Below are 55329 nucleotides of genomic sequence, written 5' to 3' on the forward strand. Positions count from 1 at the left end.
GATCATCGGGTCCATCCAGCTCTCCGACCTCGTCTGGGTCATGACGGCCGGCGGGCCCAACCACTCCTCCGAGACGATGGCCATCGCGATGTTCCAGTTCGGGTTCAAGCGGTACCAGGTCGGCTACGCCAGCGCGATCAGCGTGGTGCTGTTCATGATCAGCCTCGTCTTCTCCCTCTTCTACCAGCGGTATGTGCTCCGCCGTGACCTGAGCGGCGCCGTGACCTCAGGAGGTGACCGATGAACGCCCGTCGGACGGTACGCGGTCTCTCGCTGCACGCCGTGGTCTGGCTGATCGCCGCGTTCGTCGCCGTACCGCTGCTCTACGCGGTCATTTCCGGATTCAAGAGCACCGCGGAACTGACGAACAATCCGTTCGGGCTGCCGTCGCAGTGGAAAATCTCCAACTACACCGGAATTCTCGGTGACGGCATGTTCTGGCGGCAGATCGCCAACAGTGCGGGCATCGCGATCGGTACGACGGTCTGCACCGTGGCTGCCTCCGCGATGGCGGCTTTCGTTCTGGCCCGGTACGCCTTCCACGGACGGGAGTTGTTCTACACGCTCTTCACCATCGGGCTGATGTTCCCGTTCGCCGTGGCCGTCCTGCCGCTCTTCCTCATGCTGCGCACCTTCGGCCTGCTCGACAATCCGCTCGGAGTGATCCTCCCGCAGGCGGCCTTCGGGCTCCCCATGACGATCGTGATCCTGCGCGGTTTCTTCCGGACCATCCCGGCGGAGATCGAGGAGGCCGCCACCATGGACGGCTGCGGCAAGTTCCGCTTCTTCTGGCAGATCCTGCTGCCGATGGCGCGTCCGGCGCTCGGCACGGTCTCCGTCCTCGCGGTCGTCGCGAGCTGGAACAACTTCTTCCTGCCGCTGCTCGTGTTCAACGACCCGAAATGGCAGACGATCCCGGTCGGCGTCCAGCAGTTCCAGGGCCAGTACTCCACCGACTACGCGCTCGTCCTCGCGTACATCGTCCTCGCCATGGTCCCCGCCCTCGCCTTCTACGCGGTCGCCGAGCGCCAGCTGATCGGCGGACTCACCGCCGGCGCCACCAAGGGCTGACCCGCACGCGCCACCAAGAGCTGACCCCTCCCGCGTGACCTCCACCCCGAGGAGACCCTGTGAAACGCCTGACCGCCCTGACGGCCGTCATCATGTTAGCGCTCACATCGCAAGCGGCGGCCGACCCCGCCCCCGCGCCGCCGCCCGCCGAACGCGTGCGCGCCGGCATCGACTTCGGCGCCGAACTCCAGACCGTCGACGGATTCGGCTTCTCCATGGCCTTCCAGCGGGCCGACCTGCTGCACGGCGCACGCGGCCTCAGCCCCGCCAAGCAGCGCGAGGTGCTCGACCTGCTGCTCAGCAAGGAGAAGGGCGCCGGCCTGTCGATCCTGCGCCTGGGCATCGGGTCGTCGACCGACCGGGTCTACGACCACATGCCGACGATCCTGCCGACCGATCCCGGCGGACCGGACGCCACACCGAAGTACGTCTGGGACGGCTGGGACGGCGGCCAGGTCTGGCTCGCCAAGGAGGCCAAGGCGTACGGCGTGAAACGGTTCTACGCCGACGCCTGGAGCGCCCCGGCCTTCATGAAGACCAACGGCAGCGAGAACGACGGCGGCGAGCTGAAGCCCGCATGGCGTCAGGCCTACGCGAACTACCTCGTCCAGTACGCGAAGTTCTACCGGCGCGAAGGCATCAGCATCACCGACCTGGGGTTCACCAACGAACCCGACTGGACGGCGACCTACGCCTCGATACGCTTCTCCCCGCAGCAGGCCGTCGACTTCCTCAAGGTCCTCGGGCCGACCGTCCGCACGTCCGGACTGAAGACGGACCTGGTCTGCTGCGACGTCGCGGGCTGGGACCGGCAGGTCGCCTACACCGAGGCCATCGAGGCGGACCCCGTGGCAGACAAGGCCGTGCGCACCATCACCGGCCACCGCTACAGCGGTCCGACCGCGGTCCCGCAGCCCACCGACCAGCACGTGTGGATGTCGGAATGGTCGCCCGACGGCACCACCTGGAACGAGAACTGGGACGACGGCAGCGGCTACGACGGCCTCGCCGTCGCGGCCGACATCCAGAACACCCTGACCGTCGGCAACGCCAGCGCCTACGTCTACTGGACCGGCGCCTCCCCCGGCGCGACCCGGGGGCTCATCCAGCTCGCCAACCCCGGTGACGACTACCGGGTGTCCAAGCGGTACTGGGCACTGGCCGCCTTCAGCCGGTTCATCCGTCCCGGCGCCGTCCGCGTCCCGGTCTCGAACGCCGACCCGGCACTTCAGGTCACAGCCTTCCGTAACACCGGCGGACACCGCGTCATCGAGATCCTCAACACCGCGACCACCGAGAAGTCCGCCGACTTCGCTCTCCGCGGCGGGCACGACCGGCGGCCCGACGCCTACGTCACCGACGAGACCCGCTCGGTCACCCCGGCCGATGTCGCCTCCACGCACGGTACGACCCTCACGGCCAGGCTCGCCCCGCGCGCGCTGACCACCGTCGTCCTCGACTGAACCGTCCCGCACCCGAGGAGTCATCCATGCCCGTGTCCCGGCATCTCATCGCCCTGTCCGCCGCCGTCTGCCTCGCGGCCGGCCTCGCCGCAACGCCCGCGACCGCCGAGCCCCGCCCCAGAACGCTCGCCGAACTGGCCCGGCAGCACCACAAGTACTTCGGCTCCGCCACCGACAACCCCGAGTTCACCGACGCCGCCTATCTGAAGCTCCTCGGCAGCGAGTTCGGGCAGACCACCCCCGGCAACGCCATGAAGTGGGAGACCACCGAACCCCGGCGCGGCGTCTTCGACTTCACCGCCGCCGAAGAGGTCATGAGTTTCGCCAAGGACCACCACCAGAAGGTCCGCGGCCACACCCTCGTCTGGCACAGCCAGCTCCCCGCCTGGCTCACCGAGCGCAGCTGGACCGCCGACGAACTGCGTTCCGTCCTCAAGAACCACATCCAGACGGAGGTCCGGCACTTCAAGGGCCGGGTGATCCACTGGGACGTCGTCAACGAGGCCTTCAACGAGGACGGCACCTACCGCGAGTCGCTCTTCTACAAGACGCTCGGCCCCGGCTACATCGCCGACGCCCTGCGCTGGGCCCACGAGGCCGACCCGCACGCCAAGCTGTACCTCAACGACTACAACGTCGACGGCGTCAACGCCAAGAGCGACGCCTACTACAAGCTCATCAAGCAGTTGAAGGCCGACGGCGTCCCGGTGGAGGGCTTCGGCCTCCAGGGCCACCTGGCACTCCAGTACGGCTTCCCCTCCGGAGTCCAGGAGAACATCCAGCGCTTCGCGGACCTCGGGGTCGAGGTCGCGGTCACCGAGCTCGACATCCGGATGCAGCTCCCGGCGACCCCGGAGAAGCTCGCCACCCAGGCGACCTGGTACGCCGACTACGTCAAGGCCTGCCTGGCGGTCAGGAAATGCGTCGGCGTCACCATCTGGGACTACACGGACAAGTACTCGTGGATCCCCGGAGTCTTCCCCGAGGAGGGCGCCGCGCTGCCCTACGACGAGAACCTCGAGCCCAAGCCCGCGTACCACGCGATCAGGAAGGTGCTGGGCGGATGATCAGAACGGCGATCGTCGGAACGGGCGGGATCGCCGGCATCTGCCACGTCCCCGCCCTCCGGGCCCAGGCCCACCGGGCCGAGATCGTGGCGGCCGTCGACGTGGACGCCGGGCGCGCCGAGGCGTTCGCGGCCGAGCACGGCATTCCCGCGGTCCACACCGACCTGCGCACGATGCTCGATGAACAGCGTCCGGACGTCGTGCACCTGTGCACGCCGCCGTACCTGCACGCCGAACAGGCCGTGGCCTGCCTGGAGTCGGGCGCGTGGGTGTGGTGCGAGAAGCCCGTGGCTCTGTCGCTGGCCGAACTCGACCGGATCCAGGCCGCCGAAGGGCCCGCCTTCGCCGGCGCGGTGTTCCAGCACCGGCACGGCTCGGGAGCCGGCTACCTCAGGGACCGGATCGCGGCCGGGACCCTGGGCCGTCCGCTGGTCGCGCAGTGCGTCACGGCGTGGTACCGCGACGACGTCTACTACGACGTGCCCTGGCGCGGAACCTGGGTGAGCGAGGGCGGCGGCCCGACCATGGGCCACGGCATCCATCAGATGGATCTGATGCTGTACGTGCTCGGCGAGTGGGCCGAGGTACGCGCGATGGCAGGCCGCCTGGACCGCGACGTCCAGACCGAGGACGTGTCCACGGCCCTGGTCCGGTTCGAGAACGGAGCCGTCGCGACGGTCGTCAACAGCGTGCTGTCCCCGCGTGAGGAGAGCTACCTGCGCTTCGATCTCGCCGACGCCACGGTCGAACTGCGCCACCTGTACGGCTACTCCAACGCGGACTGGACGTTCACCGCCGGCTCTTCCGGCGCGAAGTGGGAGCCGCCGGACGACCTGCCCAGCTCGCACACCGCCCAGCTCGCCGACTTCCTGGACGGCTACGAGACGGCGACCCGGCCCGACCTCGGCAGATCCACGATGGAACTCGTCACCGCCCTGTACAAGGCCGCGATCACCGGCCGGCCGGTCCGGCGCGGTGAGATCGACTCGGCCGACCCCTTCTACGGCTCACTCCACGGGGGACGCCCGGAGGTGTTCCGATGACCTTCGAACTCATCGAGGACGAGGACTCGTTGACCGTCCGGGCCCGCGGCGTCGACCTCTTCCGGTATGTGCACCGGCCGGTCATGGACCCCTTCGAGGCGCCGAAGCCCTATCTGCATCCGGTGCGCACGCTCGCCGGCGACGTGGTCACCGGATACCGGCCGCACGACCACCGCTGGCACAAGGGCATCCAGTTCACGGCGTCATGGGTGTCGGGGCAGAACTTCTGGGGCGGCGGCACCTATCTGCGCGGCCAGGGCTACGTCGACCTGCCGAACCTCGGCACGATGCGCAGCCTCGCCGTGTCCGCCGAAACGGGACATGGCCGCGCCGTGATCACCGAGGACCTGGCCTGGCACACGATGGCGGGGGAGCACTGGATCGACGAGCACCGCACGCTGACCGCACGCGACGTCGAGGCCGACTCCTGGACCCTGGAGATCACCACCGCGCTCACCAACATCCGCGACACCGCCCTGATGTTCGGCAGCCCCGGCACACAGGGCCGAGATCTCGCTGGATACACGGGCCTCTTCTGGCGCGGCCCGCGCGACTTCACCGGCGGCCACGTGATCGGCCCCGGGATGGGCGAGAAGGGCGACCGGCTGGCCTTCGTCGGCACCCACGACGAGGTCGACCGCTCCTCCACGCTCCTGTTCCTGGACGATCCGGACGCCCCCTGCCGCTGGTTCGTCCGCAGCGAGCCCATCCCCGCCGTCAACCCCTCGCTGGCGTTCGACGAGGAACTGCCGCTGGCCCCGGGTGACACCCTGGCGCGCCGCTACCGGATCGTCGTGGCCGACGGCGCGTGGACCCCGGAGCGCCTCTCCCGCCACGTCGAGGACCATCCGTGGTGACCCCGCTCCCCGGCGGCGTGGGGATCTCCGGGTTGACCGTGTACGACTGGGAGGCCGCCGACGGGCTGTGCGGCGGCACACCCCACATGCACCTCGTCTGCTCCGAGGCCTACGTCGTCATCGGCGGCGAGGGCAGCGTCCATACCCTCACCACCTCCGGCTTCGCCGACACCCGGCTGTGCCCCGGCGACGTCGTCTGGTTCACCCCGGGAACGATCCACCGCCTCGTCAACGCCGGCGGCCTGCGCCTCGTGGTGCTCATGCAGAACAGCGGGCTCCCCGAGGCGGGCGACGCCGTCTTCACCTTCCCCGCGCCCGTCCTCGCCGATCCCGACGCCTACCAGGCGGCGGCAGTCCTCACGGGAGACCACGCCGCGGCGGCGCGCCGCCGTCGTGACCTGGCACTCGAGGGCTTTCTGGCCCTCCGCGAAGGCGGGCTGCGGGAGTTCCACACCGCGGCCCACCGCCTGAAGAGTGAACTCCTCGACGCCTGGCGGATCCGCTGGCGCGACGGCGCGCTGGAGGCGGCCCTCATGACCGGCCGCCAACTGGAAGCACTGAAGACCGGAGACCTCTCCCACCTCGATCACGGCGGAGTGTCGCGCCTCGAGCGCCCCGAGGACCCGCTCTTCGGCATGTGCGGCCTCCTCCACCCCTATCCCGTCACCGCCCTTCCGACGCGGCCGCCACGCGGTGCGTCGGGGTCCCCCCACCTCCGTTCCCCGAAGGAGCTCTCGTCGTGAGATTTCGCCATCCACCCCTGGTCCTGGGGCTGGTCCTCGCGGTCCTGTCGTCCTTACTGCTGGGGGCCACCCTCCTCGGCGCCCCGCCCGCCGCCGCGGCGACCGTCGACACCAACGCCTCGTACGTACTGGTCAACCGCAACAGCGGCAAGGCCCTGGACGTCTACAACCTGGCGACGAGTGACGGCGCCCGCATCACCCAGTGGACGAGGAACGACCAGAACCAGCAGCAGTGGCAGTTCGTCGACTCAGGCGGCGGCTACTACCGCGTCAAGTCCCGCCACTCCGGCAAGGTCCTGGACGTCCAGAACAGTTCCACCGCCAACGGCGGCCCGATCGTCCAGTGGACCGACCTGAACGCCACCGACCAGCAGTGGCGGCTCGCGGACAGCTCCGACGGCTATGTGAGGCTCATCGCGCGCCACAGCGGCAAGGCTCTCGAAGTGCAGGGCGCGTCCGCCGCCGACGGCGCGAACATCGTCCAGTACGACGACTGGGGCGGCGCCAACCAGCAGTGGCGTCTCGTCAAGGTGGCCGGCGGCGACTCCGACACGTGCGCTCTTCCCTCGATGTACCGTTGGTCGTCGACGGGCGCGCTGGCGCAGCCCAAGGCGGGATGGGCCTCGCTCAAGGACTTCACCGTCGCCCCCTACAACGGCAAGCAGCTCGTCTACGCGACGACGCACGGCGCCGCGGGAACGGGGGTGGGCTGGGGCTCGATGAACTTCACCCCGTTCTCCGACTGGTCGCAGATGGCCTCGGCGAGCCAGAACACGATGGCGAGCAACACCGTCGCGCCCACGCTCTTCTACTTCGCGCCGAAGAACATCTGGGTGCTCACCTACCAGTGGGGCAGGACCGCCTTCTCCTACCGGACGTCCACCGACCCCACCGACCCGAACGGCTGGTCGGCGGAGCAGGAGCTCTTCTCCGGAAGCATCGCCGACTCCGGAACGGGCCCCATCGACCAGACGCTCATCGGCGACGGCACGAACATGTACCTGTTCTTCGCCGGTGACAACGGCAGGATCTACCGGGCGAGCATGCCGATCGGGAACTTCCCGGGGAGCTTCGGCTCGTCGTACACGACGGTCATGAGCGACACGACGAACAACCTGTTCGAGGCCCCGCAGGTCTACAAGCTCAGGGGCCAGGACCGCTACCTCATGATCGTCGAGGCGATCGGCTCCCAGGGCCGGTACTTCCGCTCGTTCACGGCCACCAGCCTGAACGGCACATGGACACCCCAGGCCGCGACCGAGAGCAACCCCTTCGCCGGCAAGGCCAACAGCGGCGCCGGCTGGACCAACGACATCAGCCACGGCGAACTGATCCGCACCGGCGCCGACCAGACCTTCACGGTCGATCCCTGCAACCTGCGGTTCCTCTACCAGGGCCGCGATCCCAACTCGGGCGGCGACTACGGCCAGTGGCCCTACCGGCCGGGGCTCCTGACGCTGCAGCGCTGACCCGCCGGAACATCGTCGGCCGTGCCCACCCGGACATCGCCGACGCCCGTGCGGCCTGGCACGATGCCTCCGAGCGCTTCGGTCACGTCGAGGGCCGCGCGGCGACCGGTCCCCGGCGCCCGCTGTCCCGACGTGACCGGCACGCCCCGCGAGAACCCCGCACCGAGAGGACCCCGGTCATGACCGAGCCCGCCGCCACCCCCGTAGTCCAGCACGTCGACGCCCGACACCGTTACACCATCGAGGTCGACGGCAAGCCCGCCGGCTTCACCGCCTACCGGGACCGTGACGACCGCCGGGTCTTCTTCCACACCGAGATCGACGACGCGTTCGCCGGCCAGGGCCTCGCCGCGATCCTCGTCCGCGAGGCCCTCGACGACGTCCGCGCCGCCGGCAAGCGCATCGTGCCCGTGTGCCCGTACGTGGCGAAGTTCCTGAAGAAGCACGAGGAGTACACCGACATCACGGACCCGGTGACCCCGGACACCCTGACGTGGCTGGACGCCCAGCTCAAGCACTGAGCGTCCCCGACCCCCGGCCCGCGCGGTGACTAAGGCCGCCGGGCCGGGGCCTTGGCGTCGCCCTCGTCCTCGTCCTCACCCGCCGCCGCGCTCGCGGCCGGCTCCGGAGCCGAGGGCGAGGACGATGGTGACGGCTTCGCGCTCGGCCCGGCCGGGGGACGCCGGCCCGGCGTCGTGTCCTGCGGGAACGTGAGCTGCTTGCCCATCCACTCCATCGCGGGCTCGATCTCCCGCAGCCACGTCGTGAAGTGGTGGCTGCCGCGCGGCAGGATGATCCGCGCCGAGGTCATCGGCGGCCGCACCGCGTCGAGGAACCGCATCGTGTCCGGGTAGTCCTTCTCGCCCTCACGGCTGCTCGCCAGGAGCACCGAGACGCGGGGGACCGGCAGATGCCCGAGCCGCCAGATCAGATCGTGGCTCTGCCTGCGCTGCTGCGCACGCGGCCCGCTGCCGAACAGCGAACCCGTCGTCAGGTCGTCCTTGATGGCGTAGTCGGCGGACAGCGCGGCCGCCGACGTGTACGTCCGGGGATTGCGCAGCGTCAGCTGGAGCGCGCAGGAGCCGCCCGACGAATACCCCAGAGCGCCCCACGCGCTCGCGTCGTGCCCGATCCGGTACGCCGACTTCAGCGCCTCCGGCAGGTCCCGGGTGAAGAACGTCTCCGCCTGCGGACCGCCCGGCACGTCCACGCACTCGGTGTCGCGCGGCGGCGCGATCGTCGGCCGCACCATCACCACGATCGTCGGCTGCATCCGGCCCGCACCCTGCAACCGTGCGGCCGTCTGCGGCACCTGGAGGAACTGGGCCAGGTTCATGATGCCGCCGGGGTAGCCGCTGATCGCCACGATCACCGGGAACCGCTGGCGGTGGAACTGCCGCTGGAAGTACTGCGGCGGCAGATACACGAACGCCGGGTTGAGCGCGTGCGAGCGCCGCCCCACGATCCGTACCGACTCGACCTTGCCCGCCCGCTCCGGCGGTCCGACCGGCAGTCCCTTCACCCGGTCCAGGCCCTGCGGCCCGGCCGGCTGGACCAGGGCGCCCTGCGCCACGGCGACCCCGGAACCGCCCGCGCCCGCGATCTGCGCGGGCGCCGTCGGCACGTCACCGAGCAGCTCGTCCCAGCTGCCGTAGAACTCGAAGTCCGCGTTCACCATGACCGCGCACGCGGTCAGGATCGCCGTCTGCGTCACGCCGATGGCGGCCAGTCTGCCGAGCACGGACCGGGTGCCGCGCCGCGCGAGCCGTGGCCACCCCCACACCGTCAGCCCCACGCACACGACCGCGAGCAGCACCGTCATGCACTCCAGCGCCCGACTCGTCAGGCCCATCTCCGCTCCACCTCTCGCCGGGGACAGGGCGACTCCCGCCCGGGGCAGCTTCCGTCGGAAAAGAGGCCAGGAGCGGGAGGCGGGTTGGGGCAAACGGGTGTTTTTGTACTTCCCTTTCCCCGCTCTTACGTGCCCGCGGGGTCGCGCCCTACGGGGCGGGGGCGCCCGGCGCGGGCGCCGCACCGCCCACCCGGCGGGTCAGCTCGCGGGCCGTGTGCGCCACGTGCCCGGCGATCCGCCGCCGCTCCGTCTCGTCGACCGCCTCGTCCGGGAAGGTCACCGAGACCCCGGCGATCGGATGCGCGTGATGGTCCAGGACGGGTGCCGCGACCGAGGACAGGCCCGGCGTCACCTCGCCCTCCTCCGTCGCGTAGCCGCGCCGCCGCGCCTGGGCCAGCAGGGTGCGCAGCGCGGTCAGCGTGGCCGGACCCGCGCCGTGCCGCTGCACGAACGCCGAACGGTCGGGGAACAGGGCCCGCACCTGCGCGGGCGGCAGCAGGGCGAGCACCGCCCGGCCGCTCGCCGTCAGCGTGGCCGGAAGGCGCACCCCGACCTCGGAGACCAGGGGCGGACGGCCCGGGGCGCGCTCCTCGATGACGTAGATGACCTCGCGGCCGTGCAGCACCGCCAGGTTCGCGTTGTGCCCCGTGCGGTCCACGAGCGAGGCGAGCGGGGCCCGCGCCAGCCGCTGGAACGGGGCCTGGCGCTCGTACCCGGAGGCGAGCTCGAAGGCGCTGACGCCGAGCCCGTAGCGCCGCTCCTCCGGCAGATGCACCACGAAACCGTCCGCCGCGAGGGTGTCCAGGAGGTGGTACGTCGTCGAGCGCGGAAGTCCCACGTCGCGGCTGATGGAAGCCGCGGGCACGGGCGCGGCCTGGCGGGCCAGATAGCGCAGCACGGCCAGGACCTGCGCCGCAGCAGGGACGATGCTCATGCGCCGAGACTAGACCAGACGCCGCTCAAACCATGTGTCTGGGATCCCAGACCGAGAGTCTTGGATCCCAGACACAACACGTCTCCCAGGACTCGCGAGCGGCGTCTGCCTGCGGCTTCATAGGTACATGACCGTTGTTGTTGGTGTCGGTGCCCTCTCCGCCGACGAAGTTGTGTCCGTTGCCCGCCACAGTGCCCAGGTGTCGCTCTCGCCCGAGGCCCTCAAGGAGATCGCCCGCAGTCGCGAGGTCATCAAGGCCCTCGCCACCGACGTCAAGCCCCACTACGGCGTCTCCACCGGCTTCGGCGCCCTGGCCACCCGCCACATCCCCAACGAGCTGCGCACGCAGCTCCAGCGCAGCCTCGTGCGCTCGCACGCCGCCGGCTCCGGCCCCGAGGTCGAGCGCGAGGTCGTCCGCGCCCTCATGCTGCTGCGCCTGTCCACCCTCGCCACCGGCCGCACCGGCGTCCGCACCGAGACCGCCGAGGCCTACGCCGCGCTCCTGAACGCCGGCATCACCCCGGTCGTCCACGAGTACGGCTCGCTCGGCTGCTCCGGCGACCTGGCCCCCCTCGCGCACTGCGCGCTCGCCGTCATGGGCGAGGGTGTCGTCCGCACCGCCGACGGTGAGAAGAAGCCCGCCGCCGAAGCCCTCGCCGCCGCCGGCATCACGCCGGTCGTCCTCGAGGAGAAGGAGGGCCTCGCCCTCATCAACGGCACCGACGGCATGCTCGGCATGCTCGTCCTCGCCGCGCACGACCTGCGCAAGCTGCTGCGCACGGCCGACATCGCCGCCGCCATGAGCGTCGAGGGCCAGCTCGGCACCGACGCCGTGTTCGCCGCCGACCTGCAGGCCATGCGCCCGCACCCCGGCCAGGGCGACAGCGCCGGCAACCTGCGCTCGCTCCTCGCCGACTCGGCGATCATCGCCAGCCACGCCGGCCCGGACTGCACCTACGTCCAGGACGCCTACTCGCTGCGCTGCACCCCGCAGGTCCACGGCACCGCCCGTGACACCCTGACCCACGCCGAGCTCGTCGCCTCCCGCGAGCTCGCCAGCGCCGTCGACAACCCGGTCGTCACCCTCGACGGCCGCGTCGAGTCCAACGGCAACTTCCACGGCGCCCCCGTCGCCGCGGTGCTCGACTTCCTCGCCATCACCGTCGCGGACGTCGCCTCGATCTCCGAGCGCCGCACCGACCGCTTCCTCGACCCGGCCCGCAACCGCGGTCTGAACGCCTTCCTGGCCGACGACCCGGGCGTGGACTCCGGCCACATGATCGCCCAGTACACCCAGGCCGCGATCGTCTCCGAGCTCAAGCGCCTGGCCGCCCCGGCCTCCGTGGACTCGATCCCCTCCAGCGCCATGCAGGAGGACCACGTCTCCATGGGCTGGTCGGCCGCCCGCAAGCTGCGCCGCGCCATCGACGGCCTGAACCGCGTCCTGGCCGTCGAGCTCTACACCGCCGCCCGCGCCCTGGACCTGCGCGCCCCGCTGACCCCCGCCCCGGCCACCGCGGCCGTGCGCGACGGTCTGCGCGCCACCGTCGAGGGCCCCGGCACCGACCGCTGGCTCGCCCCGGAGATCGAGGAGGCCGTCCAGTACGTCGCCTCCGGCCGCGCCCTGGCCGCCGCCGAGTCCGTCACCGGCTCGCTCGTCTGATCAGGACGCACTCCGTCCCCACACCTCCCGGGTCCGGCGGGACCCGGAGGTGTGCCGGGCCCTGACCGCCCCTTCCCCTCGCACCACCCTCAAACGCGACGGGAAGGGCCGGTCAGGCCCCGGACCGCTGCCACCCACGCCTCGCCACACTTCGCGCCCTCCCCGTCCGCGGCGGGCCGGGCAGCCCTCAGAAGGAGCCAGTTCCCGGTGAATGACCTGCCGACCGCCACGGTGCACAACAGCGTCGGGCAACTGCGCGCCGACGCCTGGAGCTCCCTGACGGACCTCACCCACCGCCTCGCTACGCAGGGCGCGGACCACCACCCGCACACCGTCGCGGGCATCGAGGAGCTCATCGACCTCCTCACCCCCATCGAGCACTGCTGGGCCTTCCCGGGCCTGCCCGCCCTCAGGGAACTCTCCGCCCTGCTCGACGAGGGGGACCACCGCCACCTCGCCCAGCGCGCCGACGAACTCGACCGCGCCCTGGCCGGACACCGGCACCGCGGCACCGCCCCGCACACCGCCGCCACCCCCAGCGGCTGCGCCGACGAGAGCGCCGAGGCGCCGTACACCACGCCGGCGCCCTCCACCCCGTACTTCGAGGTCCTCGTCGTCGGCGATCTGGACGCCGCCGAGGAACAGGCCCTGCGCGCCGAACTGCGCCGACTGCGCCGCCCCGACGACGAGTTCGCCTACGAGATCGTCGTCGCCCCGAGCTTCGAGGACGCGGTCATCACGTCGCTGGTCAACTCCAGCCTCCAGGCCGTCGTCGTCCGCGACAGGTTCACCGACCGCTCCCGCCACGACCTCAGCGTCGTGCGCCGCTTCTTCGACGAGTCCGCCGACGCCCCGGCCGCCACCCCCGACGACAGCAACGAACAGGTCCGCGCCCTCGGCGACCGCCTCCTCGCGCTGCGCCCCGAACTCGACCTCTACCTCGTGTCCGAGCGAGCCGTCGAGTCCACCGCGGGCCGCCTCAGTCGCCGCTTCCGGCGCGTCTTCCACGCCCGCGAAGGCCTGCTCGAACTGCACCTGTCGATCCTGCACGGCATCACCGAGCGCCACCGCGCCCCGTTCTTCACCGCGCTGCGCGCCCACAGCCGCAAGCCCACCGGCGTCTTCCACGCCCTGCCGGTCTCCCGCGGCGCCTCGGTGTTCAACTCGCCCTGGATACCGGAGATCGCCGACTTCTACGGCACCAACATCTTCCTCGCCGAGACCTCCGCCACCTCCGGCGGACTGGACTCCCTGCTGGCCCCCACCGGCCCGCTCCGCGAGGCCCAGGACCTGGCCGCCGAGGCCTTCGGCGCCCGCCAGACCTACTTCGTCACCAACGGCACCTCGACCGCCAACAAGATCGTCGTGCAGGCCATGGTCCGCCCCGGCGACATCGTGCTCGTGGACCGCAACTGCCACAAGTCCCACCACTACGGACTCGTGCTGGCCGGCGCCCACGTCGTCTACCTCGACGCCTATCCCCTCGACGAGTACGGCATGTACGGCGCCGTCCCCGTCGAGGAGATCAAGCGCAAGCTGCTCATGCTCAAGCGCGAGGGCGTCCTGCACCGCGTCAAGCTGCTGATGCTCACCAACTGCACCTTCGACGGCATCGTCTACAACCCGACGCGCGTGATGGAGGAGTGCCTGGCCCTCAAGCCGGACCTGGCGTTCCTGTGGGACGAGGCCTGGTTCGCCTTCGCCCGCTTCCACCCCGTCTACCGCCGGCGCACCGCGATGGCCTCCGCCCGCACCCTCACCGACCGCTACCGCGACCCCGCGTACGCCGACACGTACGCCGCCCACCGCGAGAGCCTCGGCGAGGACCCGGACGACGAGACCCTCGCCACCACCCGGCTGCTGCCCGACCCCGAGCAGGTCCGCGTCCGCGTCTACGCCACGCAGTCCACGCACAAGACGCTCACCTCGATGCGCCAGGGCTCCATGGTCCACGTCTTCGACCAGGACTTCCGGCACAAGGTCGCCGAGGTGTTCCACGAGGCGTACATGACGCACACCTCGACCTCGCCCAACTACCAGATCCTCGCCTCCATGGACCTGGGCCGGCGCCAGGCCGTCCTGGAGGGGTACGCCCTCGTCCAGAAGCAGCTCGAACAGGCCGGAGTGCTCCGCGACGCCGTCGACCAGCACCCGCTGCTCAGCCGCTACCTGCACGTCCTCACCACCCCCGAGCTGATCCCGCCGCGCTTCCGCTCCTCCGGCATCGAGCAGCCGCTGCGCACGGGCCTGGCCCGGATGGAACGGGCCTGGGAGGAGGACGAGTTCGTCCTCGACCCCACCCGCGCCACCATGCACATCGGCCGCACCGGCATCGACGGCGACACCTTCAAGCACGACCTCCTGATGGACCGTCACGGCGTGCAGGTCAACAAGACGACCCGCAACACGCTGCTGTTCATGACGAACATCGGCACGACCCGCAGCTCCGTCGCCTACCTCATCGAGGTCCTCGTGCGCATCGCCGAGGACCTGGAGGAGAACGTCGGCGAGATGAGCCCGCACGACCTCGCCGTGCACCGCGGCCTCGTCACCGGCCTCGGCACGGGCTCCGCGGCCCTGCCGGACTTCAGCGCCTTCCACCCGGCGTTCCGGCCGAGCCCGCGCACCCCCGAGGGCGACATGCGCGCCGCGTTCTTCCTCGCCTACGACGACACCGAGTGCGAGCACCTGTCCATGGAGGCCATCACCGACGCGATGGCCGAGGGACGTACCGTGGTCTCCGCCACGTTCGTCACCCCGTACCCGCCCGGCTTCCCGGTGCTGGTGCCCGGACAGGTCGTCAGCAAGGACGTCCTGACGTACATGGCCGCCCTCGACACCCGCGAGATCCACGGCTACGACCCGGAGGCCGGCTACCGGGTCTTCACCGAGGCCGCCCTGGAGGCACGGCACACCGCCGAGCGCTAGGACAGCCCCAGAACCATCGCGTACCTCCTCTCCCGCAGCCCCAGGCCGCGGGGGAGGAGGACGCGTTTTCCCACCGCACCTGAACACGACCGGACCGGAAGGAACCCCTCCCCCTCATGGCACCTCAGATCCTGCGCGCGCACGAGCGGACCCCCGCACCGTGGAAGAACGGCGGCGGCATCACCACCGAGGTCCTGGCCCACCCCCAGGGCGCCGGCACCGACGACTTCGTGTGGCGGATCAGCGTCGCCGACGTCGCGACCAGTGGCCCCTTCTCGGCGTTCGAGGGCATCGACCGCGTCATCACCGTCGTCGAGGGACCGGGCATGGCCCTCACCGTCGACGGCACGGAACACGTCGTCGACACCCGCTACACCCCGCTCGCCTTCTCCGGCGACGCCACCACCGACTGCCGGCTGCTCGACGGCCCCATCGTCGACTTCAACGTGATGGTCCGCCGCACCGACGCCAAGGCCGAGGTCTCCATCGAGCGCCGCTACACCGTGCTCCACCCGGCCCCCGGGACCCGCGTGTTCGCGATCGTCCTGGAGGGCTCCGCGACCCTGTACCGGGACTCGGTCACCCTCGGCCGGCTCGACGCGGTCCTGCTCCAGGACGACGACGACCCCGCCGACATCGCGGTCGACGGGGTCCTCGCGGTGGTCGCCCTCACGGACGTCCACTGAGCCTCGGGCAAGCAGCCGAACAGGGTGGGAAAAGCCGCGGCCGCCAGGCCGCGGCTCTCGCATGCCGGGCGACCTGGCGGCCTGTTCAGGGGGTGAGCGTCACGCCCAGGTGGTGGCCGTGCGGTGCACGAGACGGGCAGCGGCCCGCGCCGTGCGCCCGTCGACGTCGAACTCGGGGTTGAGCTCGGCGACATCGACGACCACGAGCTTGCCGCTGCGCGCGACCCGCGTGCACACCCGCTCGACGACCTCCATCGGCACGCCGTACGCGGCGGGCGCGCTGACCCCGGGGGCCACGGCCGCCGGCAGCACGTCGAGGTCGATCGTCAGATGCACGAGATCGCAGCTCTCGAGGAACGCGTCGACGAACGCGTCCACCCGCGACGCGTCCAGCACACCGCACTCGGTGTCCGGCAGATACCGCACCCCGAGCGACTGGGCGGTGCGGAACAGCGCCTGCGTGTTGGCGGCCTGACTGATGCCGAGCACCCAGTAGTCGAGGTCCCGGCCGTGCCGCGCCTCGCTCTGCGCCATCTGCAGGAACGGCGTGCCCGAACCGGGCCGCACGTCGTCGCGCAGATCGAAGTGCGCGTCGAGGTTCAGCACCCCGAGCCGCCCGCCGGCTCGCACGGCCCGCGTCTGCTCCAGACCGCTGTACGTGCCGAACGCGACCTCGTGACCGCCGCCGAGGACGACCACCTGGTGACCGCGGTCGACCAGGTGCGCGACGGCGGCGCCCAGGCGCTGCTGCCCCGTCTCCAGAGCCCGCAGCGGCCTGGGCAGCGCCATCGAGGCGAGGGCCCGGCGCAGGGCCGCCGGACCCTGCGCGGCGCCCTGGCGCCCCTTGTTGCGGCGCACGCCCTCGTCGCTGGCGAACCCGACGAACGCGAGGTCCCCGGGCTCGGTCAGCTCGATGTCGAGCTCGACCGCGTGGTGCCACCGGAGGTGCTCGGCGCCGGGCCCGTCGTCCCGGCCCGACCAGGGCCGGGCCGGGACGACGGCGACCGCCGGAGCGGCCTCCGGGTGCGTGCTCACGCCGAGTGGTCCCCGGACTCCGTCATCGGGACGCGGACACCGCGCTCCTTGGCGACCGAGGAGGCGTACTCGTAGCCGGCGTCGACGTGCCGGATGACACCCATGCCGGGGTCGTTCGTCAGGACGCGCTCGAGCTTGCGCCCGGCGAGCTCGGTGCCGTCGGCGATGCACACCTGGCCGGCGTGGATGGAGCGGCCCATGCCGACCCCGCCACCGTGGTGGATCGAGACCCAGGAAGCACCCGAGGAGGTGTTCACGAGGGCGTTGAGCAGCGGCCAGTCGGCGATCGCGTCGGAACCGTCGAGCATCGACTCGGTCTCGCGGTACGGGGAGGCCACCGAACCGGAGTCCAGGTGGTCACGGCCGATGGCGACCGGGGCGGAGAGCTCGCCGGAGGCGACCATCTCGTTGAACTTGAGGCCGGCCAGGTGGCGCTCGCCGTAGCCGAGCCAGCAGATGCGCGCGGGCAGACCCTCGAACGCGACCCGCTCGGCCGCCATGTCCAGCCAGCGGTGCAGGTGCTTGTTCTCCGGGAACAGCTCCTTGATCGCCTTGTCCGTCTTGGCGATGTCCTCCGGGTCACCCGAGAGGGCGGCCCAGCGGAACGGGCCGAGGCCCTCCTCGAACAGCGGGCGGATGTGGGCCGGGACGAAGCCGGGGAAGTCGAAGGCGCGGTCGTAGCCGGCCTTGCGGGCCTCGTCGCGGATCGAGTTGCCGTAGTCGAAGACCTCGGCGCCCTTGTCGAGGAAGCCGACCATGGCCTCGACGTGCAGGGCCATCGACTTGCGGGCCTTCTCGGTGAAGCCCGCCGGGTCCGCCTCGCGCTCCTTGTGCCAGTCGGCGACCGAGATGCCGACGGGCAGGTAGGCCAGCGGGTCGTGGGAGGAGGTCTGGTCGGTGACGATGTCGATCGGGGCGTCGCGGCGCAGGAGCTCCGGGAAGATCTCGGCGGCGTTGCCGACGACGCCGATGGACAGGCCGCGGCGCTCGTCGCGGGCCTTCACGGCCAGCTCGAGCGCGTGGTCCAGGTTGTCGGCCTTGACGTCGAGGTAGCGGGTGCCGATGCGGCGGTCGATACGCGTCTCGTCGACGTCGACACAGATCGCGACACCGTCGTTCATCGTCACGGCCAGCGGCTGCGCGCCACCCATGCCGCCCATGCCGGCGGTCAGCGTGATGGTGCCGGCCAGGGTGCCGTCGAACTTCTTGCGGGCGACGGCGCCGAAGGTCTCGTACGTGCCCTGCAGGATGCCCTGCGAACCGATGTAGATCCAGGAACCGGCGGTCATCTGGCCGTACATGGTGAGGCCCTCGGCCTCGAGCTTGCGGAACTCCTCCCAGTTGGCCCAGTCGCCCACGAGGTTGGAGTTGGCGAGGAGCACACGGGGAGCCCACTCGTTGGTGCGCATGACACCGACGGGCTTGCCGGACTGGACGAGGAGGGTCTCGTCGTCCTTGAGCGTCTTCAGCGTGCGGACGATCGCGTCGTACGCCTCGTGGTTACGGGCGGCCTTGCCCGTGCCGCCGTAGACGACGAGGTCCTCGGGGTGCTCGGCGACCTCGGGGTCGAGGTTGTTCATGAGCATCCGCAGGGCGCCCTCCTGCTGCCACCCCAGGGTGTTCAGTTCGGTGCCGCGGGGGGCCCGGACGACGCCCGGCGCTGCGTGGGAAGGGGTGGTCATGTGTGCTCCTCAGGGGGATCGAGCGGTTGTGCACCCTCATGACATGCGAGCGGCGGTCGCGGAACCAGCGGCGGCGCCCGCATTTCTCGGATCCGAGACGCTTCCCGGGCGAAGGACCTGACGAGGGACCAACGGCCCGTCCGTACGGAGAACCGCTCCCATAGGATTCGAAGCAGGCAGGAGCAGGCTGGCGCGCAGGGGGAGCGGATGGCGAGGACGGTGGGCGGCGTGGTCGTGGACCCGGCGGAACTGGCCCGGTGGTACGAGCAGGGCGCGGGCGGAGCCGTGCCCGCGTACCAGCGCGTCAAGGAGCTCGTCGAGCGCCAGATCCGGGACGGTCACTGGAGCGAGGACGACGCGCTGCCCTCGGAGAGCCAGTTCGTCGACGCCCTCGGTCTGTCCCGCATGACGGTCAACCGCGCGCTGCGCGAGCTCGCCGCCGACGGCGTCATCCGGCGCGTCATGGGCGTGGGCAGCTTCGTCGCGCAGCGCAAGGCCAGCTCGGCGCTCCTGGAGGTCCACAACATCGCGGACGAGGTCCGCAGCCGCGGCCACCGCTACGGGGCCCGTGTGCTGTCCCTGGCCGCGGAGCCCGCCGACGAGCGCACCGCCGCGCACCTCGGGCTCGGCAAGGGCGCCCCCGTCTTCCGCTCCCGGGTCGTGCACCTGGAGGACGGCGTGCCGCTCCAGCTGGAGGACCGCTCCGTGAACCCGGCCTTCGCCCCCGGCTACCTGGACCAGGACTTCACGCTCCAGACCCCGTACGCGTTCCTCTCGAAGGTCGCGCCGCTGGGCCGGGGCGAGCACATCGTGGAGGCGGTCCTCGCCTCGCCGGAGGAGTGCGCGATCCTCGACGTCGCGCCCGCCGAGCCGTGCCTGCTGATCCAGCGCCGCACCTGGTCGCGCGACGCGCTCGTGAGCATCGCCCGCCTGCTCCACCCGGGCTCCCGATACCGCCTGGAAGGCGCGTTCGCGACGCACTGAACGACGTACTGAACGCCGTACTGAGGCCTCATCTCAGTGGGCGGGGCCGGCTCCCGTCGCATGGCCCGTCGCCGGGCCCGCGGCCGTCGTCGGCGTGTGTCCGGAGACCGCGGCCGTCAGCCGCGCCGCTCCCTGCGCCAGCGTCTCCCGCACTTCCTCGGTGTCGTGCCGGCCGTGATGGCGGCGCCAGGTCGTGCTGATCGCGGCGACCGGCCGCTCGTTGTGGTCGAACGAGGCCACCCCCATCGAGCAGAAGCCCTGCGACACCATCTCGACCTCCTGCGACCAGCCGCGCTCCCGCTCCCGGGCCAGCTCACCGGTCAGCTCCGGCAGCGAACGCGGGCCCCGGCCGGTGCGGGTGGTCAGATCGCCGGGACGGGAGAACAGCGCTCGCAGCTGCGCCTCCGAGGTGTGGGCGAGGATGGCGCGCCCGTTGGCCGTCAGATGGGCCGGCAGGCGCACGCCGACATCCGTCACAAGTGCGATGTCGATGTCCCCGGCGCGGGCCGGCGGACGCTCCTTGAGGAGGTAGACCGTCTCCGCGCCGTGCAGGATCCCGAGGTGCACGGTCTGGCCGAGCCGGCTCGCGACCGTACGCAGGATCGGCCGGGCGAGGCGCTCCAGCGGCTCGTGGCGCAGATACGCCGAGCCGACCTCGAAGGAGGCGACCCCGAGCCCGTAGGCCTGCTCCGACGGCACGTACGTGACAAAGCCGCGATCCGCGAGGACGGTCAGGATGTGGTACGCCGACGAGCGGGGAAGATCCAGGTCACGCGCGAGGGTCGCGGCCTGCACCAGGCCGGGGCGACCGGCAAGGTATACCAGAATGTCGAGGGCCCGTCCGACGGCGGGGGAGGCGCTGGAGGATGTGCGGGGCGACGGCTTGCGCTCATTTCGCTCATTCATCGGACCACCTCTTGACGCGCCTGTATAGACAGGAATATACAAGCTGACGTTCGTTGTCGGGAGCTCGGAAAAGCAGGTCGATGCCGCAGGCATCTCAACCCCCCACATGTTCCTCCGGCACGTCCTCCGGCCCCCACCCCCAGAGGGAGACATTCGTTTGCGTACCGAAAAAGCCGGCCTGAGCCGCGGGCTCAACTCACGGCACATCCGCTTCATCGCCCTCGGCTCGGCGATCGGCACCGGTCTGTTCTACGGATCGTCGGCATCGATCGAGACCGGTGGCCCCGCAGTCCTGCTCGCCTACCTGATCGGCGGCGCGGCCGTCTTCCTCGTGCTCAGGTCGCTCGGCGAGATGGCGGTGGCCAACCCCAGCGCCGGCTCCTTCGGCGAGTACGCGAACCGCCATCTCGGCCCGCTCGCCGGCTTCCTCACCGGCTGGACGTACGCCTTCGAGATGGTCATCGTGGCCGTGGCCGACGTGACCGCCATCGGTGTGTACATGGGCTTCTGGTTCCCCGACGTGCCCCGCTGGATCTGGGTGCTGGCCGCCGTCCTCATCGTCGGCGCGCTGAACCTCGTCAGCGTCAAGGTCTTCGGCGAGCTGGAGTTCTGGCTCTCCCTCGTGAAGATCGTGGCCATCGTCTCCATGATCGTCGTCGGCATCGTGGTCATCGCCTTCAGCCTCGGCACCGGCCACGTCCACGTCGGCATCGACAACCTCTGGAACAACGGCGGGTTCTTCGCCGGCGGCATCGACGGCTGGGTCCTCTCCTTCGCCATCGTCATGTTCGCCTTCGGCGGCACCGAGATCATCGGTGTCACGGCCGGTGAGGCGGAGTCCCCGGAGAAGACGATCCCGGGCGCGGTGAACTCCATCCCGCTGCGCATCATCCTGTTCTACGTCCTGACCCTCGCCGTGATCATGTCGATCACCCCGTGGCAGCAGATCAGCGACTCCGGCAGCCCGTTCGTGCAGATCTTCGCCGGCGTCGGCCTCAAGTCGGCGGCCGCGGTCCTGAACGTCGTGGTCCTCACCGCCGCGCTGTCCGCCATCAACAGCGACATCTTCGCCGCGGGCCGCACCATGTTCGGCCTCGCCGAGCGCGGCCAGGGCCCCGCCGTCATGCGCCGCACGACCCGCAACGGCGTGCCGTGGGTGACCACGCTCGTCATGATCGGCGCCCTGCTCTTCGGCGTCGTGATGAACGCGGTCGTCCCTGGCGAGATCTTCCTGATCATCGCCTCCATCGCCACGTTCGCGACGGTCTTCGTCTGGGTGATGATCATGCTCACCCACGTCAAGGCCCGCCGCGCGATGTCCCCGGAGGAGACCGCCGCCCTCAAGTTCCCCGCCCCGTTCTGGCCCTACGGCCAGATCATCACCCTGGTCTTCATGACGGCGGTGCTGGTCCTCCTCGGGTTCGCGGAGGACACCCGCGTGGCGCTCGAGGTCGGCGTGGTCTGGCTGGCCCTGCTCACCGTGGTCTTCTTCCTGGCCGTCCGCCGCAAGGGCGGCACCGACCCGCAGTCGGTGCCGGCCGCGCAGGACGACACCACCGCCGTGAACACGGCGAAGGAGGAGCGGGCCGAGGTCTCCGGCTGAGCCCTTCCGACCCCGTGCAGCGGGCACCCTCCACCGAGGAGGGTGCCCGCTCGCGTGTGTACCGGCCCGTGCGCCGGGGCTCAGGACTCCCTGCGGGAGCCTGGCGTGTGCCCGAACGTCCGGCGGAACACGGCGATGAACGTGCTCGCCGACGACCAGCCGCACCGGTGTGCGACCCCCGTGACGGACAGGCCGTCCGCGAGGAGCACCAGCGCGTGGTGCAGCCGGATCTGGGTGCGCCACTGAGGGAAGGTCAGTCCGAGATCGGCGCGGAGCAGGCGCGAGAGCGTCCGCGCACTCGCCCCGACGTGATGCCCGAGCTCCTCCAGCGAGCGAGCCTCGGCCGGGTCCGCGCGCAGGATCGCGTACACCTCGCACAGCAGCGGAGCGGTCGGCGCGGGCAGATGCAGCGGCCGCTCGGGCGCGACCTTCAACTCGTCGAGCAGGACAGCCCGCAGACGCGCGCGCCGCTCACTGTCGTCCTCGGGATCGCGGGTGTACGCGACGATCAGCTCCCGCAGCAGCGGGCTGACGTCGAGCACCGTCGGCTCGGTCAGCGCGAGCGGGTTCTGCGCTGCGGGCAGTCCCACGAGGTGCAGTTCGAGCTCGCCGTGCGCCTGGTGCCGGTGCACCGTCCCGGCCGGGATCCAGATGGCGCGGGTCGCGGGCGTCACCCACGAACCGGCGTCCGTCGTCACGGCGATCGTGCCGTGTCCCGCGTAGACGATCTGGTGGTCGTCGTGCCGATGGGCGTCGATCTCCCCGCCCGACGCCAGCCACCGCGTGCTGGTGGGCGCGACGCTCGTGTGCCGGACGGCGGCCGGCACCTCTACGGCTTCGTGGCGGATGTTCTGCATCACCTGTCACTTTATCGAAAGCGCGACACGGAGCTTGCTTCGCAGGATGAGGGCGTGCGAACCGTGCGAAGGAACACCTCGATCCTGCTGCTTTCCGTGGGCCACGCCTGCGTCGACATCTACCAGGGCGCCGTGGCGTCCCTGATCCCGTTCTTCGTGGCCGAACGGGCCTACACCTACGCCGTGGCCTCCGGCCTCGTCCTCGCCGCGTCGCTCCTGTCGTCCGTGGCCCAGCCCGTGTTCGGCATGCTCACCGACCGGTGGGCGATGCCCTGGCTGCTGCCGGCCGGCACGCTCCTCGGCGGCGCCGGGATCGCGCTCAGCGGTGTGACCGGCTCGTACGGGCTCACGCTCGTCTTCGTCGCGGTCTCCGGCATCGGTGTCGCCGCCTACCACCCCGAATCCGCCCGCCTGGCCCGGCTGGCGAGCCGGGGCAGCCACCGCGCCATGAGCTGGTTCTCGCTGGGCGGCAACATCGGCTTCGCCCTCGCACCCGTCATGGTGTCCCTCGTGATCGGCCACGGCTCGCTGCACCGGACCCCGTTCCTGGCCCTGCCCGCGCTCGCCGGCGCGGCCCTCGCCCTCCCCGTACTCCGCCTGCTGGCCCGGCGTCAGGCCGGCACGGCCGCGGCCGTGCCGGCACCGGACCGCCCGGACGACGTGCCGTCCTTCCTGAAGCTCTCGCTGGCCGTCGTCTTCCGCTCCGTCGTCTTCACCGGCCTGAGCACCTTCGTCGCCCTGTACACCCAGCAGCGCATGCACGGCAGTTCGGCCGCGGGCACCGTCGCGCTGTTCCTCCTGTTCGCGGGCGGTGCCGTCGGCTCGCTCCTGGGCGGCTCCCTGGCCCACCGCCACGACCGCGTCCGCGTCTGCCGCTGGTCCTACCTGCTCACCGTCGGCGCCGTGGCCGGTCTCCTCTACGTGCCGGGACCCGCCCTGTACGTGTTCGTGGCCCTGACCTCCGCCGGGCTCTACGTCCCCTTCTCGCTCCAGGTCACCCTGGGCCAGGACTACCTGCCCTCCCGCGTCGGCACGGCCAGCGGCGTCACGCTCGGACTCACCGTCAGCATCGGCGGCCTGATCAGCCCGCTGCTCGGCCGCCTCGCCGACACCTTCACCCTGCAGACCGCTCTGACCCCGCTCCTCGCCATGCCCGCCCTGAGCTGGCTCTTCTTCCGCACTCTGCCCGAGCCCGCGACCCCGCGAGCCGCGGCTCCTGACGGCCCGTCGCCCGCGGCTGCGCGCACCGTGCCGGCCTGAGCCATGCGGAGTCAGGCGGAGGATCTCCCTCCTGTTGTGGCGGTCGAGAGGGGTGTGGTGCAGTGGACGGACGGCGGGGGAGTGCGGGGCACGGAGGGGATTCCGCACTCCACCCCCCACCCGCACGCGCGCGGGGCACGGATGACCGCGCGTCAGGGCAGGATCGAGTCCACGTAGCCGCCGTCCACCCGCAGTGCGCCGCCCGTCGTCGCCGAGGCCTGGTCCGAGGCGAGATAGACCACCATGTTCGCGATCTCCTCGGGTTCGATCAGGCGCTGGATCAGCGACTGCGGGCGGTACTCGCGCATGAAGACCCGCTGCGCCTCGTCCCACGGCAGGTCCCGGTCCACGAGCCCGTACACGAAGTCCTCGACCCCGCCCGTGTGCGTCGGCCCGGCGATGACCGAGTTGACGGTCACTCCGGTGCCCGCGGCCTGCTTCGCGAAGCCCCGGGTCACCGCGAGCAGTGCCGTCTTGGACATGCCGTAGTGGATCATCTCGGCGGGGATCACCACGGCGGAGTCGCTCGCGATGTTCTGGATCCGGCCCCAGCCGCGCCCGCTCATCCCGGGCAGGTACTGGCGGACGAGCCGCACGGCGGCCAGGACGGAGATCGCCGACCGGGCAGGTGTGGCGGTGCAGACGATCTACTTCGCCTTCCGGAACAAGCCGTCGCTGCTCAAGGAACTGGTCGACGTGGCGATCGCGGGAGACGACGAGCCCGTACCGACGATGGACCGGCCCTGGTTCGCGGAGGTCCTGGACGCGCCCACCGCCGAGTCCGCACTGGCCGCACTGACCGCAGGCACCCGCAGAACACTCGAACGCGTCGCGGCCCTCACCGAGATGGCCCGCGCGGCGGCAGCGACCAACCCGGAGATCCGGGAGTTCTGGCCGGATCAGGCGGACCCGCGGTACTCGGTGATCTCGACAGCGGCGATGTCCCTGACCGAGAAGCCGGGCGCCCGCACCGCCGTCCCCGTAGAGGAAGCGGCGGACATCATCTACGCCGTCCTCAGCCCGGAGCTCTACCTGGTCCTCACCCGCGACCGCGCATGGCCATCTGGGCCTGGATCAGCGCGCCCGAACGCGCCCCGTACGTCCGGCTGATCTTCGAGGTGCACGCCGATGGCCTCGCCCACCCTGAGAACCACCCGGACCGGGCCGAGGCGATCACGAATTGGTTCGACACCCTCGGCGCCACGTTCCGCGACATCGCCGGCACTCCCGACGACACCGTCACTTCCACGCTGGTCATGGCCGTCCTCCGCGGCCTCCTGTTCGACCTGACGACCACCGGCGACCGCGCCCGCACCGACCGTGCCCTGGACCGCTTCTGCGAGCTCCTCCGGCGCTGAACGCCACGAACCAGTGAACGACGGCCATCGGCCGGCCGGGGGAGGAGAGCTCAGCGGCGTCCGCCGCACTCCCACGGATGCACCTCCACCTGCGCCCAGGGGCCCGCGCCCAGCACACCCCGGGCGGTCTCCGTGTCCGGGGCCCGCACCAGCGCGGCCGTCCCCAGCCAGGTCTCCCCGTCGTCGGACAGGAGCGGGCCGAACGCCAGCAGCTCCTCGCGCTCGGCGGGCACCGCGTACCGGGCGCCCGCCTCCGGGCCGAGCCCGAGCACCAGATACCGGTCCTCGCCGGTGAGCCCGCCCGCGAAGTCCCACATGGTGCGCCCCAGCTCGTTCCGCCACCGGCGCACCATCACGTCCCGGTACGCCCCGGCCTGGTAGCAGGGCTCCTCGCACGCGAAGGCCCAGGCCGCGGCCGGATCCGGCAGCTCGACGATGTGCACGCTCCCCGCGAGCGTCTCGCCGTCCGCCGCGAACGCCGGGCCGCGCGCGATCAGTTCGGCCTCGAACCCGTCCATGTACGACCAGTGGTCCTCCAGCAGCGCCTCACGCAGCGCGAGCGAGTCGACCCGGTCCCGGTGATAGACAAAGAACTCCATGTCAGCAGAGCCTTCCCTACCGGGCCACGGTCCTCAACCGCCTTAGGTCCCGGCGGGGCCCGCTACACTCCGTCGGCCTCCGTCGTCACCCCGAGCCGCTCGCCCAGGAAGGCGATGATCTCGTCCCGGGCCCGCCGCGTGGGATGTCCCTCCTCGTCGACGAGGTGCGCGGTGACGACGCTGTGCGCGCAGCCGACGACGTCCCGGAAGAACGGCGGCGGGGCCGGATTCGCGTCCTTGTCGTCGAGCACCCGCCCGTCGAACGCGTCGCCGAGGAGCGCGCGGTACGCCGCGAACCGCTGACCCGTGCACCAGGTGTCGTTCTCGAAGCGGTAGGCGAGCACCTTCAGCCGGTCCCGCCCGATCCGTTCGGCCACCGCCGCCGCGTCCCGTGCGCTCAGCTCCAGGCCGCCCGGGTCGTCGAGGGGCAGCGAGGGATGGTTGACGACCGGTGCGACGACCACGGGTTCCAGGGCCATCGTCAGGGCGAAGTTCCCGGTGAAGCACAGGCCGATCGCCCCGACCCCCGGCCCGCCCCGCTCGGCGTGCGCCTGCCGTGCCAGCCCCCGCAGCCAGCCGGTCACCGGACTGGTCCCGCCCCCGGCGAACGCCCGGAACTCGGCGCTGACACAGGCCCGCCGCACGACGGTCTCGCGGGCCTCCGCCAGCGGATACGCGCCGTCGACGCCGAAGAGCGACGGCAGGTACACCGAGAACCCGGCCTCCCGCAGCCACCGCGCGAAGCGCGCCACGTCGGGACTGATGCCCGGCATCTCCGGCATCAGCACGACGGCCGGACCCGCCCCGGTCACGTACACGGTCTTCTCCACGCCGTCCACGCCGACGACCCGCTTCTCGAAGTCGTCCAGGGGGTCGCGCAGCGCTCGTCCGTCTGTCATGTGTCCGTCTGTCATGTGTCGGTCTGTCATGCGGCTGATCGTGCGGGGCCGCAGCCGCTCCCGGGAAGCGGCGACATCGCCATCCAACCGGCTAATATCGCCAGCCGTTCCCCTCGGTCCCGCCCTGCCCAAGTCCCTGTCCGAACGGTCCGATCCGGAGGCACCCGTGAACCCCAGCCCGCTCCGCGTCGGCCTGCTCGCCTACCCGGGCTGTTTCGCGTCCGAGGTGTACGGCGTCCCCGACCTGCTGACCATGGCCGGCCATGTCGCGGCGGCGGCACGTGAGTCGGCGCCACCCGCGTACGAGGTGTCGGTCCTCTCGCCGAGGCGCCGGGTCCGCGCCTCAGGCGGCTGGTCCCTCGACGTCACCGCGATGCGCCCGGTCGACGTCCTCGTCGTCCCCGGCTTCGAACTGTCGCCCGCCCTCGACCTCGACGCGACCCTCGCCGACCTGGCCCCGGAGGCGGACGTCCTGCGCGCGCACGCCGCCGAAGGCACGGCGCTCGTGTCCGTGTGCGTCGGGGCCTTCCTCCTCGCCGAGGCCGGACTGCTCGCGGGCAGGGAGGCCACCACCTCGTGGCTGTTCGCGGACCGCTTCGCGCGCCGCCACCCCGACACCGACCTGCGCCCCGAACGGCTCGTCGTGACCGACCGGGGCGTCACGACCACCGCCGCCTTCAGCGCCATGTACGACTTCGCGCTGCAGTTCATCCGCGAACACGACGGCCCCGCCGTCGCGCGCAGCACCGCCCGCATCGCCCTCGTCGACGACGCCCGCTCCACCCAGGCCCCGTACGTCGACACCGCCCTCGTCCCCACCCCCGGCCGGACGTTCTCCCTCGGCGTCAAACGCTGGCTCGACCAGCACCTCGACGCCCGCTACGACCTGCCCGCGCTCGCCCGCACCTTTCACGTCAGCACACGGACGCTGCTCCGCCGCTTCGGCGACGAGACGGGGCACACCCCGCTCGCCCATCTGCAGGCGGCCCGTGTCCGCCGGGCCGGACACCTGCTGGAGACGACCGACAGGACGGTCGCCCGGATCGCCGCCGACGTCGGCTACCGCGACGTCGGCGCCTTCAGCGCTCTCTTCGTCCGGCACACGGGACAGCGGCCGGGGGAGTACCGCGCCCGATTCCGCCGCGGCACCGGAACCGACCGCCCTGTCCGCCCTGTCCCGCGCGTCCGTTCCTGAGCCCGCCCGTCAGGCGACGCCCCGCGCGACCAGCGTGTACATCACGGAACGCTGCTGCTTGTGCCGTTGGATACGTCCCTTGGCCACGAGTGCCTCCAACGTGTTCCGCACGACCTGCGGCGTCGGGGTCCGGTCAGGGTGCTTCTCCAGCAACTCCTCACGGAGCTCCTTCGCGAGACGCGGCTCCTCGTACCGCCCGAGCAGCTCCGCGAGGAGGTCACCGAGCAGAGGCTTGGCGCTCGGCTGCGCCCCGGAGCCCGCCGTGACCGACTTCGCGGACTTGACTGACTTGGCGGACTTGGCAGCCTTCGTGGTCTTGGCGGTGTGGGCGGACTTCGTGCCCTTGGCCGCCTTGTCGGCCGTGGTGGCGGCCTTCCGGGGAGACGGCAACGCGGCGGACTTCCTCGCGGGCTTCGCAGCCGGTTTCGCAGCCGGTTTCGGAGTCGGCTTCGAGGTGGTGGGCGTCGGAGCGGTGTGCGCGTCGGGAGGGGTGTCCGTGTCCTCCTGTGCCTGCTCCACCGGCCCGGACGACGCCGGCACCGGGTCCTCGAACCGCTCGGTGAGGCTCAGGATGTCGGTGAGGAGAGCCTCCTCCTGCCTCAACATCTTGATCTTGTCGGTGAGTTCCTGCTGCTGGCGCCGGTTCTCCGCCAGGTCCGACGCGGCTTGCTCGACGTACCGGGACCGGAGTGTCTCGGCTGCTGTACTGGCCATTTCCGGCTCGCTCTCCGTTGTGCTGACGGATGGCACGCATCGTACAACCGGGATGTATGCCGCATCCCCCGAACGAAGAGTTGCGTACGGCCCGATGCGCGGGACCGTGCGGGGCGTCGCACACGTGTCCCGTCACCGGCCGACCCGACCTCGACCGGATCAGCTCTTGAGCGCGTAGAAGCGCATCGGCGAGTTCGGCTCGAAACCGATGCGGGGATACATCGGGGCGCCCGCCACCGTCGCGTGCAGCGTCGCCCGCGTCAGGCCCGTGAGCCGCGCGCCCTCGTGCAGTGCCTTGCGGGTGACCGCCTCGCCGTAGCCACGGCGCTCCCAGGCCGGTTCCGTGGCGACCAGGACGACGAACAGCCGGCCCGCCGCCTCGACCGACGCGGCACACGTCACCGGCTCACCGTCGCGGAGCCCCAGATACGCGTACACCTCGTCGTGCCACAGCCGGGACCCCGCGAGCCCGTCCCGGCCGTCCTCCAGCGCAAACCCGTACGCCCGCGAGTTGATGTCCGCGAACGCCCGCAGATGCTCCTCGGTCGACACCCGTACGAACGTGAGGTCAGGGTGGACCGGATCGGGGACCGGCAGGAAGCTGCCGGCCATGCCCGTGCCGGGGAAGGCGTGCTCCAGGCTCATCTGGGCGGCCGCCGCGTCGAGTTCGGCCCGGGCGTCGTCCTGGAGGAGGTCGTCGAAGACCCACAGGAAGCCAGGGTGCCGCTTCGACCGCATGATGTCGGCAGCCTCCGCGAGCCGCCGCCGCATCAGGCCGGAGTCGAGGCCCGCCTCGGTGAACGTCAGACAGTTCCAGAACGCGAACCGGCAGTCCGCCCAACGCACGGCGATCCCCGGCAGATCGCGCACGTCCGCGCCCGGGTCCCGGTCGAGGACCAGGGCGCGCCAGCCCACCGTCAGCTGTTCCACCGATTCGATCGCGTCCGCGAGCTCGTGCATCAGAACCCCTCAGGTCATCAGAGCAGGGAAGGTCGTCGCCCGCCTCGATGAACGACGCCGACAGTGACAAGGTGCCCCGTTCGGGTTCACTCGATGGGTGGGGGGACGGTCATTCGTCACGAAGGGCCCGTGTCAGGGCCCAGCGTTCGTGGCCGCGCCACTCGCCGTTGATGCGCTGGAACGCGGGCGAGTACCCCTCGCGCCGGAACCCCAGCCGGCGCACCAGATTGAGCGAAGCCTCGTTGTCCGGCTGGATGTTGGCCTCCAGGCGGTGCAACTCCAGACGCTCGAACGCGTACTGGACGACGAGCCGCAGCCCGTCCGTCATGTAGCCCCGGCCCGTCGTCGACGCGTACGCCGTGTACCCGAGGGTCCCGCACTGCAGGCCACCCCGGACGATGTTGTTGATGTTGACGGTGCCGACGATCGCGCCGGTGTCGCGTCGGCAGATCGCGAACCCCTCGCGGGAGGGCTGCGCGATCTGCTCGATGTACGCGGCGAACTCGGCCTCCGTGCGCTCGCCCGCGCCCAGCCAGCGGCGCATCATCGCGGAGCTCTCGCGGGTCAGCGCCGTCAACTCCGCGTGATCCGCGAGGCGAAGGGGCCGCACGGCCACCCGGGGTCCGTGGGCGAGGTAGTGGTCGGCGTGGGGGAGATCAGGCATCCGGTGATCCTAGAGAGCTGCCCCGAGCGGGACCGAACCCCCTCCCGCCTACGGCACGTTCCACGCGGAGATGCACGGCCGGCCGTCCTCGGAGGAGAGGAAGCTGAGGGTGCCGGGGTGCGGGTGGCCGAGGAGCCGGCTCGCGGACGGGTCGAGGCCGAGCCAGCGCACGGTGAGCACGCGCGCGAGATGGCCGTGCGCGACGACCGCGACATCGCCCTCGCTCAGGAGCGGACGGATGCGGTCGAGCACCGCGTCCGTCCGCGCGGCGACCTCGTCGAGGCGCTCGCCGGGGTGTCCGGTGTCGCCGGGGGCGACACCGTCCCGCCACAGGTCCCAGCCCGGCCGCGACGCCCTGATCTGCTCGGCGGTCAGGCCCTCGTAGCCGCCGTAGTCCCACTCCAGCAGGTCGGGGTCGGGCTTCGCGTCCGTCAGGCCGGCCAGCTCGGCCGTCCGCAGGGCGCGGCTCAGCGGGCTGCTGAACACGGCCGCGAGGCGCCGGCCCGCGAGCCTCGGCGCCAGCGACCTGGCTGATTCCTCACCGGCCTTGGTGAGGGGTACGTCGGTCCGGCCGGCGTGCTGCCCCGACAGGCTCCATTCGGTTTGTCCGTGCCGGATCACTATGAGTTCGCCCATGGCCGGGCACGCTAGCTCAGCTCACCGTGCCGGTTCCACGACATTGAATTTTACAAAAGGGGAGTTACTGGAACTTGCCTCCGCTCTTGGACATCTTTGCCAGTGACCGAAAGCCCTGGGCGGATCCGTCGCCCGGGCGAATCACCTGCACGCCGTACGGGGAAGGCACTTCCGATGCACAAGAACCTCCGCGCCCGACTGCTCGTCGCGAGCTCCCTCACCGCGGCCCTGGGCCTGGCCGCGGTCACACCCGCGCTCGCCGGCCCGGCCCCCGCCCCCACCACCCGGCACGCGTCGACGGCCGCGCCGACACCGGTCCAGGGCGACCCGAGGAACGTGACGGACCGCGTGGCCGACTTCTACGGCGCCTACATCGACGCCGTGTGGAGCACCGACGACCCCGCCGCGGGCGCCCAGGCCAAGGCCCTGCGGAAGTTCTACCTCTCGACCGCCGAGCAGAAGAAGGTGGCCGCCTACGAGACCCGCGAGCACGCCGACGGTGTCCTCTTCGCGCAGAACGTGCCGGTAAAGTGGTCGGTCGCGTACACGGGCTCGGGCGCAGGGCACGCCACCGCGCTCGTCACCCTCACCTGGAGCGACGGCAAGCACCCCGAGATCACCAGGATCAAGGTGCAGACGGATCTGCGGACCCGGAAGATCACGGACCTCAAGCCCGCGTAGCGAGACCGAGTGACGGGCCGTCCGGCGACCCGTGGCGGACCGTCCGACAACCCCGTGGCGGGCCCCTGGAGGGCCCGCACTATCTTGGGCCGGATGTACCCACAGCAGCCGCAAGGCGCCCCCGCCCAGGCCCCGCATCCCGCAGCGTCCCCGGCGCCCCGCGGTCGTACGACCGCCCTGCTCGTCCCGTTGCTGGTGGGGCTCGTGCTCGGCGGCGGGGGAGTCGCCGCGGCGTGGGCGCTCACCGGGGACAGCGGCGCCACCGCCGGGGGCACCGCCCCGGCCGACGACGCCCGCGCCGCCTGCCGGGCACTCGACGGCTTCGACGCGAAGAAGTACGGCACCAAGGGCGCGGAGGGCGACATCGCCGTGAACCGCTACAGCGCGGCGGGCACTCTCTCGGCGGCCGCCGCCGCGGGCGACTCCCGGTACCGCCCGCTCGCCGAGGCCGTGCGCCGCGCGCAGAACCGCCAGTCCCGCGTCTTCGAGTTCGACGCGACGGTCAAGAAGGACCTGGAGAAGGCGCGCGGCATCTGCGCGGACCTCTAGGTCCTGTCCGCCGGACCCGTACGCCGTCGCCCGAATGGAGCCGGCGGCGTGCGGACCGTCGGGGCGCCAGGCAGGCTTCCAGGGACCCGGGTGCCGGACGGCGCCGGGCCGGGAACGCCAGCAGCCTGAGAAGGAATGGACGGCCGATGACCCTCGAATCGACCTCTGCACCGTCGTCGCCCGCGATTCGCTTCTGGCCCGTCGAGGACCTGGACCAGCTCACCCCCGACCCCTTCCTCGACGAGGTCCTGCGCGACGAGCCCGTCACCCGCATCCAACTGCCCTACGGCTCCGGCCACGCCTGGCTCGTCACCCGCTACGAGGACGTCCGCTTCGTCACCTCCGACCCGCGCTTCTCGCGGGAACAGGTCGTCGGCCGGCCCGTCACCACGATGGCCCCCACACCCGTCGCGTCGCACACCGCCGGCCTGCAGTACATCGACGCGCCCCGGCACACCCACCTGCGCCGTGTCGTGGCCCGCGCCTTCACCGCCCGCAGCATGGAACGCCTGCGGCCGATGACGGAACGCATCGCGAACCAGCTGCTCGACGCCATGGAGGAGGCGGGACCGCCCGCCGACCTGATGGAGCGGCTGCACACCCCGCTCCCCATCGCCGTCGTGTGCTGGTTCCTGGGCGTCGACGAGGGCGACTGGCGCGCCTGGGCCGGGAACTCCGAGGCCCTGCTGTCCAAGGCGGACGCCAAGGAACGCAACCAGGCGGCACGCACGGCCACCCGCGACCGCGTCGTGGACCTGCTGCGCCGGCGCCGCGACGAACCCCGCGAGGACCTCGCCGGAGTTCTGGCCGAGGCGACCGCCTCGGGCGAGATCACCGACGACGAGGCCGTCTCCCTGGCCATGGCCGTCTACGTCAGCGGCGGTCACGCCGTCCGCAACAACAGCGGTTCGATGATGTACGCCCTGCTCACCCACCCCGCCCAGCTCGAACGCCTGCGCATTGAACCGGAGTTGGTGACCAAGGCGGTGGAGGAGCTCTACCGCTACGTCCCGCACCGCAATGGTGTCGGCATCCCGCGCATCGCCCTGGAGGATGTCGAACTCGGCGGCCACCTCATCAAGGAGGGCGACGTCGTCTACAACGCCTACGTCGCCGCCAACCGCGACCCCGAGGTCTTCCCGTACCCCGACGAGCTGGACTTCGACCGCCCCGGCCCCGGACACCTGGCCTTCGGCAACGGCCCGCACTTCTGCCTCGCCGCGCTGATGGCCCGTATGGAGGCCGACGTCATCATCACGACGCTGCTGCGCCGATTCCCGGACCTGCGCCTGGCCGTCGCGCCCGACGAGGTCGAGTTCCAGCGCGAGGGCCTCATCCGCGGACCACGCACCCTTCCGGTCCGCTGGTGACCGTCTCATCTCGGTGACGGGCCTGGCCGGGGGCCGGTCGATGGTGGGAGCATCCAGATGCTCCCGATCCGATGCTCCCGACCCGGCCAGGAGGCACCGATGGACGTGACGCTGCGCGCCGTGCACGACTCCGATCTGCCCGTCTTCTTCGTGCAGATGAACGACCCCGAGAGCATCCGGCAGGCCGCCTTCACGGCCAAGGACCCGACGGACAGCCCCGCGTTCCACTCCCACTGGGACCGCAACCGCCGGGATCCGTCGGTCGTCATGCGCACCGTCGAGGGCCCCGGCGGCGAGATCCTCGGCCACGTCGCCGTGTTCGGCCCGCAGGAGGACCGCGAGGTCACCTACTGGATCGGCCGGCAGTACTGGGGGAGGGGTATCGCGACCGCCGCCCTGCGCGCCCTGATCGCCCTCGCCCCCGAACGCCCGCTGCACGCCCGCGCGGCCGCCGACAACACCGGCTCCGTCCGGGTCCTGGAGAAGTGCGGCTTCGAACGCACCGGCACCGACCGGGGCTTCGCCCACGGTCGCGGCGAGGACGTCGACGAGATCCTCCTCACCCTGTTCGCCTGACCCGGCGCGCGCTCCGCCTCGAAGTACGCGGCCAGTTCGCCCGGTGAGCGCGCCGTCGCCGCAAAAGCGCGCGGCCCAGAGCCACGAGCGCACCCACGGGCCCCGGCCCGAGTGGCCCAGGCCGGCGGGCCCGGGCGCCCAGGCCGGTGGGCCCGAGCCGTAGCGGGTCCGGAAGACGCCGTTCACCGGACATGCCGGCCGGCTGTCGGCTACGATCCCCGGGTGCTCATCGTGATGTTCATCTGACGGCCCTGAGTTCCTCCCGCTCAGGTTCCGGTCCGCCCAGGGTGCGATTCGCGCTTCCCTCTCGGGCCCCACATCCGTCAGATCCGCCGACCGGCCACGGCACCACCCCCGGTCGCACATCCCTGGAGCCCCTCCCGTGCTCACCGTGCTTCTGCTCCCCGGCGCCCTGCGCGCCTTCCTGCCCGCGCTCCTCGCCCGCTCCGCACTGGCGATGGGCGGCCTCGCCCTCCTCCTCACGGTGCAGGACCGGACGGGCTCGTACGCCCAAGCCGGCCTCGCCACCGCACTGTTCGGAACAGCCAACGTCGTCGCCGCCCCCTGGCGCGCCCGATCCGTCGACCGGTTCGGCCAGCGCGTCGCCCTCACCGCCCTGGCGGCGGGGCACGCCGCGGGCTTCGCCGGACTCGCGCTCCTCACCCACGCCGAGGGCGTCGCGGACACCTGGTACCTCGTCCTCAGCCTCGCGATCGGCCTGACCGCGCCACCGCTGGGAGCGGCGATGCGCAGGATCTGGGCCTCGCTCACCGAGCCCGGGGAGCAGCGCACCAAGGCGTTCAGCATCGACGCGGTGTGCGAGGAGCTTCTCTTCGTGGCGGGACCCGTCGTGATCACGGCTGTCATCACGGCGGCCTCCCCGGCCGCCGGCCTCTGGGTGACCGCCGGCGCGGTCCTGCTCGGCACCACCGCGATGACGTCGAGCCCTTCCTCCAAGGCGCTGGGCGGTTCACGGACCACGGCCCGGCGCGGCGAGCGCCCGCTGCGGCAGCCGGGCTTCGCACGGATCCTGCTCGCGCTCCTCGGGGTGGGCGCCGTCCTCGGTGTCGCCGAGATCGCCGCACCTGCGGTCGCCGCGCGGCACGGCGCGGTCGAGGCCTCGGGCTGGCTCCTCGCGGCGTTCGCGGGCGGCAGCGCGATCGGCGGCCTGGTCTACGGGCAGCTGAAGCTCAAGGCGGGCATCGGTGCGCGGCTGTTCGCGCTGTGCGTGAGCATGGGCGTCGCCGCCGTGATCGTGTCCCGGCTCGACACCCTGGTGCTCTTCGCCGCCGGGCTCGCACTCGTCGGCCTCTTCCTCGCCCCGTCCCTCATCACCGGCTACCTTGTCGCGGACACGGTCGTCGCGGAGTCCAGCCAGACCGAGGCGTCCACCTGGATCAACACCTCGGTGAACCTGGGTGCCTCCTTGGCGTCCGCGGCGGCCGGGATCGTCATCGACCGCTCCGGTGCGGCGCTCGCCCTGCTCCTCGTGGGCGGGCTGGCCGTGGCCCTCGCCACCGTGGTGCCCCGCACACGCGCCCGTACCCACGCGCACACCGCGGAGCCGTCCCCGAGCCCCGCGGCGGAGGCGGACTCAGCCGAACTCAGGCCCTGAGCGGGACGGCCGCACGCCGAACCACTGCTCGGCCCCGTACCCCTCGAACCGCTCGGCCTCGGAGAACCCCAGCATCCGTGCGAGCCGCACCGCCGGCTCGTTGGCGCTCTGTGTGCAGAGCACCACGGGCTCGCCCGGAAGCTCCTGTGCGCACCAGTCGAGCACGGCCGTACAGGCCTCGGCGGCGTACCCGTGGCCCCAGGCCTGCGGCAGGAACAGGTAACCGAGCTCCGGCTCACCGGCCTCGGGGCGCACACGGCCCGGACGCTCGGCCTCGCGCCGGTCGAGCGTGACGATCCCGATCATCGCGTCGTCGAGCTCCACCACGAAGGTGCCGGACCGCCGACCGGGCACCTGCGGCACCGCACGCTCCAGCTCGTCACGCGGTCGGGCGCCACCGACGTACCGGCTCACCTCCGGCGAGGCGAACAGCTCGACGAACGCCGCACGATCGCGGGCCGCGGACGCGCGGAGCACGAGCCTCTCGGTCCTGATCGGGGCGGGCGGCCAGGCAACAGGTCCTAGTCCGGTCATGCCGGGAAACGTAGCGCAGGCCTCAAGGACACAGGAGATGTACGTGAATTGACGCGACGTCATCTCCCGTGACCGTTGCGGTAGTCGGAGTCGGAGTCGCAGCCGGACGAGAGGGAGAACACATGCGGAGCCCCATGAACCTCAGGAGGCACATGCCTATCGTTGCTCCCCATGAACCAAGGAGCGCAGTACCCCGGTGGCGGGCACAACCCGCAGGAGCCGAACCCGTACACCCCTACGGCGCCGAGTTTCCCCCAGCAGTACAACGCGCCCACCCAAGGGGCGATGCCGCCCGCCCCGCCGGCGCCGGGCGGGCCGCCGAAGAAGGGCGGGGGCCGGACCGTGGCCGCGGTGATCGCCGTCCTGGTCGCGCTGGCCGCCGTCACCACGACCGGCATCGTGCTCCTCACGAACGACGACGACAAGAACGACGCCGGCCCCACAGCCCCGTCCGCCTCGGACTCCGCCGACAGCAGTGCCCGGCCCAGCAGCAACCCACGTCGGTCCGAGGGCCCGCAGCCGACCGTCGACGGATGGAAGGTCGTAGCCAACCCCACCACCCACATCGCCTTCGACGTCCCGCCCGAGTGGGGTCTCAAGTCGCCCAGCTGGGTCGCGTACACGGCGGACGAGGACGACACCTCCGACACTCCTCTGGTCGCCTTCCAGGGTCCGGCCTACCTCCAGGAGAAGTGGTGCACGGACGACGTCGACCAGGACGGCACCAAGGAGGACACGGCGCTCGCGGGCGCGGGCAGCCGGCGCAACCAGGACTCCGAGAGCGCCGACCAGGCGGCCCGCCACGACTCCTCCGCCTGGGTCTACGGCCTCTACGCGCAGCCGGACCGGAAGAAGGTGCGGACGAGCCCGGTGGAGTCGTACACCACCGCCTCGGGGATCAGCGGCCGGCTCGCGTCGAGTTGGTCCTCGGGGGCCGACAAGCGCCACAAGTGCGCCACCGACGGCAAGTCCACGACCTTCGCCTTCAAGAACCCCCAGGGCAAGGTCGTGTCCTGGTCCTTCATCGGCGCCCAGAACGTGAAGGACGAGGTCGACGACGCCACGGTGCGGAAGATCCTCCGCACCGTCCGCCTCTACCGGGACGCGCCCGAGTCCTGAGCCGTTGCGGGAGCGGGCTACGGTGCTGGGGTGACGGCTGACCGGGGAGAGCGCATGAGGTTCGCGGAGTACGTGCGGCAGACCGCGGAGGAGGTCGTCGGGACGTTCCCCGCCGATCGCGGCATCTACGCCGTGACCTTCCGGCTGGACAGCATCGACCAGGACCCCCGCCACCCGTACCTGGCCATCGGCTACACCACCGAGGCGGACGCGGCCGAGGCAGCCGGACAGACGCCGGACGCCTGGGAGGCCCGCTGGAGCTACGCCTACTTCCCGCCGACCGGACTCGAGGGCGTCAGGGTCACGGGCCAGGACGGGGACGGCGCACAGGCGTTCCGGCGCGAGGCGATGGCGCAGGGCCTCTGGTACGAGGACGGCGACGAGCCCGGTGAACGCGACGAGGAACTGTGCGAGTGGTTCTACGAGGTGTGCGTGAAGGCCGCCCGGCACCTGCATGACAGCGGCAGGATCGTCGCGGTGCTGGGGCGGCCGCTGCCCGTGCTCCTCTACGACATGTTCGAACCGGACGCGATGTTCGCGCTGACGTCGGCGGCCAACCCGGCCGAGCTGGTACGGGAGTTCATGACCGAGGACCCCGAAGCCGAGGACCCGGGACAGGGGGACGAGGGCGCGTAGAACGCCGGCCGGACCCCGGCGCGGCTCAGCCCGGGCGGTGTGCCGTGTAGACCGTCGCCGTCATCGCGGCCGTCACGGGACCGGTACCGAGCCGCTCCGTCATGTCCCGCGTCACGGAGGCCCGCACGTCCTCCACGTCGGCGCGGTCCGCGAGCGCCGCGCCGACCGGTGTCCCGGTGAGGAACCCGGTGGCCACGGAGGCGGCCGACTCCGCGGCACCGTCCAGCGTCACCTCCACCGCGGAGTCGAGGGCCAGCCCCGCGGCCGCGAGATCCTCGGTCACGACGTGCGGATCGCTGTAGCCGTGCGGGACGTCCGGCAGGAACGTCGGCGCCCCGCCGGGGATCGCCCGCTCCAGCGCGGCCTGGAACGCGGCCCCGAACCCGTGCGACGCCAACGGGCCCCAGCTGTTGAACAGGAAGCGTCCCTCCGGCGCGAGAACCCTGCGCACCTCCGCGTACGCGGCGGGCCGGTCCGGGAAGAACATGGCCCCGAACTGGCACAGGACGAGATCGAAACCGGCGTCCTCGAACGGCAGCTCCTGCGCGTCCGCCTGCCGCCACTCGGCGCCGGGCGCCCGCTCCGAACCGCAGGCGACCATTGCCTCGTTGAGATCGCTCGCCACGACCGACGCGTCCGGCACCGCGGCGAGCACGGCCGAGGTCAGCGCGCCGGTGCCCGCGGCGAGCTCCAGGACCCTGCGCGGACGCAGCGCCGCCGTCCTGGCCGCCAGGTCCGCGGCGAAGGGCCGGAAGAAGACAGGGGCCAGATGACGGTCGTAGGCGTCGGGCATGCCCCGCGTCCACCGTCGGTCCGCATCGGTTCCACTCACCCCTCCGACGCTACGCCCGCTCGCCGCCGTCGGCAGGACGAACCGGTCAGGCACACCGCCACGACCATCAGGGAGGCCGTGACGCCGCCGAGCACCATGACCGTCGACGGAGAGGTGCGGTCCAGGACGGATCCGCCGACCAGCGCGCCCATCGAGATCGTCGCCTGGAAGGACGCCGTGAACAGGACCGACGCCACCTCGGGGGCGCCGGGGTTCGCCCGGGCGAACCACGTCTGGGAACAGACGGGGACGGCGCCGTAGCCGACACCCCACACGATCAGCAGCGCCACGGCTCCGGACGAGCCGCGCCCCAGGACCGGCAGGAGCAGCGTCGCGGCGGCGATCGCGCCCGCGGCCAGGCCGAAGGCCGCGCGCGGGCGACGGCCGACGAGGACACCGCCCGCGAAGTTCCCGGCGATGCCCGCGACGCCGTAGACCAGCAGGAACACGGTGATCCGGGCCGGGCCCGCGCCGGTGACCTGCTCGAGGAACGGGGTCACGTACGTGTAGGCGCCGAAGTGGGCCAGCACGACGAGGAAGGTCAGCAGCAGCGCGCCTCGGGTGCCGGCGCCGCGCAACGCCCCGCGCAGGACGCCCGGACGGGTCACCCGACGCGCGGGCAGGGGCGGCAGGAACAGCAGCAGCATGAGGAGCACGCCGAGCGTCAGGCCGCCCATCACGACGAACGCCGTGCGCCAGCCCGCCACTTCACCGATGAACGTGCCGGCGGGCACGCCGAGGACCGAGCCCAGCGGTACCGCGGAGAAGATCACGGCGGTGGCGCGGCCGACCGACGCCGGAGCGACCAGCCGCTCGGCGAGCCCGACCCCGATGGACCAGAAGCCACCGATGACGACGCCGACCAGAACGCGCGAGACCAGGACGAGCCAGTAGGCGGGCGCGGCCGCGGCCAGGAAGTTCGCGAGGGCGAGCAGGCCCGTCAGCGCGCACAGCATCAGACGCCGGTCGACACGGGCCGTCGCCACGGTCACCGCGGGCGCGGCGACGGCCGCGAGGAAGCCCGGCATCGTCATCGTCAGCCCCGCCGCGCCGTCGGAGACGGTGAAGCCGGCCCCGATCTCGGTGAGGAGTCCGATCGGCAGGATCTCGGTCGTCACGATCGAGAAGATGCCGAGCGTCACCGCGACCACGGCCGGCCATCCGGCCCGCGGAGTTCCGGCCGTGGACGACCTGGAACCGCCCGGTGTGTGCGTGCTGACGCTGCTTGTCGAGCCCATGTTCTCCACCCGTGAAGGACTGTCGTTGCGTGATCAGTTCAGCAGTCCCGGGGTGGTGGAAGCTGGCAGGTATGCGACGTCAGCGTCCCGTACGGACGTCGTTCTACGGCGCGCTCGGCGCCTCGTCGGCGGCCGCACGCAGGTGCACGGGCAGGGACCGGTAGTCGTTGCCGATGAACGACGGCTGGTGCCGGGCGTCGGGATCGGCGGCGAGGCGCAGGTGCGGGAAGCGGGCGAACAGCGCGGGCAGGGCGACGCGTGCTTCCAGCCGGGCGAGCGGGGCGCCGAGGCAGTGATGGATCCCGTGGCCGAACGCGAGGTGTTCGCGGTCGTGACGGTCGATGCTGAAGCGGTCGGGGTCGTGGTTGGCGTCCGGGTCGCGGCCGTGCGCGCCGAAGCCGATCAGGACGAGGTCCCCGGCGGCGATGGTCACCCCGTCGCCGAGCGCGATGTCGGCCGTGGCGTAGCGCAGCGGCAGATGCATGATCGGAGGGTGCTTGCGGAGCGTCTCCTCGGTGACGTCGTCCCAGCGGCCGGGATCGGCGAGGGCGACGGCGAGCTGGTCGGGATGGGCGAGCAGCTCGACGACCGCGTGGCCGATCAACGAGACGGCGGTCTCCGACCCGGCGCCGATCATGAGGATGAGCGTGCTGACGAGTTCGTCCTCGCCGAGCCGGTCGCCGTCCTCCTCCTGTGCGGCGAGCAGCACGCTCGTCATGTCGGAACCGGGCGAGGAGCGCTTGGCGGCGATGAGGGCGTGCATCGCGGCGAACATACCGTCCCGGTTCTTCACCGCCTCCGCGTCGGAGACGCTGTGGTCGAGCACGGAGTCGATGACCCTCAGCATCTCCGGCCGCTGTTCGGCCGGAACACCGAACAGATCGCAGATCACCCGCGTGGGAACGGGGTAGGCGAAGCGGGCGCGCAGGTCCACCACCGAGTCCGGCGCCGTGGCTTCCAGGCCGTCCAGCAGATCGTCGACGATCCCCTCGACCGCCGGACGCATCGCCGTGATCCGCCGGGCCGTGAACGCCCGGCCGACCAGCGCCTTCAACCGCTGGTGATCGCCGCCGTCACTGGTGAACATCGAGACGACGTCCACCCACGCGGCCAGCCACGGCACGGACCAGGGCCGGTACCCGGGCCAGCTCCTGCGCGCGTCCTTGGACACGTGAGGATGCGTCAGCAGCCGCTTGGCGACCGGCCCGCGGGTGACGGACCAGGCGACGAGCCCGGACGGCATCTCCACGCGCACGGCCGGCCCGGCTTCGCGTAACCGGTCGGCCTGCGCGTACAGATGGCGGCCGGTGGTGTCGAGAGTGACGGGAGTGACGGGAGTACGGTTCACGTGATGCGCCTCCAGGCTGAGAGATGAGCTGGAACGTGGCGTGCACGGAGCGAACGGGGACTGTCTACCCCCGCCTCGGCCCCCTCACCCTGGCACCATGTGCGGGAAGCCCGCCGACTGGAGGCACCGCACGATGAAGAGCCCTGGCCCGAACCAGGAAGCCCGCACAGCCGCTCACGGCGGCGTCGCCACGGAGCTCGCACTGCTCAGCGATCACCAGATCCGTGAACGCGTCGACGCGGGAACCCCGCTCGGCGCCGGCATCGGCGGGACCTCGGCCCTCCTGGACGTGGACGGCACGCCCGTCTTCGTGAAGCAGGTGCCACTGACCGACCTGGAGCGGCGGCCGGAGAACGTCCGCTCCACCGCGAACCTGTTCCGGCTGCCCGCCTTCTGCCAGTACGGCATCGGCGGCCCCGGCTTCGGTGTCTGGCGGGAGCTCGCCGTGCACACCATGACGACGAACTGGGTGCTGTCGGGGGAGTACGAGGGTTTCCCCCTGATGTACCACTGGCGCGTGCTGCCCGGGCCGGGGCAGCCGCTCCCCGACGAACTGGCCGACGTGGAGCGGGCGGTGGAGTACTGGGGAGGTGGCCCGGAAGTACGGCACCGGATCGAGGAGCTCGCGCGGGCCTCGGCGACCGTCGCCCTGTTCCTGGAGTACATCCCGCAGAACCTGCACGACTGGCTCGGGGATCGGGTCGCGGCGGGCGGAGCGCCGGCCGAGCGGGCGTGCGCCATGGTGGGGTCGGAGCTGGCGGCCGGCACCGCGTTCATGAACGCCCGCGGACTGCTGCACTTCGACGCCCACTTCGAGAACATCCTGACCGACGGCCGCCGCCTCTTCTTCACGGACTACGGCCTCGCGCTCTCCTCGCGTTTCCAACTCACCCCGGACGAGGCCGACTTCTTCGACCGGCACGCCACGTACGACCGCTGCTACACGGTCAACCACCTCGTGAACTGGCTGACCTTCGCCCTCTACGGACACGGGCCCGACGCCCGTAGAGCGTTCGTCCGCGCGTGCGCGAAGGGAGACGTCCCGGCGGACGTGCCGCCGGGGATCGCGGCAGCCCTTCTACGACACGCGCCGGTCGCCGACGTGATGGGGGACTTCCTGCGCGAGCTCCGCCAGGAGAGCCGGGAAACCCGCTATCCGGCGGAGGCGTTGCGCCGGGTTCAGCGACTTCAGCGGACGGGGAAGCCGAACGTGTAGCCCTGCTCCTTGAGCTGGGGGAGGAGCCGGCGCAGGGCCTCGACGGTCTGGGAGCGGTCGCCGCCCGCGTCGTGGAACAGGATCGTCGGACCGCTGGGCAGTTCCCGCTCGACCGTGGCGACGATCGCGTCCGTGCCCGGGCGCTCGAAGTCCTTGGAGTCCACGTTCCAGCCGAGCGGACGCATGCCCCGCGACGCGGCGAGCTTGCGGCTGTACGGGGTGAACGCGCCGCCGGGGGCCCGGTAGTACACGGGGCGTACGCCGCCGGACGCCTCGGTGATCATGCGCTCGGCGTCGAGGATCTGCTTCTTCTGGTACTCCTGGGAGGCCTTGTCCATCGCGGTGTTGTGCGACACCGAGTGGTCGCACAGCCGGTGCCCGGCCGCGACGACCTTCTTCACGAGCTCCGGATGCGCCTGCGCCTGCGTGCCCACCATGCAGAACGTGGCCTTCACCTTGTACTCGCGCAGCAGGTCGAGGACTTGGGGGGTCCACACGGGGTCGGGGCCGTCGTCGATGGTGAGGTTGATGCCGCGTTCCCCCGCCTCCGAGGCGTGCGCGATGGTCGCGGAGACCGCCTTCGGGGCCGCCGGCGCGGCCTTCTCGGGCGCACTGCCCAGCGCGCCGGCCTGCGCCGTCCAGATCGACGCGCCCGTGGTCAGCAGCGTCACCCCGAGCGCCGCCCCGACGACCTTGCCGTACCAGCCCCGCCCACCGCTGTGCCGTGCCATGTCCGCCCCATTTCCGCGCAGTTGCGCCGCTCCTCGGCCACCTCGCGACCGATAAGCAGGACGAGACTTCGGGCCCGGAGGATCCGCCCGTTACGGATCGCGGACAATTCCGGGAAAGATCACGGACAACCGGGCGGCGCCGGCCGGTTGTCCCGGTGGGTGGGCACCCGATGCGGACGAACGCGACCGGCGCTGGATACTGCTCCCCGAGGCGCACCGCGCACCCCGCCTCGTGGCTCCCCGCTTCTGAACGGAACTGGTACCGACCATGCCGATCCACCGCCTGAACCACGCCGTCCTGTTCGTGTCCGACCTGGCACGCAGCACGGACTTCTACTGCGACGTCCTGGGCTTCCGGGCCCTGCCCCAGGCGTTCCCCGGGGCCGCGTTCCTGCAGGCGGCGGACTCGGCCAACGACCACGACCTCGGCCTGTTCCAGTCCCGGGACGCGGCGCCCGGAGATCGGCGCACGGGCTCCGTCGGTCTCTACCACCTCGCCTGGGAGGTCGACACGCTCGCCGAACTCGGCCGCGTGCGGGACCGTCTCGCCGAGGTCGGCGCGCTGACCGGTGCCAGCGACCACGCCTCCACCAAGGCGCTGTACGCCCGCGACCCTGACGGCCTGGAGTTCGAGGTGTGCTGGCTGGTGCCCGACGCGGCGGTCGTCGCGGAGCTGTCGGCGATGACGTCCCCGACCCGCCCGCTCGACCTCGATGCCGAGATCGCCAAGTACGGCGCGGACACCCGTGGCGGCCCCCGCACCGACCCGACGGTCTGGCAGCACCTGACCGGCCCGGCGGTCTGAGGGAGTTGTACGGCGTGGGCACCGGCGGCGCGCCCGGCTCTAAGGTGCGGGCACCAGCGGCGCGTCCGACGCCCCGTCCCGCACCGCGGTCATCGCGTCGCCCACCGACACCCCCGCGACCACCAGCAGATCCCGCACCACCAGCCGGACGGCTTCCCCCGCCGCCCCCGCGTCCGCCGTGACCCGGCCCGCCACCGCCAGCGCCGCGCGGACACACCCCTGGCGCCCGTCGCTCCCGGCGGGCGCCGTCGCGCACGCCTCCAGCACCTCCGCCAGCGACTTCACGGCCGGTACCAGCCACCCGCGCGCCTCGGGACCGGCGTCCGCGGTCGCGCGGGCCAGACTGACGCAGCTGTTGCCGAGCAGATCGAGATGGAGCGCGGCGGTGCTCAACGCGGTCACCGAGCGCTGGTGCCGACGCCAGCGCGGGGTGCGCCGGGCGATGCTGATCATGTCGGTGCGGGCCTGGTCCACGTCCTGGAGCAGCTCGTACACCGGACGCGGCGGCAGCGTCCCGTCGGGGCCCGTCCCGCCGGCGGTCCGGGCCCCGAGCAGCAGCAGCCCGGAGAGTCCCTGGAGCGCCGCCGTCTCCGCGCCGCTCAGCAGCCGCAGCGGATGGACCGGGAAGAGGAGCTGGCTGAACACGAGCGCGACCCCCGCGCCCACGAGGACGTCCCAGATCCGGTCGAGCCCGGCCGGCTGACCGGCCGCCACCACGACCACCGCGCTCACCGCGGCCTGCGCCATCGTCACGCGCTCCCCGTCCAGGACCAGCGCCACCAGCAGGGCGAGGAGCACCGCCCCGCCGATCGCCACCGCACCCGAACCCCGGCCCAGGACGTCGTACGCCGCCTGGCCGATGAACACCCCCGCCACGACGCCGAAGACGACCCGCACCGCGTTCGTGCCCCGGCCGCCACGCTGCGTGTTCAGCGCCACCACCGTCGCGATCGGCGCGAACACCGGCACATGGTGGTCGAACAGGATGCGCGCCACCCACCACGACAGCCCGCACGCCACCGCCTGCTGCACGATCGGCCAGAGCCGTCCGCGCACCCGCTGCCACACCCGGCCGAGCATCGCGCCCACCACCCGAGCCCCCACCTCCGTCCGCCTCGTACCGCACCCGTCGGGAACAACGACGCAGAGGATCTCCGGGCCCGCATCCCCGGCGGGCCGTCCGGCCGCCGAAAGGCCCCGCACTTTCACTCGTTCCACGGACAGCCGCGGCGAGTCGGTGAGAGCGGCCCGCACCCGGGCTACGGATCGCAGCATGGCCAACGAGCTGAGCGGGGTGCAGTACGCCCTCGGGGCGGGCGACTACCGCGCGACCGTGACCGAGACAGGCGCCGGCCTGCGGGAACTCACGTACCGGGGCGAGCCGCTGATCCTCTCCTACGGCCCCGACGAGCCGGCCCCGGCCGCCTTCGGCCAGCTGCTCGTCCCCTGGCCCAACCGGGTCGACCACGGCCGCTACACCTTCGACGGCGCCGAGCATCAGCTCGACCTCTCCGAACCGGAGCTCGACTGCGCCATTCACGGCCTCGTCCGCTGGACCACCTGGCACCCCGTCGAGGAGTACCCGGACCGGCTGACCCTCGCCTACCGGCTCCACGGCTCGACCGGCTACCCCTTCCGCCTCAGCCTCACCGTGCGCTACAGCCTGGACGCCGCGACCGGCCTCTCCGTGCGGATCACCGCCCGCAACACCGGCACCCGGCCGGCCCCGTACGCCCACGGCACCCACCCGTACCTGACCGTCGGCGAACCCATCGACGACTGCGTCCTGCACCTCCCCGGCCGGCGCTACCAGCCGGTCGACGAACGGATGGTGCCCCGCGGGCCGACCGTCGCCGTCGCCGGCACGGAGTACGACTTCACCGCCGGGCGCCGCATCGGCGCGCAGCGCGTCGACCTGGCCTTCACCGAGCTAGACCGGGACGCCGGAGGGCTGGCCCGGGTCCGCCTCCAGGGCGCCCGGCGCAGCGTCCAGTTCTGGCTCGACGACGCGCAGCCCTGGCTGGAGGTCTACACGGCCGACCAGGTCCCCGACGCCGACCGCCGCCGTGGCGTCGGCGTCGAACCCATGACGGGCCCGCCCAACGCGCTGGCCAGCGGCACCGACCTGATCCGCCTCGAACCCGGAGAGTCGTACACCGGCTCCTGGGGCTTCACGGCGGGCCCGACCCCCGACGGAACGTGAGGACACGACATGGTTCAGGGGTTCTCCCGCGAGCCCGGCACACACGGCCCGCTGACGGCGGTCACCCCCGCCGGACTCCGCAAGATCCAGTGGTGGGCGGCGACGATCGCCGTGGGCGGGTTCCTGTTCGGCTTCGACACCGGAGTGGTCTCCGGCGCCCTGCTCTACATCCGTGACGACTTCGGGCTCAACTCCTTCCAGCAGGGCAGCGTGGTCAGCGTGCTGCTCATCGGGTCCGTGATCGGAGCCATGGGCTCCGGGAAACTGGCCGACCGCTGGGGGCGGCGCCGGCTGCTCGGCGTCGCCGGCGCGGTCTTCCTGGCCGGCACGGTGCTCGCGGTGTTCGCCACCGGCTACGCGATGCTGCTCGTCGCCCGCATCGTCCTCGGCCTCGCCGTGGGCACCGCCTCGGCGCTCGTACCCGTGTACCTGTCGGAGATCTCACCGACCGACATCCGCGGCCGCCTCCTCACCATGAACCAGCTCATGATCACCGTGGGCATCCTCGTGGCGTACCTCGTGAACATGGCCTTCTCCAGCGGCGGCCACTGGCGCGCCATGTTCGCCTGCGGCGCCGTACCGGCCGTGATCCTCGTCGTGGCCGCCCTGTGGATCCTGCCGGAGTCCCCGCAGTGGCAGATCGCGACCGGCCGCGCCGACCTCGCCCGGCAGGCCATCGCCTCCGTGGCCGACGAGGCCACGGCCGACCAGCTCGTCGCCCGGGCGCAGCAGCGCATGGCGGACGACCGGAACGCCTCGCAGGACGGCGGCGGCGGACGGCTGTGGGCGCCGAACGTGCGGCCCGCCCTGATCGTGGGCCTGACCCTGGCCGCCGTGCAGCAGTTCGGCGGCATCAACACGATCATCTACTACGCGCCCACCATCATCGAACAGACCGGCCTCGACGCCTCCAACTCGATCGTCTACTCCGTGGCGATCGGCGTGATCAACCTCGTGATGACCCTGGTCGCGATCAAACTCGTCGACCGCGTCGGGCGCCGCCCCATGGTCCTGGTCTCGCTCGCCGTCATGGCCGCGTCCGTGTTCCTGCTCGGCCTCGCCTTCGTCGCCGACCTCAGCTCGGGCCTGACGCTGCTGTTCATGGTGGTGTACATCGCCGCGTTCGCCGGTGGCCTGGGCCCGGTGTTCTGGACCCTGATCGGCGAGATCTTCCCGCCGTCGGTGCGCGCCGAGGGATCGAGCGCCTCCACCGCCGTCAACTGGGTGTCCAACTTCATCGTCAGCCTGGCCTTCCTGCCGCTGGCGACCGCCATCGGACAGGGCGAGACCTTCTGGATCTTCGCCGGGATCTGCGTGGTGGCGTTCCTGTTCGTCAGCCGCTTCCTGCCCGAGACCCGTGGCCGCGGCCCGGAGCAGATCGAAGAGGACCTGGACCGCCGCTTCGGCCGCGAACCCGAGGCGCCGACCACCGTGAAGACCCCCTGACCCGGGACACACGACAACGACAGCACCGCACCCCGCCGCACCCGACGACCTGGAACGGAACCGAGCCCGCATGACCGAGACCTCGCTCCCCGCGACCCGACTCGAACCCTCCGACGCGCTGGTCCTGTACGGGATCACCGGCGACCTGGCCCGCAAGATGCTGCTGCCCGCGCTCTACCAGCTCACCGCGGCGGGCCGGCTCGGCGTGCCCGTGATCGGTGTGGCGGTGGGCGACTGGGACGACGCGCGCCTGCGCGACCACGCCCGCGAGGCCGTCACGGCCACCGGGACGACCATCGACGAGGAGGTGTTCGACCGGTTCGCGGCCGGACTGTCCATCGTCACCGGCGACTTCGCGGACGACGCGACCTTTGAGCGGCTCAAGGACGCGGTGTCCGGCTTCGGCTTCGTCACCCACTACCTGGCCATCCCGCCGAGCCTGTTCACCACCGTCGCCTCCTCGCTCGGCCGCACCGGGCTCAACCGGAACGCCCGTCTCGTCGTGGAGAAGCCCTTCGGCCAGGACGGCGCCTCCGCCCGCACCCTCCAGGCCGAACTCGGCAAGTACTTCGACGACAACCACCTCCTGCGCGTCGACCACTTCCTCGGCAACGCCGCCGTCGAGTCGCTGATGGTGGCCCGCTTCGCCAACACCCTCCTCGCACCCATCTGGCACCGCACCTACGTCGACAACGTGCAGATCAGCCTCGCCGAGGACTTCGACGTCGCCGACCGGGGCTCGTTCTACGACTCCGTCGGCTGCCTGCGCGACGTCGTGCAGAACCACCTGCTCCAGGTCCTCGCCCTGCTCGCGATGGACCCGCCGAGCGCGGCGAACCCGGTCGCGCAGGGACTCGAGAAGTGGCGGGTGCTGCACGCCGTGCGCCCGATGGACCCCGCGGAGACCGTCCGGGGCCAGTACCGGGGCTACCTCGACGTCCCCGGCGTGAAACCGGACTCCACCACGGACACCTACTTCGCCACGACCCTGCACGTCGACAACTGGCGCTGGTCCGGCGTCCCCTTCCATCTGCGCAGCGGCAAGGCGCTCGCGGTCTCGGCCACCGAGGTCGTCGTCGAACTGCGCCGTCCGCCCCTGGAGTTGTTCGGCTCGGGCGACGGGGACAGCCCGCCGAACGTGGTCCGCTTCCGCATCGACGGCGACACCGGCATCCGCGCCGACCTCGTCGTGCGCAAGGCCCAGGGCGACGACGAACCCACCCAAGTACCCGTCGGCGTCGAGTACGCGAAGCTTTTCGGCCGCCTGGAACAGCCCTACGAGACCATCCTCGGCGGCGCCGTCAGCGGCGACCCGGAACCCTTCGCGTTCTACCCCGCCATCCTCGAATGCTGGCGCATCGTGGATCCCGTACTGAACCCGACCACCGCTCCTGTCGTCTACGAGCCCGGCAGTTGGGGCCCGCCCGAGGCGGCGCGGATCCCGGGACCGGAGGGCTGGCACACGCTCGGCCCCACCCTCTTCGGCTGATCCACTCCTGGCCGGAGGGTGGCCGGATTCAGGTACAACCAACGCGATGTGCCCCGTGTCACACCAATCAGGAACAGCCCACCCTGACAGTGACATGGGGGAAATATGCGTGTGAACCGACCTGCCCTGACCGCCGCGGCGCTGGCCGCGCTGGCGATGGGCGCCACGACCGCCCTGGCGTCGCCCGCCTCAGCGGCGGCCAACGTCACCCCGCAGCAGGTCTGCGGCAGCAGCTACAAGACGGTCAACTCGGCGCCCGTGGGCACCCGGGGCACCATCTACCTGACGTACAACGCGACCAACGGCAAGAACTGCGTCGTGACCATCCGCAGCAACCCGGGCACGCGGACGGACATGTCCGCGTGGATCTACGTGGCCGACACCGACCAGGGGGACTCGGACTACGGCTCGTACACCTCGTACGCCGGCCCGACCTACGTCTACGGCAAGGCGCACTGCGTCGACTGGGGCGGCAGCATCGGCAACGTGTACGTCCAGGTCACCGGCTCCAACTGTGCGTCCCTGAAGGAGAACAGGGTCACCACCGTCCGCTGACCATCACCCCCCAAGGCCCGCCCCGGCACACCGCACGCCGTGTGCCGGGGCGGGCGCCTGCTCCGCCCCGCACGCGCAATGATCAGCCGTCCCCGCGCAACGAATACGGGGTCACACCGCAGTTCCGCGCTCGTAACCTCGGTGCATCCGGCGCTCACCCGGACGGGCCGGCGATCGATCCCAGGAGCAGGTATGGCCATCTCCCGACGCACCGTCGTCACCGGCATCGCGGGCGGCACCGTACTGACCGCCGTCGGCGGCGCACCGGCGGCCACGGCGGACGACGCCGCGCAGAACATCCTGAGCGCGGCGGGCGCCTGGCGGCAGACGGCGGCCGAGCGCGACATGCTGTACCGGCAGGCCTTCAACATCGCCCGCGACCGCGTCGACGCCGCACTGCGCGGAGCAGGCCGACCGGGGAGCGCGGGCCGCAGACCGCTCGCGATCGTCTCCGACGTCGACGACACCGTCCTGTCCTCCGACACCTACTGGGCGCGCCTGCTCACCGCCGGCAAGCAGGCGTTCGACGACACCCTGTGGGACACCTGGGTCCGCGAGAACGGCCCCACGCCCACCCCGGGCGCCGTCGACTTCACCCACTACGCCGCGAGCAGGGGAGTGGAGGTCTTCTACGTCTCCTCCCGCGACCAGGGCCCCGACACGCAGGAGTTGGGCGTCGCGAACCTGCGTCATGCGGGCCTCGCCTTCGCCGACGACGCACACGTGACCATGCTCCGCGATTCCTCGAACAAGGAGCCCGCCCAGCGGGAGATCGCGGCCCGGTACGACGTCGTCGCCTACCTCGGCGACAACCTCAACGACTTCCGCCGCCGCTACTACGTGGCCTCCGTCCCGCAGCGCAAGGCCCTGGCCGCTCAGGACGCCGAGCACTTCGGCCGCGACTTCATCCTGTTCCCCAACAACACCGACGGGCACTGGATGCGGGCCGTCTTCGGCGAGAGCGAGCCGGCCGACACCCCCGCGTACCGGGCGCGCATGATGAAAGCCGCGCGGGGCGAGCTGAACTGAGGCCGAAGCCGCGTCAGCTCTTGGTGTCCAGCTCCACGTCCATCCGCTCCGCCTCGTCCCAGAACTCCGGATCCGCCTCCTGCAGACGGGCGGCCGCGTGCTCCATGTGGCGGCGCGCGGCCGAGCGGGCGGCCTCCGGGTCGCCCGCCTCGATCGCGGTCAGGATGGCGTGGTGCTCCTCGCGGACGGCGTCGAAGAAGTCGCCCCGGCGGGCCTCGTTGGCCCGCGTGACACGGATGCCGCCCCGGGACACCTCGCCCAGGTAGCGGACCGTGGAGACCAGGACCGGGTTGCCCGTCGACTCGGCTACGGAGCGGTGGAACGCGAGGTCCTCCTCCACGCCGTCGCCGCCCGCCTCGACCGCCGTGTCGATCGCGGTCAGCGCCGCCCGCATGCGCGCGACATCGGCGGGCGTCGCCCGGGACGCCGCGAGGTGGGCGGCCTCGGCCTCCATCGCGCGGCGCACCTCGACGACCTGGAGCACCTTCGCCTTGGTGTCGCCGGCCCCGTTGTCGGCCTCCAGGTCCAGGGGACGGGTGCGGCGGGGCAGCACGAAGACGCCGCGGCCCTGCCGGGGCTCGACCAGGCCCGCGTTGCGCAGCCGGGACACCGCCTCGCGGATCACCGTACGGCTGACACCGAGCTGCTTGACGAGCTCGACCTCGGTCGGCAGCTTGTCGCCCGCGGTCAGCCGCCCCGACTCGATCTCCTCGGTGAGCATGGCCGCGACACGATCGGCCAGCCGCACGGGCCCGTCCACCTTGTTGAACATGACTTCAGTCTATCGGCGCAGGTGCGGCCGCCCCCGCCGAGGCCGGGGCCCCGGCCGTCACCGCGTCCGCGTGGTCGGCCACGTACTGCCGCACCACCGAGGCGAAGTCGGGGTCGGGCGTCAGACCGAGCGCGGCGGCGCGCGCGTTGTCGAACGCGGCGGGCCAGGAGCCGACGATCGCCTCCACGGCCGGGGCCGGGGCGACCGTCACCAGATCGGCGACCGCGTCCCCCGCGACCTCGCGCAGGGTGGCGAGCATCTCGGCGACCGTGACCGTGAGCGCCGGCAGATTCACCGGGAGCCCGCCGGACAGCCGCCCGGGGCCTTCGCCGCGCTCGGCCTGGGCGACCCGCAGGATGCCCGCCACGGTGCGGCGCGGGGAGGCGAGGGCGACCCGCAGGCCGGGGCCGACCGGGCAGACCGCGGGAAGCCCGGCGAGCGGCTCGCGCACGATGCCGGACAGGAAGCCCGACGCGGCGGCGTTCGGCTTCCCCGGACGCACCGACACCGTCATCAGGCGGGTGACCCGCCCGTCGAGGAAGCCGCGCCGGGTGTACTCGGCGACGAGCTGCTCACAGATCCGCTTCTGCACGCCGTAGCTGGACTGCGGCGTCGGCAGCGTCGTCTCGTCGACGACAGCGGGAAGCGGGAGCGCCGCGTCGGAGCCGTACACGGCGACACTGCTGGCGAGGACCAGACGCACCGGGGGGCCGCCGGCCGCGGACTGGGCGCGGGCCGCTTCGAGCAGGGCGCGGGTCGTGTCCAGGTTGGCGCCCATGCCGAGGTCGAAGTCGGCCTCGCACTCGGCCGACACCGCCGCCGCGAGATGGAGGACCACGTCCACGGTCTCGGCGAACAGGTCGCCGAGGCGCTCGGTGAGATCGCCCCGGACGACCTCGACCAGCGGGTCGGCGGTCAGCGGCGAGGCGTCCGGGACGAACCGGTCGGCGAGGACGATCCGTTCGACGGGCCGGCCGTCGAACGTGCGCTGCTCCAGCAGGGCCTCGGCGACCTGGCGGCCCAGGAAGCCGAAGCCGCCCGTGATGACGATCCTCATGCGTTGTCCTTCAAAGAAGTGTGCGGAAACTCGGTACGCAGGTCGCGGAGCCAGCCGAGGCCCGCGCTCGTGCCGGCCTCGGGGAAGTACTCGCAGCCGATCCAGCCGTCGAAGCCCAAGTCGTCGATGACGGCACAGAGATGACGGAGATTCAGCTCGCCCCGGTCGGGCTCGTGACGGTCGGGGACGCCGGCGATCTGCAGATGGCCGACGCGGCCGGACGGCAGATCGCGGCGGAGCGTCGTGGTGAGGTCGCCCTCGACGATCTGGCAGTGGTACAGGTCGAGCTGCACCTTCAGATTGGGGGCGCCCACCTCCTGGACGACGGCGTGCGCGTCGGCCTGCCGGTTCAGGAAGTAGCCCGGGATGTCCCGGGTGTTGATGGGCTCGATCAGGATGTCGACCCCGGCGCTCGCCGCCTGCCGCGCGGCGTAGGCCAGGTTCGCGACATACGTGTCACGGTGCCGGGCCCGGTCGGCGTCCGGGGCGACCAGACCCGCCATCAGGTGTACACGCGGGCTGCCCAGCGCGACCGCGTACTCCAGCGCCCGGTCGACGCCCTCGCGCACCTCCGCCTCCCGGCCGGGCAGCGCGGCGAGACCGCGCTCGCCGTGCTCCCAGTCGCCGGGCGGGGCGTTGAACAGCACCTGGCGCAGTTCGTGGGTGTCGAGGCGGGCGCGGAGCTCGGCGGCCTCGTAGGCGTACGGGAAGAGGTACTCGACGGCGTCGAAGCCGTCCGCCGAGGCCGCGGCGAAGCGGTCCGGGAAGTCGTGCTCCGGGTACAGCGTCGACAGGTTCGCTGCGAACCTCGGCATGGGTGGCTCCTAGGGGTCGGGCGGTGCGGGCGTCAGCGGTTGACGACGCTCTTCTTCGTGGTGAGGACGGCCGCGGCGCCGATGACGAGAGCCAGGGCCAGTACGTACATCGGTATCGCCGTCGAACCGGTCGAGTCCTTCAGCGCGCCGATCATGTACGGGCTGACGAAACCGGCGAGATTGCCGACCGAGTTGATCGCGGCGAGGCCCGCGGCGGCCGCCGTGCCGCCGAGGAACGCGGTCGGCAGCGACCAGAACAGCGGGGCGCAGGTGAGGACACCGGCCGCGGCGATCGACAGGGCGACCAGGGAAAGTGCCGTCGATCCGGTCCAGCTCGCCGCCATCGAGAAGCCGGCGGCGCCCATGAGCGAGGGGACGACCAGGTGCCAGCGCCGCTCACGGCGCTTGTCGGCCGAGAAGCCGAACAGGTTCATGGCGACGAGCGCGGCCACGTACGGGACGGCGCTCAGCACACCGATCGCGAGGGCGCCCTCGATGCCGGTGGACTCGACGAACGTGGGCATCCAGAACGTCAGCGCGTACTGGCCCATCACGAAGCAGAAGTAGATGAGGCACATCAGCCACACCTTGCCGTCGCGGAAGGCGTCGAGGGCGCGGCCGTGGACGCTGTGGCGCTCGGCGTCGGTCGCGACGGCCCGCTCGACGACGTCCTTCTCCTCGTCGGTGAGCCACTTGGCGTCCCGCACGCCGTTGTCGAGCCAGAACAGCGTGACGACACCGATGATGACGGCGGGGACCGCCTCCACCAGGAACAGCCACTGCCAGCCGTCCCAGCCGCCCAGGCCGTGGAACACGTCCATGATCCAGCCGGAGAGCGGGTTGCCGAAGATGCCGGCCACGGGGATCGCGGACATGAACAGCGCGATGACGCGGGCCCGGCGCTGGGAGGGGAACCAGTACGTGCAGTACAGGATGACGCCCGGGTAGAAGCCGGCCTCGGCGGCGCCGAGCAGGAAGCGGAGCACGTAGAACGTGGTCTCGTTCGAGACGAACACGAACGCCGCGGACACCACACCCCAGCTGATCATGATGCGGGCGATCCAGGTGCGGGCGCCCACGCGTTGCAGCAGCAGGTTCGAGGGCACCTCGAAGAGGAAGTAGCCGATGAAGAACAGGCCGGCGCCGAGGCCGTAGGCCGCCTCGCTGAAGCCGAGGTCCGCGGACATCTGGAGCTTGGCGAAGCCGACGTTGACGCGGTCCAGGTACGAGACGACGTAACACAGCATCAGGAAGGGGACGATGCGGCGGACCACTTTGCGGAACACGGCGTTCTCACGCGCCAGTTCGGGGGTGGTCTCCGTGGGCACGGTCGTGGGCATGAGGAGCACTTCCTTGTGCGGCTCGGTGGGAACGAGCGGACGGGGACGGCCGGCCGGGGGACGGGCCGGGCGGGAAGGTCACCAGGCGGCGCCGAAGGTCTCTCTCAGTTCGGCGACGGCGTGGTCGGGGAGCGGCTCGGGCGTGCGCGGGGTGGTGAGCCAGAGCCGGGCCGTCTCCTCGAGTTCTTCGAGGACGGCGAGCGCGGAGGCGGCGTCCGGGCCCCAGACGACGGGGCCGAGACGGT

At 71.7% G+C, this 55329-nt stretch carries 55 protein-coding genes and 1 pseudogene (2 of these 56 cut by a window edge); 32 read left to right on the plus strand and 24 right to left on the minus strand.

Going from position 1 to position 55329, the window contains the following annotated elements; translation table 11 throughout:
* The 9 genes from ACIBTU_RS07040 to ACIBTU_RS07080 all read left to right on the plus strand — a co-directional run.
* A protein-coding gene (locus ACIBTU_RS07040) for a carbohydrate ABC transporter permease (protein ID WP_399125368.1) crosses the window boundary here: on the plus strand, positions 1 to 244 show its end. 662 nt of this gene lie to the left of the window's left edge; 244 of the gene's 906 nt are visible here — the last part of the coding sequence; its start codon lies off the left edge, out of view; it ends in the stop codon at positions 242 to 244.
* The gene (locus ACIBTU_RS07045) at positions 241 to 1071 is read left to right on the plus strand and encodes a carbohydrate ABC transporter permease (RefSeq protein ID WP_399124900.1); all 831 of its coding nucleotides are present in this window, start codon (positions 241 to 243) and stop codon (positions 1069 to 1071) included. The genes ACIBTU_RS07040 and ACIBTU_RS07045 overlap by 4 nt, the downstream gene beginning before the upstream one ends.
* Positions 1072 to 1163: 92 nt before the next feature.
* On the plus strand, positions 1164 to 2534 hold the full coding sequence (locus ACIBTU_RS07050; RefSeq protein ID WP_399124901.1) for a glycoside hydrolase: 1371 nt from the start codon (positions 1164 to 1166) through the stop codon (positions 2532 to 2534).
* A 26-nt stretch (positions 2535 to 2560) separates the two neighbouring features.
* Entirely contained in the window at positions 2561 to 3601 is a 1041-nt protein-coding gene (locus tag ACIBTU_RS07055; RefSeq protein ID WP_399124902.1) for an endo-1,4-beta-xylanase, read from the plus strand.
* A complete protein-coding gene (locus tag ACIBTU_RS07060) occupies positions 3598 to 4644 on the plus strand; it encodes a Gfo/Idh/MocA family protein (RefSeq protein WP_399124903.1) in 1047 nt (348 codons plus the stop codon). The genes ACIBTU_RS07055 and ACIBTU_RS07060 overlap by 4 nt, the downstream gene beginning before the upstream one ends.
* Entirely contained in the window at positions 4641 to 5501 is an 861-nt protein-coding gene (locus ACIBTU_RS07065; protein WP_399124904.1) for a PmoA family protein, read from the plus strand. The genes ACIBTU_RS07060 and ACIBTU_RS07065 overlap by 4 nt, the downstream gene beginning before the upstream one ends.
* Positions 5498 to 6244, plus strand: a complete 747-nt coding sequence (locus ACIBTU_RS07070; RefSeq protein ID WP_399125369.1) for a cupin domain-containing protein — start codon at positions 5498 to 5500, stop codon at positions 6242 to 6244. Before ACIBTU_RS07065 ends, ACIBTU_RS07070 begins: the two co-directional genes overlap by 4 nt.
* Positions 6241 to 7713 (plus strand): non-reducing end alpha-L-arabinofuranosidase family hydrolase, encoded by a 1473-nt coding sequence (locus ACIBTU_RS07075; RefSeq protein WP_399124905.1) that lies wholly within the window; start codon positions 6241 to 6243, stop codon positions 7711 to 7713. The genes ACIBTU_RS07070 and ACIBTU_RS07075 overlap by 4 nt, the downstream gene beginning before the upstream one ends.
* A 179-nt stretch (positions 7714 to 7892) precedes the next feature.
* Positions 7893 to 8234, plus strand: coding sequence for a GNAT family N-acetyltransferase (locus ACIBTU_RS07080; protein WP_399124906.1), 342 nt, complete (start codon positions 7893 to 7895; stop codon positions 8232 to 8234).
* A 29-nt stretch (positions 8235 to 8263) separates the two neighbouring features.
* On the opposite strand, the gene ACIBTU_RS07085 is transcribed toward ACIBTU_RS07080, so the two are convergent.
* Complete coding sequence (locus ACIBTU_RS07085; protein WP_399124907.1) at positions 8264 to 9565, minus strand: alpha/beta hydrolase; 1302 nt, start codon at positions 9563 to 9565, stop codon at positions 8264 to 8266.
* A gap of 148 nt (positions 9566 to 9713) precedes the next feature.
* Complete coding sequence (locus tag ACIBTU_RS07090) at positions 9714 to 10499, minus strand: IclR family transcriptional regulator (protein WP_399124908.1); 786 nt, start codon at positions 10497 to 10499, stop codon at positions 9714 to 9716.
* Positions 10500 to 10626: 127 nt separating this feature from the next.
* Here ACIBTU_RS07090 and hutH point away from each other — a divergent pair, with 127 nt between their 5' ends.
* The 3 genes from hutH to ACIBTU_RS07105 all read left to right on the plus strand — a co-directional run bounded on the left by hutH (position 10627) and on the right by ACIBTU_RS07105 (position 15776).
* Complete coding sequence (gene hutH, locus ACIBTU_RS07095) at positions 10627 to 12162, plus strand: histidine ammonia-lyase (RefSeq protein WP_399124910.1); 1536 nt, start codon at positions 10627 to 10629, stop codon at positions 12160 to 12162.
* Positions 12163 to 12369: 207 nt separating this feature from the next.
* Positions 12370 to 15090 (plus strand): aminotransferase class I/II-fold pyridoxal phosphate-dependent enzyme, encoded by a 2721-nt coding sequence (locus tag ACIBTU_RS07100; protein WP_399124911.1) that lies wholly within the window; start codon positions 12370 to 12372, stop codon positions 15088 to 15090.
* A 116-nt stretch (positions 15091 to 15206) separates the two neighbouring features.
* On the plus strand, positions 15207 to 15776 hold the full coding sequence (locus ACIBTU_RS07105) for a HutD family protein (protein WP_399124912.1): 570 nt from the start codon (positions 15207 to 15209) through the stop codon (positions 15774 to 15776).
* A gap of 99 nt (positions 15777 to 15875) precedes the next feature.
* On the opposite strand, the gene hutG is transcribed toward ACIBTU_RS07105, so the two are convergent.
* Entirely contained in the window at positions 15876 to 16811 is a 936-nt protein-coding gene (gene hutG, locus ACIBTU_RS07110; RefSeq protein ID WP_399124913.1) for a formimidoylglutamase, read from the minus strand.
* The gene (hutU, locus tag ACIBTU_RS07115) at positions 16808 to 18493 is read right to left on the minus strand and encodes a urocanate hydratase (protein WP_399124914.1); all 1686 of its coding nucleotides are present in this window, start codon (positions 18491 to 18493) and stop codon (positions 16808 to 16810) included. The genes hutG and hutU overlap by 4 nt, the downstream gene beginning before the upstream one ends.
* A gap of 207 nt (positions 18494 to 18700) precedes the next feature.
* On the opposite strand from hutU, the gene hutC reads away from it, so the two are divergent.
* A complete protein-coding gene (gene hutC / locus ACIBTU_RS07120; protein ID WP_399124915.1) occupies positions 18701 to 19477 on the plus strand; it encodes a histidine utilization repressor in 777 nt (258 codons plus the stop codon).
* Between the two features lie 33 nt (positions 19478 to 19510).
* Here the strand turns inward: hutC and ACIBTU_RS07125 are convergent, their stop codons facing one another.
* Positions 19511 to 20383, minus strand: a complete 873-nt coding sequence (locus tag ACIBTU_RS07125) for an IclR family transcriptional regulator (protein WP_399124916.1) — start codon at positions 20381 to 20383, stop codon at positions 19511 to 19513.
* Positions 20384 to 20540: 157 nt separating this feature from the next.
* Between ACIBTU_RS07125 and ACIBTU_RS07130 the strand changes: the two genes are divergently transcribed.
* A complete protein-coding gene (locus tag ACIBTU_RS07130) occupies positions 20541 to 21986 on the plus strand; it encodes an amino acid permease (protein WP_399124917.1) in 1446 nt (481 codons plus the stop codon).
* Positions 21987 to 22066: 80 nt separating this feature from the next.
* Here ACIBTU_RS07130 and ACIBTU_RS07135 read toward each other — a convergent pair whose 3' ends face one another.
* Positions 22067 to 22843 (minus strand): AraC family transcriptional regulator, encoded by a 777-nt coding sequence (locus tag ACIBTU_RS07135; protein ID WP_399124918.1) that lies wholly within the window; start codon positions 22841 to 22843, stop codon positions 22067 to 22069.
* Between the two features lie 63 nt (positions 22844 to 22906).
* On the opposite strand from ACIBTU_RS07135, the gene ACIBTU_RS07140 reads away from it, so the two are divergent.
* Positions 22907 to 24103, plus strand: a complete 1197-nt coding sequence (locus ACIBTU_RS07140; RefSeq protein WP_399125370.1) for an MFS transporter — start codon at positions 22907 to 22909, stop codon at positions 24101 to 24103.
* Between the two features lie 152 nt (positions 24104 to 24255).
* Here ACIBTU_RS07140 and ACIBTU_RS07145 read toward each other — a convergent pair.
* Positions 24256 to 24717, minus strand: a pseudogene (locus ACIBTU_RS07145) (SDR family NAD(P)-dependent oxidoreductase); the annotation flags it as partial.
* Between the two features lie 22 nt (positions 24718 to 24739).
* Between ACIBTU_RS07145 and ACIBTU_RS07150 the strand changes: the two are divergent.
* Positions 24740 to 25213, plus strand: coding sequence for a TetR family transcriptional regulator (locus ACIBTU_RS07150; protein WP_399124919.1), 474 nt, complete (start codon positions 24740 to 24742; stop codon positions 25211 to 25213).
* Positions 25159 to 25461 carry a hypothetical protein gene (locus ACIBTU_RS07155; RefSeq protein ID WP_399124920.1) on the plus strand — a complete coding sequence of 101 codons (303 nt, stop codon included), beginning with the start codon at positions 25159 to 25161 and terminating at the stop codon, positions 25459 to 25461. Before ACIBTU_RS07150 ends, ACIBTU_RS07155 begins: the two co-directional genes overlap by 55 nt.
* A gap of 50 nt (positions 25462 to 25511) precedes the next feature.
* Here the strand turns inward: ACIBTU_RS07155 and ACIBTU_RS07160 are convergent, their stop codons facing one another.
* Positions 25512 to 26060: a YciI family protein gene (locus ACIBTU_RS07160; RefSeq protein ID WP_399124921.1), complete on the minus strand. Its 549-nt coding sequence runs from the start codon at positions 26058 to 26060 to the stop codon at positions 25512 to 25514.
* Between the two features lie 62 nt (positions 26061 to 26122).
* Positions 26123 to 26959, minus strand: a complete 837-nt coding sequence (locus tag ACIBTU_RS07165; RefSeq protein ID WP_399124923.1) for a dienelactone hydrolase family protein — start codon at positions 26957 to 26959, stop codon at positions 26123 to 26125.
* Positions 26960 to 27125: 166 nt separating this feature from the next.
* Here ACIBTU_RS07165 and ACIBTU_RS07170 point away from each other — a divergent pair, with 166 nt between their 5' ends.
* Complete coding sequence (locus tag ACIBTU_RS07170) at positions 27126 to 28154, plus strand: GlxA family transcriptional regulator (protein ID WP_399124924.1); 1029 nt, start codon at positions 27126 to 27128, stop codon at positions 28152 to 28154.
* 9 nt (positions 28155 to 28163) lie between these two features.
* Here ACIBTU_RS07170 and ACIBTU_RS07175 read toward each other — a convergent pair whose 3' ends face one another.
* The 4 genes from ACIBTU_RS07175 to ACIBTU_RS07190 all read right to left on the minus strand — a co-directional run bounded on the left by ACIBTU_RS07175 (position 28164) and on the right by ACIBTU_RS07190 (position 31128).
* On the minus strand, positions 28164 to 28868 hold the full coding sequence (locus tag ACIBTU_RS07175) for a hypothetical protein (RefSeq protein ID WP_399124925.1): 705 nt from the start codon (positions 28866 to 28868) through the stop codon (positions 28164 to 28166).
* A gap of 159 nt (positions 28869 to 29027) precedes the next feature.
* Entirely contained in the window at positions 29028 to 29828 is an 801-nt protein-coding gene (locus ACIBTU_RS07180) for a GNAT family N-acetyltransferase (RefSeq protein WP_399124926.1), read from the minus strand.
* A gap of 109 nt (positions 29829 to 29937) precedes the next feature.
* Positions 29938 to 30492: a GNAT family N-acetyltransferase gene (locus ACIBTU_RS07185; RefSeq protein WP_399124927.1), complete on the minus strand. Its 555-nt coding sequence runs from the start codon at positions 30490 to 30492 to the stop codon at positions 29938 to 29940.
* Positions 30493 to 30540: 48 nt separating this feature from the next.
* Positions 30541 to 31128, minus strand: a complete 588-nt coding sequence (locus ACIBTU_RS07190; protein WP_399124928.1) for a histidine phosphatase family protein — start codon at positions 31126 to 31128, stop codon at positions 30541 to 30543.
* A 174-nt stretch (positions 31129 to 31302) separates the two neighbouring features.
* On the opposite strand from ACIBTU_RS07190, the gene ACIBTU_RS07195 reads away from it, so the two are divergent.
* From ACIBTU_RS07195 to ACIBTU_RS07215, 5 genes are all read left to right on the plus strand, one after another.
* Positions 31303 to 31809 carry a hypothetical protein gene (locus ACIBTU_RS07195; RefSeq protein ID WP_399124929.1) on the plus strand — a complete coding sequence of 169 codons (507 nt, stop codon included), beginning with the start codon at positions 31303 to 31305 and terminating at the stop codon, positions 31807 to 31809.
* A gap of 93 nt (positions 31810 to 31902) precedes the next feature.
* Positions 31903 to 32358 (plus strand): hypothetical protein, encoded by a 456-nt coding sequence (locus tag ACIBTU_RS07200; RefSeq protein WP_399124930.1) that lies wholly within the window; start codon positions 31903 to 31905, stop codon positions 32356 to 32358.
* Positions 32359 to 32504: 146 nt separating this feature from the next.
* Positions 32505 to 33728, plus strand: a complete 1224-nt coding sequence (locus tag ACIBTU_RS07205) for a cytochrome P450 (protein ID WP_399124931.1) — start codon at positions 32505 to 32507, stop codon at positions 33726 to 33728.
* Between the two features lie 99 nt (positions 33729 to 33827).
* A complete protein-coding gene (locus ACIBTU_RS07210; protein ID WP_399124932.1) occupies positions 33828 to 34304 on the plus strand; it encodes a GNAT family N-acetyltransferase in 477 nt (158 codons plus the stop codon).
* A gap of 382 nt (positions 34305 to 34686) precedes the next feature.
* Positions 34687 to 35919: an MFS transporter gene (locus ACIBTU_RS07215; protein ID WP_399124933.1), complete on the plus strand. Its 1233-nt coding sequence runs from the start codon at positions 34687 to 34689 to the stop codon at positions 35917 to 35919.
* Here ACIBTU_RS07215 and ACIBTU_RS07220 read toward each other — a convergent pair.
* Positions 35899 to 36453 carry a GNAT family N-acetyltransferase gene (locus ACIBTU_RS07220; protein ID WP_399124934.1) on the minus strand — a complete coding sequence of 185 codons (555 nt, stop codon included), beginning with the start codon at positions 36451 to 36453 and terminating at the stop codon, positions 35899 to 35901. The genes ACIBTU_RS07215 and ACIBTU_RS07220 overlap by 21 nt on opposite strands.
* Positions 36454 to 36624: 171 nt before the next feature.
* Here ACIBTU_RS07220 and ACIBTU_RS07225 point away from each other — a divergent pair, with 171 nt between their 5' ends.
* Together ACIBTU_RS07225 and ACIBTU_RS07230 are read left to right on the plus strand one after the other, a co-directional pair.
* Positions 36625 to 37572 (plus strand): hypothetical protein, encoded by a 948-nt coding sequence (locus tag ACIBTU_RS07225; RefSeq protein WP_399124935.1) that lies wholly within the window; start codon positions 36625 to 36627, stop codon positions 37570 to 37572.
* A gap of 54 nt (positions 37573 to 37626) precedes the next feature.
* Complete coding sequence (locus tag ACIBTU_RS07230) at positions 37627 to 38208, plus strand: hypothetical protein (protein ID WP_399124936.1); 582 nt, start codon at positions 37627 to 37629, stop codon at positions 38206 to 38208.
* Positions 38209 to 38233: 25 nt separating this feature from the next.
* Here the strand turns inward: ACIBTU_RS07230 and ACIBTU_RS07235 are convergent, their stop codons facing one another.
* From ACIBTU_RS07235 to ACIBTU_RS07245, 3 genes are all read right to left on the minus strand, one after another.
* Positions 38234 to 39001, minus strand: a complete 768-nt coding sequence (locus ACIBTU_RS07235; protein WP_399124937.1) for a class I SAM-dependent methyltransferase — start codon at positions 38999 to 39001, stop codon at positions 38234 to 38236.
* A gap of 35 nt (positions 39002 to 39036) precedes the next feature.
* A complete protein-coding gene (locus ACIBTU_RS07240) occupies positions 39037 to 40278 on the minus strand; it encodes an MFS transporter (RefSeq protein ID WP_399124938.1) in 1242 nt (413 codons plus the stop codon).
* A gap of 103 nt (positions 40279 to 40381) precedes the next feature.
* Positions 40382 to 41626, minus strand: coding sequence for a cytochrome P450 (locus ACIBTU_RS07245; protein ID WP_399124939.1), 1245 nt, complete (start codon positions 41624 to 41626; stop codon positions 40382 to 40384).
* A gap of 133 nt (positions 41627 to 41759) precedes the next feature.
* Here ACIBTU_RS07245 and ACIBTU_RS07250 point away from each other — a divergent pair, with 133 nt between their 5' ends.
* On the plus strand, positions 41760 to 42842 hold the full coding sequence (locus ACIBTU_RS07250; protein WP_399124940.1) for a protein kinase family protein: 1083 nt from the start codon (positions 41760 to 41762) through the stop codon (positions 42840 to 42842).
* Here the strand turns inward: ACIBTU_RS07250 and ACIBTU_RS07255 are convergent.
* A complete protein-coding gene (locus ACIBTU_RS07255) occupies positions 42815 to 43573 on the minus strand; it encodes a polysaccharide deacetylase family protein (protein WP_399124941.1) in 759 nt (252 codons plus the stop codon). The genes ACIBTU_RS07250 and ACIBTU_RS07255 overlap by 28 nt on opposite strands.
* Before the next feature lie 268 nt (positions 43574 to 43841).
* Between ACIBTU_RS07255 and ACIBTU_RS07260 the strand changes: the two genes are divergently transcribed.
* The gene (locus ACIBTU_RS07260; RefSeq protein ID WP_399124942.1) at positions 43842 to 44378 is read left to right on the plus strand and encodes a VOC family protein; all 537 of its coding nucleotides are present in this window, start codon (positions 43842 to 43844) and stop codon (positions 44376 to 44378) included.
* A 39-nt stretch (positions 44379 to 44417) separates the two neighbouring features.
* Here the strand turns inward: ACIBTU_RS07260 and ACIBTU_RS07265 are convergent, their stop codons facing one another.
* The gene (locus ACIBTU_RS07265; RefSeq protein WP_399124943.1) at positions 44418 to 45470 is read right to left on the minus strand and encodes an FUSC family protein; all 1053 of its coding nucleotides are present in this window, start codon (positions 45468 to 45470) and stop codon (positions 44418 to 44420) included.
* 181 nt (positions 45471 to 45651) lie between these two features.
* Here ACIBTU_RS07265 and ACIBTU_RS07270 point away from each other — a divergent pair, with 181 nt between their 5' ends.
* The 5 genes from ACIBTU_RS07270 to ACIBTU_RS07290 all read left to right on the plus strand — a co-directional run bounded on the left by ACIBTU_RS07270 (position 45652) and on the right by ACIBTU_RS07290 (position 51100).
* On the plus strand, positions 45652 to 46581 hold the full coding sequence (locus ACIBTU_RS07270; RefSeq protein WP_399124944.1) for an aldose 1-epimerase family protein: 930 nt from the start codon (positions 45652 to 45654) through the stop codon (positions 46579 to 46581).
* A gap of 9 nt (positions 46582 to 46590) precedes the next feature.
* The gene (locus tag ACIBTU_RS07275; RefSeq protein WP_399124945.1) at positions 46591 to 48027 is read left to right on the plus strand and encodes a sugar porter family MFS transporter; all 1437 of its coding nucleotides are present in this window, start codon (positions 46591 to 46593) and stop codon (positions 48025 to 48027) included.
* A gap of 70 nt (positions 48028 to 48097) precedes the next feature.
* Positions 48098 to 49516: a glucose-6-phosphate dehydrogenase gene (zwf, locus tag ACIBTU_RS07280; protein WP_399124946.1), complete on the plus strand. Its 1419-nt coding sequence runs from the start codon at positions 48098 to 48100 to the stop codon at positions 49514 to 49516.
* 105 nt (positions 49517 to 49621) lie between these two features.
* Positions 49622 to 50071 carry a spore-associated protein gene (locus ACIBTU_RS07285; protein ID WP_399124947.1) on the plus strand — a complete coding sequence of 150 codons (450 nt, stop codon included), beginning with the start codon at positions 49622 to 49624 and terminating at the stop codon, positions 50069 to 50071.
* Positions 50072 to 50263: 192 nt separating this feature from the next.
* Positions 50264 to 51100 carry a 5'-nucleotidase, lipoprotein e(P4) family gene (locus ACIBTU_RS07290; protein WP_399124948.1) on the plus strand — a complete coding sequence of 279 codons (837 nt, stop codon included), beginning with the start codon at positions 50264 to 50266 and terminating at the stop codon, positions 51098 to 51100.
* A gap of 13 nt (positions 51101 to 51113) precedes the next feature.
* Here ACIBTU_RS07290 and ACIBTU_RS07295 read toward each other — a convergent pair whose 3' ends face one another.
* The 5 genes from ACIBTU_RS07295 to ACIBTU_RS07315 all read right to left on the minus strand — a co-directional run.
* On the minus strand, positions 51114 to 51872 hold the full coding sequence (locus tag ACIBTU_RS07295) for a FadR/GntR family transcriptional regulator (protein ID WP_399124950.1): 759 nt from the start codon (positions 51870 to 51872) through the stop codon (positions 51114 to 51116).
* 4 nt (positions 51873 to 51876) lie between these two features.
* Positions 51877 to 52929: a D-erythronate dehydrogenase gene (denD, locus tag ACIBTU_RS07300; RefSeq protein WP_399124951.1), complete on the minus strand. Its 1053-nt coding sequence runs from the start codon at positions 52927 to 52929 to the stop codon at positions 51877 to 51879.
* Positions 52926 to 53744: a 2-oxo-tetronate isomerase gene (gene otnI / locus ACIBTU_RS07305; RefSeq protein WP_399124953.1), complete on the minus strand. Its 819-nt coding sequence runs from the start codon at positions 53742 to 53744 to the stop codon at positions 52926 to 52928. The genes denD and otnI overlap by 4 nt, the downstream gene beginning before the upstream one ends.
* A gap of 32 nt (positions 53745 to 53776) precedes the next feature.
* Positions 53777 to 55084 carry an MFS transporter gene (locus ACIBTU_RS07310; protein ID WP_399124954.1) on the minus strand — a complete coding sequence of 436 codons (1308 nt, stop codon included), beginning with the start codon at positions 55082 to 55084 and terminating at the stop codon, positions 53777 to 53779.
* 78 nt (positions 55085 to 55162) lie between these two features.
* On the minus strand, positions 55163 to 55329 hold the 3' end of the coding sequence (locus tag ACIBTU_RS07315) for an aldolase (RefSeq protein WP_399124955.1). It continues 520 nt past the right edge of the window; 167 of the gene's 687 nt are visible here — the last part of the coding sequence; the start codon falls outside the window, past its right edge; it ends in the stop codon at positions 55163 to 55165.

The sequence above is a fragment of the Streptomyces sp. NPDC050145 genome (assembly GCF_044460245.1).
Taxonomy (GTDB): Bacteria; Actinomycetota; Actinomycetes; order Streptomycetales; family Streptomycetaceae; genus Streptomyces.

Bases quoted from the DNA above. Each gene is read 5' to 3' on its own strand.
- ACIBTU_RS07045 (WP_399124900.1), top strand. From the start codon at position 241: ATGAACGCCCGTCGGACGGTACGCGGTCTCTCGCTGCACGCCGTGGTC.
- ACIBTU_RS07050 (WP_399124901.1), top strand. From the start codon at position 1,164: ATGTTAGCGCTCACATCGCAAGCGGCGGCCGACCCCGCCCCCGCGCCG.
- ACIBTU_RS07055 (WP_399124902.1), top strand. From the start codon at position 2,561: ATGCCCGTGTCCCGGCATCTCATCGCCCTGTCCGCCGCCGTCTGCCTC.
- ACIBTU_RS07060 (WP_399124903.1), top strand. From the start codon at position 3,598: ATGATCAGAACGGCGATCGTCGGAACGGGCGGGATCGCCGGCATCTGC.
- ACIBTU_RS07065 (WP_399124904.1), top strand. From the start codon at position 4,641: ATGACCTTCGAACTCATCGAGGACGAGGACTCGTTGACCGTCCGGGCC.
- ACIBTU_RS07080 (WP_399124906.1), top strand. From the start codon at position 7,893: ATGACCGAGCCCGCCGCCACCCCCGTAGTCCAGCACGTCGACGCCCGA.
- ACIBTU_RS07085 (WP_399124907.1), bottom strand. From the start codon at position 9,565: ATGGGCCTGACGAGTCGGGCGCTGGAGTGCATGACGGTGCTGCTCGCG.
- ACIBTU_RS07090 (WP_399124908.1), bottom strand. From the start codon at position 10,499: ATGAGCATCGTCCCTGCTGCGGCGCAGGTCCTGGCCGTGCTGCGCTAT.
- hutH (WP_399124910.1), top strand. From the start codon at position 10,627: ATGACCGTTGTTGTTGGTGTCGGTGCCCTCTCCGCCGACGAAGTTGTG.
- ACIBTU_RS07105 (WP_399124912.1), top strand. From the start codon at position 15,207: ATGGCACCTCAGATCCTGCGCGCGCACGAGCGGACCCCCGCACCGTGG.
- hutU (WP_399124914.1), bottom strand. From the start codon at position 18,493: ATGACCACCCCTTCCCACGCAGCGCCGGGCGTCGTCCGGGCCCCCCGC.
- hutC (WP_399124915.1), top strand. From the start codon at position 18,701: ATGGCGAGGACGGTGGGCGGCGTGGTCGTGGACCCGGCGGAACTGGCC.
- ACIBTU_RS07125 (WP_399124916.1), bottom strand. From the start codon at position 20,383: ATGAATGAGCGAAATGAGCGCAAGCCGTCGCCCCGCACATCCTCCAGC.
- ACIBTU_RS07135 (WP_399124918.1), bottom strand. From the start codon at position 22,843: ATGCAGAACATCCGCCACGAAGCCGTAGAGGTGCCGGCCGCCGTCCGG.
- ACIBTU_RS07155 (WP_399124920.1), top strand. From the start codon at position 25,159: ATGGCCATCTGGGCCTGGATCAGCGCGCCCGAACGCGCCCCGTACGTC.
- ACIBTU_RS07160 (WP_399124921.1), bottom strand. From the start codon at position 26,060: ATGGAGTTCTTTGTCTATCACCGGGACCGGGTCGACTCGCTCGCGCTG.
- ACIBTU_RS07165 (WP_399124923.1), bottom strand. From the start codon at position 26,959: ATGACAGACGGACGAGCGCTGCGCGACCCCCTGGACGACTTCGAGAAG.
- ACIBTU_RS07175 (WP_399124925.1), bottom strand. From the start codon at position 28,868: ATGGCCAGTACAGCAGCCGAGACACTCCGGTCCCGGTACGTCGAGCAA.
- ACIBTU_RS07180 (WP_399124926.1), bottom strand. From the start codon at position 29,828: ATGCACGAGCTCGCGGACGCGATCGAATCGGTGGAACAGCTGACGGTG.
- ACIBTU_RS07185 (WP_399124927.1), bottom strand. From the start codon at position 30,492: ATGCCTGATCTCCCCCACGCCGACCACTACCTCGCCCACGGACCCCGG.
- ACIBTU_RS07190 (WP_399124928.1), bottom strand. From the start codon at position 31,128: ATGGGCGAACTCATAGTGATCCGGCACGGACAAACCGAATGGAGCCTG.
- ACIBTU_RS07195 (WP_399124929.1), top strand. From the start codon at position 31,303: ATGCACAAGAACCTCCGCGCCCGACTGCTCGTCGCGAGCTCCCTCACC.
- ACIBTU_RS07200 (WP_399124930.1), top strand. From the start codon at position 31,903: ATGTACCCACAGCAGCCGCAAGGCGCCCCCGCCCAGGCCCCGCATCCC.
- ACIBTU_RS07205 (WP_399124931.1), top strand. From the start codon at position 32,505: ATGACCCTCGAATCGACCTCTGCACCGTCGTCGCCCGCGATTCGCTTC.
- ACIBTU_RS07210 (WP_399124932.1), top strand. From the start codon at position 33,828: ATGGACGTGACGCTGCGCGCCGTGCACGACTCCGATCTGCCCGTCTTC.
- ACIBTU_RS07220 (WP_399124934.1), bottom strand. From the start codon at position 36,453: ATGACCGGACTAGGACCTGTTGCCTGGCCGCCCGCCCCGATCAGGACC.
- ACIBTU_RS07225 (WP_399124935.1), top strand. From the start codon at position 36,625: ATGAACCAAGGAGCGCAGTACCCCGGTGGCGGGCACAACCCGCAGGAG.
- ACIBTU_RS07230 (WP_399124936.1), top strand. From the start codon at position 37,627: ATGAGGTTCGCGGAGTACGTGCGGCAGACCGCGGAGGAGGTCGTCGGG.
- ACIBTU_RS07235 (WP_399124937.1), bottom strand. From the start codon at position 39,001: ATGCCCGACGCCTACGACCGTCATCTGGCCCCTGTCTTCTTCCGGCCC.
- ACIBTU_RS07240 (WP_399124938.1), bottom strand. From the start codon at position 40,278: ATGGGCTCGACAAGCAGCGTCAGCACGCACACACCGGGCGGTTCCAGG.
- ACIBTU_RS07250 (WP_399124940.1), top strand. From the start codon at position 41,760: ATGAAGAGCCCTGGCCCGAACCAGGAAGCCCGCACAGCCGCTCACGGC.
- ACIBTU_RS07255 (WP_399124941.1), bottom strand. From the start codon at position 43,573: ATGGCACGGCACAGCGGTGGGCGGGGCTGGTACGGCAAGGTCGTCGGG.
- ACIBTU_RS07260 (WP_399124942.1), top strand. From the start codon at position 43,842: ATGCCGATCCACCGCCTGAACCACGCCGTCCTGTTCGTGTCCGACCTG.
- ACIBTU_RS07270 (WP_399124944.1), top strand. From the start codon at position 45,652: ATGGCCAACGAGCTGAGCGGGGTGCAGTACGCCCTCGGGGCGGGCGAC.
- ACIBTU_RS07275 (WP_399124945.1), top strand. From the start codon at position 46,591: ATGGTTCAGGGGTTCTCCCGCGAGCCCGGCACACACGGCCCGCTGACG.
- zwf (WP_399124946.1), top strand. From the start codon at position 48,098: ATGACCGAGACCTCGCTCCCCGCGACCCGACTCGAACCCTCCGACGCG.
- ACIBTU_RS07285 (WP_399124947.1), top strand. From the start codon at position 49,622: ATGCGTGTGAACCGACCTGCCCTGACCGCCGCGGCGCTGGCCGCGCTG.
- ACIBTU_RS07290 (WP_399124948.1), top strand. From the start codon at position 50,264: ATGGCCATCTCCCGACGCACCGTCGTCACCGGCATCGCGGGCGGCACC.
- ACIBTU_RS07295 (WP_399124950.1), bottom strand. From the start codon at position 51,872: ATGTTCAACAAGGTGGACGGGCCCGTGCGGCTGGCCGATCGTGTCGCG.
- denD (WP_399124951.1), bottom strand. From the start codon at position 52,929: ATGAGGATCGTCATCACGGGCGGCTTCGGCTTCCTGGGCCGCCAGGTC.
- otnI (WP_399124953.1), bottom strand. From the start codon at position 53,744: ATGCCGAGGTTCGCAGCGAACCTGTCGACGCTGTACCCGGAGCACGAC.
- ACIBTU_RS07310 (WP_399124954.1), bottom strand. From the start codon at position 55,084: ATGCCCACGACCGTGCCCACGGAGACCACCCCCGAACTGGCGCGTGAG.